54 protein-coding genes and 3 tRNA genes (1 of these 57 cut by a window edge) are annotated in these 56,740 nt (G+C 61.9%); 42 read left to right on the plus strand and 15 right to left on the minus strand.

What is annotated here, in order from left to right; all coding sequences use genetic code 11:
* Positions 1–102: 102 nt before the first annotated feature.
* Positions 103–735 carry a MarC family protein gene (locus AC1DUB_RS09275; protein ID WP_477729367.1) on the minus strand — a complete coding sequence of 211 codons (633 nt, stop codon included), beginning with the start codon at positions 733–735 and terminating at the stop codon, positions 103–105.
* A gap of 198 nt (positions 736–933) precedes the next feature.
* Positions 934–1,680 carry an SDR family oxidoreductase gene (locus tag AC1DUB_RS09280; protein ID WP_477729320.1) on the minus strand — a complete coding sequence of 249 codons (747 nt, stop codon included), beginning with the start codon at positions 1,678–1,680 and terminating at the stop codon, positions 934–936.
* Positions 1,681–1,788: 108 nt separating this feature from the next.
* Here AC1DUB_RS09280 and AC1DUB_RS09285 point away from each other — a divergent pair, with 108 nt between their 5' ends.
* From AC1DUB_RS09285 to AC1DUB_RS09300, 4 genes are all read left to right on the plus strand, one after another.
* Positions 1,789–2,394, plus strand: coding sequence for a DsbA family protein (locus AC1DUB_RS09285; RefSeq protein WP_477729321.1), 606 nt, complete (start codon positions 1,789–1,791; stop codon positions 2,392–2,394).
* A gap of 96 nt (positions 2,395–2,490) precedes the next feature.
* Positions 2,491–3,180 carry a dienelactone hydrolase family protein gene (locus tag AC1DUB_RS09290; RefSeq protein ID WP_477729322.1) on the plus strand — a complete coding sequence of 230 codons (690 nt, stop codon included), beginning with the start codon at positions 2,491–2,493 and terminating at the stop codon, positions 3,178–3,180.
* A gap of 33 nt (positions 3,181–3,213) precedes the next feature.
* Positions 3,214–4,224, plus strand: coding sequence for an amidohydrolase family protein (locus tag AC1DUB_RS09295; RefSeq protein WP_477729368.1), 1,011 nt, complete (start codon positions 3,214–3,216; stop codon positions 4,222–4,224).
* A 131-nt stretch (positions 4,225–4,355) separates the two neighbouring features.
* Positions 4,356–5,018: a glutathione S-transferase family protein gene (locus tag AC1DUB_RS09300; RefSeq protein ID WP_477729323.1), complete on the plus strand. Its 663-nt coding sequence runs from the start codon at positions 4,356–4,358 to the stop codon at positions 5,016–5,018.
* Between the two features lie 108 nt (positions 5,019–5,126).
* Here the strand turns inward: AC1DUB_RS09300 and AC1DUB_RS09305 are convergent, their stop codons facing one another.
* Positions 5,127–6,242 carry a magnesium transporter CorA family protein gene (locus AC1DUB_RS09305; RefSeq protein ID WP_477729324.1) on the minus strand — a complete coding sequence of 372 codons (1,116 nt, stop codon included), beginning with the start codon at positions 6,240–6,242 and terminating at the stop codon, positions 5,127–5,129.
* Between the two features lie 133 nt (positions 6,243–6,375).
* Positions 6,376–7,392 (minus strand): porphobilinogen synthase, encoded by a 1,017-nt coding sequence (gene hemB, locus AC1DUB_RS09310; protein WP_477729325.1) that lies wholly within the window; start codon positions 7,390–7,392, stop codon positions 6,376–6,378.
* 457 nt (positions 7,393–7,849) lie between these two features.
* Here hemB and AC1DUB_RS09315 point away from each other — a divergent pair, with 457 nt between their 5' ends.
* The 16 genes from AC1DUB_RS09315 to rplL all read left to right on the plus strand — a co-directional run bounded on the left by AC1DUB_RS09315 (position 7,850) and on the right by rplL (position 20,682).
* Positions 7,850–8,278: a CopD family protein gene (locus tag AC1DUB_RS09315; protein WP_477721711.1), complete on the plus strand. Its 429-nt coding sequence runs from the start codon at positions 7,850–7,852 to the stop codon at positions 8,276–8,278.
* An 81-nt stretch (positions 8,279–8,359) separates the two neighbouring features.
* Positions 8,360–9,541, plus strand: a complete 1,182-nt coding sequence (locus AC1DUB_RS09320; protein WP_477729326.1) for a VanZ family protein — start codon at positions 8,360–8,362, stop codon at positions 9,539–9,541.
* A 9-nt stretch (positions 9,542–9,550) separates the two neighbouring features.
* Positions 9,551–9,925 carry a (2Fe-2S) ferredoxin domain-containing protein gene (locus AC1DUB_RS09325; protein ID WP_477721713.1) on the plus strand — a complete coding sequence of 125 codons (375 nt, stop codon included), beginning with the start codon at positions 9,551–9,553 and terminating at the stop codon, positions 9,923–9,925.
* Between the two features lie 99 nt (positions 9,926–10,024).
* Complete coding sequence (locus AC1DUB_RS09330) at positions 10,025–10,684, plus strand: alpha/beta hydrolase (RefSeq protein WP_477729327.1); 660 nt, start codon at positions 10,025–10,027, stop codon at positions 10,682–10,684.
* 83 nt (positions 10,685–10,767) lie between these two features.
* The gene (locus tag AC1DUB_RS09335) at positions 10,768–11,976 is read left to right on the plus strand and encodes a D-alanyl-D-alanine carboxypeptidase family protein (protein WP_477729328.1); all 1,209 of its coding nucleotides are present in this window, start codon (positions 10,768–10,770) and stop codon (positions 11,974–11,976) included.
* A gap of 310 nt (positions 11,977–12,286) precedes the next feature.
* Positions 12,287–12,664 carry a 30S ribosomal protein S12 gene (gene rpsL / locus AC1DUB_RS09340; protein WP_092130055.1) on the plus strand — a complete coding sequence of 126 codons (378 nt, stop codon included), beginning with the start codon at positions 12,287–12,289 and terminating at the stop codon, positions 12,662–12,664.
* A gap of 228 nt (positions 12,665–12,892) precedes the next feature.
* Positions 12,893–13,366: a 30S ribosomal protein S7 gene (gene rpsG / locus AC1DUB_RS09345; RefSeq protein WP_011481226.1), complete on the plus strand. Its 474-nt coding sequence runs from the start codon at positions 12,893–12,895 to the stop codon at positions 13,364–13,366.
* A gap of 200 nt (positions 13,367–13,566) precedes the next feature.
* Complete coding sequence (fusA, locus tag AC1DUB_RS09350; protein WP_477720166.1) at positions 13,567–15,669, plus strand: elongation factor G; 2,103 nt, start codon at positions 13,567–13,569, stop codon at positions 15,667–15,669.
* A gap of 145 nt (positions 15,670–15,814) precedes the next feature.
* On the plus strand, positions 15,815–17,005 hold the full coding sequence (gene tuf, locus AC1DUB_RS09355; RefSeq protein ID WP_436155802.1) for an elongation factor Tu: 1,191 nt from the start codon (positions 15,815–15,817) through the stop codon (positions 17,003–17,005).
* A gap of 18 nt (positions 17,006–17,023) precedes the next feature.
* Positions 17,024–17,099: transfer RNA gene (locus AC1DUB_RS09360), tRNA-Trp, on the plus strand.
* A gap of 137 nt (positions 17,100–17,236) precedes the next feature.
* Entirely contained in the window at positions 17,237–17,620 is a 384-nt protein-coding gene (gene secE / locus AC1DUB_RS09365; RefSeq protein WP_011485324.1) for a preprotein translocase subunit SecE, read from the plus strand.
* An 8-nt stretch (positions 17,621–17,628) separates the two neighbouring features.
* Positions 17,629–18,216, plus strand: coding sequence for a transcription termination/antitermination protein NusG (gene nusG, locus AC1DUB_RS09370; protein WP_086003130.1), 588 nt, complete (start codon positions 17,629–17,631; stop codon positions 18,214–18,216).
* A 143-nt stretch (positions 18,217–18,359) separates the two neighbouring features.
* Complete coding sequence (rplK, locus tag AC1DUB_RS09375; protein WP_011485322.1) at positions 18,360–18,794, plus strand: 50S ribosomal protein L11; 435 nt, start codon at positions 18,360–18,362, stop codon at positions 18,792–18,794.
* Positions 18,791–19,486, plus strand: coding sequence for a 50S ribosomal protein L1 (gene rplA, locus AC1DUB_RS09380; RefSeq protein ID WP_011485321.1), 696 nt, complete (start codon positions 18,791–18,793; stop codon positions 19,484–19,486). The genes rplK and rplA overlap by 4 nt, the downstream gene beginning before the upstream one ends.
* 258 nt (positions 19,487–19,744) lie before the next feature.
* Entirely contained in the window at positions 19,745–20,275 is a 531-nt protein-coding gene (gene rplJ / locus AC1DUB_RS09385) for a 50S ribosomal protein L10 (protein WP_477719233.1), read from the plus strand.
* Between the two features lie 29 nt (positions 20,276–20,304).
* Positions 20,305–20,682, plus strand: coding sequence for a 50S ribosomal protein L7/L12 (gene rplL / locus AC1DUB_RS09390; protein WP_011485319.1), 378 nt, complete (start codon positions 20,305–20,307; stop codon positions 20,680–20,682).
* A gap of 171 nt (positions 20,683–20,853) precedes the next feature.
* On the opposite strand, the gene AC1DUB_RS09395 is transcribed toward rplL, so the two are convergent.
* Complete coding sequence (locus AC1DUB_RS09395) at positions 20,854–21,078, minus strand: hypothetical protein (RefSeq protein ID WP_477729329.1); 225 nt, start codon at positions 21,076–21,078, stop codon at positions 20,854–20,856.
* 34 nt (positions 21,079–21,112) lie between these two features.
* Between AC1DUB_RS09395 and rpoB the strand changes: the two genes are divergently transcribed.
* The 12 genes from rpoB (at position 21,113) to AC1DUB_RS09455 (ending at position 39,198) form a co-directional block, all read left to right on the plus strand.
* The gene (gene rpoB, locus AC1DUB_RS09400; RefSeq protein ID WP_477729330.1) at positions 21,113–25,225 is read left to right on the plus strand and encodes a DNA-directed RNA polymerase subunit beta; all 4,113 of its coding nucleotides are present in this window, start codon (positions 21,113–21,115) and stop codon (positions 25,223–25,225) included.
* Between the two features lie 26 nt (positions 25,226–25,251).
* Complete coding sequence (rpoC, locus tag AC1DUB_RS09405; RefSeq protein ID WP_477729331.1) at positions 25,252–29,478, plus strand: DNA-directed RNA polymerase subunit beta'; 4,227 nt, start codon at positions 25,252–25,254, stop codon at positions 29,476–29,478.
* Between the two features lie 316 nt (positions 29,479–29,794).
* Positions 29,795–30,388, plus strand: a complete 594-nt coding sequence (locus AC1DUB_RS09410; RefSeq protein ID WP_011485316.1) for a LemA family protein — start codon at positions 29,795–29,797, stop codon at positions 30,386–30,388.
* 306 nt (positions 30,389–30,694) lie between these two features.
* On the plus strand, positions 30,695–31,702 hold the full coding sequence (locus AC1DUB_RS09415; RefSeq protein WP_477729332.1) for a M48 family metalloprotease: 1,008 nt from the start codon (positions 30,695–30,697) through the stop codon (positions 31,700–31,702).
* Between the two features lie 162 nt (positions 31,703–31,864).
* Entirely contained in the window at positions 31,865–32,203 is a 339-nt protein-coding gene (locus tag AC1DUB_RS09420) for a c-type cytochrome (protein ID WP_477729333.1), read from the plus strand.
* Positions 32,204–32,226: 23 nt separating this feature from the next.
* Complete coding sequence (locus AC1DUB_RS09425) at positions 32,227–33,519, plus strand: FCSD flavin-binding domain-containing protein (RefSeq protein ID WP_477729369.1); 1,293 nt, start codon at positions 32,227–32,229, stop codon at positions 33,517–33,519.
* A gap of 317 nt (positions 33,520–33,836) precedes the next feature.
* On the plus strand, positions 33,837–35,267 hold the full coding sequence (gene rsmB, locus AC1DUB_RS09430) for a 16S rRNA (cytosine(967)-C(5))-methyltransferase RsmB (protein ID WP_477729334.1): 1,431 nt from the start codon (positions 33,837–33,839) through the stop codon (positions 35,265–35,267).
* Positions 35,248–35,892 carry a DUF4390 domain-containing protein gene (locus tag AC1DUB_RS09435; RefSeq protein WP_477729335.1) on the plus strand — a complete coding sequence of 215 codons (645 nt, stop codon included), beginning with the start codon at positions 35,248–35,250 and terminating at the stop codon, positions 35,890–35,892. The genes rsmB and AC1DUB_RS09435 overlap by 20 nt, the downstream gene beginning before the upstream one ends.
* Complete coding sequence (locus tag AC1DUB_RS09440; RefSeq protein WP_477729336.1) at positions 35,889–38,186, plus strand: sensor histidine kinase; 2,298 nt, start codon at positions 35,889–35,891, stop codon at positions 38,184–38,186. The genes AC1DUB_RS09435 and AC1DUB_RS09440 overlap by 4 nt, the downstream gene beginning before the upstream one ends.
* A gap of 68 nt (positions 38,187–38,254) precedes the next feature.
* On the plus strand, positions 38,255–38,932 hold the full coding sequence (locus tag AC1DUB_RS09445; RefSeq protein WP_477719225.1) for a response regulator: 678 nt from the start codon (positions 38,255–38,257) through the stop codon (positions 38,930–38,932).
* Positions 38,933–38,990: 58 nt separating this feature from the next.
* Positions 38,991–39,066, plus strand: a tRNA-Phe gene (locus AC1DUB_RS09450).
* Positions 39,067–39,122: 56 nt separating this feature from the next.
* Positions 39,123–39,198, plus strand: a tRNA-Gly gene (locus tag AC1DUB_RS09455).
* 92 nt (positions 39,199–39,290) lie between these two features.
* On the opposite strand, the gene AC1DUB_RS09460 is transcribed toward AC1DUB_RS09455, so the two are convergent.
* A complete protein-coding gene (locus tag AC1DUB_RS09460; protein ID WP_477729337.1) occupies positions 39,291–39,605 on the minus strand; it encodes a tyrosine-type recombinase/integrase in 315 nt (104 codons plus the stop codon).
* A gap of 289 nt (positions 39,606–39,894) precedes the next feature.
* Between AC1DUB_RS09460 and AC1DUB_RS09465 the strand changes: the two genes are divergently transcribed.
* Complete coding sequence (locus AC1DUB_RS09465; RefSeq protein WP_477729338.1) at positions 39,895–40,392, plus strand: hypothetical protein; 498 nt, start codon at positions 39,895–39,897, stop codon at positions 40,390–40,392.
* A gap of 622 nt (positions 40,393–41,014) precedes the next feature.
* Positions 41,015–41,497, plus strand: coding sequence for a low molecular weight protein-tyrosine-phosphatase (locus AC1DUB_RS09470; RefSeq protein ID WP_477729339.1), 483 nt, complete (start codon positions 41,015–41,017; stop codon positions 41,495–41,497).
* A 239-nt stretch (positions 41,498–41,736) separates the two neighbouring features.
* On the opposite strand, the gene AC1DUB_RS09475 is transcribed toward AC1DUB_RS09470, so the two are convergent.
* The 5 genes from AC1DUB_RS09475 to AC1DUB_RS09495 all read right to left on the minus strand — a co-directional run bounded on the left by AC1DUB_RS09475 (position 41,737) and on the right by AC1DUB_RS09495 (position 45,769).
* Positions 41,737–42,441 (minus strand): SDR family oxidoreductase, encoded by a 705-nt coding sequence (locus AC1DUB_RS09475; RefSeq protein WP_477729340.1) that lies wholly within the window; start codon positions 42,439–42,441, stop codon positions 41,737–41,739.
* A 104-nt stretch (positions 42,442–42,545) separates the two neighbouring features.
* Positions 42,546–43,547 carry an NADP-dependent oxidoreductase gene (locus tag AC1DUB_RS09480; RefSeq protein ID WP_477729341.1) on the minus strand — a complete coding sequence of 334 codons (1,002 nt, stop codon included), beginning with the start codon at positions 43,545–43,547 and terminating at the stop codon, positions 42,546–42,548.
* 174 nt (positions 43,548–43,721) lie between these two features.
* Positions 43,722–44,162, minus strand: coding sequence for a DUF2147 domain-containing protein (locus tag AC1DUB_RS09485; protein WP_477729342.1), 441 nt, complete (start codon positions 44,160–44,162; stop codon positions 43,722–43,724).
* Positions 44,163–44,185: 23 nt separating this feature from the next.
* Positions 44,186–45,004, minus strand: a complete 819-nt coding sequence (locus tag AC1DUB_RS09490) for an oxidoreductase (RefSeq protein ID WP_477729343.1) — start codon at positions 45,002–45,004, stop codon at positions 44,186–44,188.
* Positions 45,005–45,166: 162 nt separating this feature from the next.
* Positions 45,167–45,769 carry a TetR/AcrR family transcriptional regulator gene (locus AC1DUB_RS09495; RefSeq protein WP_477729344.1) on the minus strand — a complete coding sequence of 201 codons (603 nt, stop codon included), beginning with the start codon at positions 45,767–45,769 and terminating at the stop codon, positions 45,167–45,169.
* 262 nt (positions 45,770–46,031) lie between these two features.
* Between AC1DUB_RS09495 and AC1DUB_RS09500 the strand changes: the two genes are divergently transcribed.
* The 7 genes from AC1DUB_RS09500 to AC1DUB_RS09530 all read left to right on the plus strand — a co-directional run bounded on the left by AC1DUB_RS09500 (position 46,032) and on the right by AC1DUB_RS09530 (position 52,320).
* Positions 46,032–46,601 carry a TRAP transporter small permease gene (locus tag AC1DUB_RS09500; RefSeq protein WP_477729345.1) on the plus strand — a complete coding sequence of 190 codons (570 nt, stop codon included), beginning with the start codon at positions 46,032–46,034 and terminating at the stop codon, positions 46,599–46,601.
* Positions 46,598–47,875: a TRAP transporter large permease gene (locus AC1DUB_RS09505; RefSeq protein WP_477719215.1), complete on the plus strand. Its 1,278-nt coding sequence runs from the start codon at positions 46,598–46,600 to the stop codon at positions 47,873–47,875. The genes AC1DUB_RS09500 and AC1DUB_RS09505 overlap by 4 nt, the downstream gene beginning before the upstream one ends.
* A gap of 85 nt (positions 47,876–47,960) precedes the next feature.
* Entirely contained in the window at positions 47,961–48,983 is a 1,023-nt protein-coding gene (locus AC1DUB_RS09510; protein ID WP_477729346.1) for a TRAP transporter substrate-binding protein, read from the plus strand.
* Positions 48,984–49,059: 76 nt separating this feature from the next.
* Complete coding sequence (locus AC1DUB_RS09515) at positions 49,060–50,040, plus strand: amidohydrolase family protein (protein ID WP_477729347.1); 981 nt, start codon at positions 49,060–49,062, stop codon at positions 50,038–50,040.
* Between the two features lie 19 nt (positions 50,041–50,059).
* Complete coding sequence (locus tag AC1DUB_RS09520; RefSeq protein WP_477729348.1) at positions 50,060–50,935, plus strand: intradiol ring-cleavage dioxygenase; 876 nt, start codon at positions 50,060–50,062, stop codon at positions 50,933–50,935.
* Positions 50,932–51,237, plus strand: coding sequence for a Dabb family protein (locus AC1DUB_RS09525; protein ID WP_477729349.1), 306 nt, complete (start codon positions 50,932–50,934; stop codon positions 51,235–51,237). The genes AC1DUB_RS09520 and AC1DUB_RS09525 overlap by 4 nt, the downstream gene beginning before the upstream one ends.
* 3 nt (positions 51,238–51,240) lie before the next feature.
* Positions 51,241–52,320, plus strand: a complete 1,080-nt coding sequence (locus tag AC1DUB_RS09530) for a maleylacetate reductase (protein WP_477729350.1) — start codon at positions 51,241–51,243, stop codon at positions 52,318–52,320.
* A 9-nt stretch (positions 52,321–52,329) separates the two neighbouring features.
* Here AC1DUB_RS09530 and AC1DUB_RS09535 read toward each other — a convergent pair whose 3' ends face one another.
* The 3 genes from AC1DUB_RS09535 to AC1DUB_RS09545 form a co-directional block, all read right to left on the minus strand.
* The gene (locus AC1DUB_RS09535) at positions 52,330–53,331 is read right to left on the minus strand and encodes a LysR family transcriptional regulator (protein ID WP_477729351.1); all 1,002 of its coding nucleotides are present in this window, start codon (positions 53,329–53,331) and stop codon (positions 52,330–52,332) included.
* A 25-nt stretch (positions 53,332–53,356) separates the two neighbouring features.
* A complete protein-coding gene (locus AC1DUB_RS09540; RefSeq protein ID WP_477729352.1) occupies positions 53,357–53,902 on the minus strand; it encodes a flavin reductase family protein in 546 nt (181 codons plus the stop codon).
* Positions 53,903–53,996: 94 nt separating this feature from the next.
* Complete coding sequence (locus AC1DUB_RS09545; protein WP_477729353.1) at positions 53,997–55,250, minus strand: acyl-CoA dehydrogenase family protein; 1,254 nt, start codon at positions 55,248–55,250, stop codon at positions 53,997–53,999.
* Between the two features lie 131 nt (positions 55,251–55,381).
* Here AC1DUB_RS09545 and AC1DUB_RS09550 point away from each other — a divergent pair, with 131 nt between their 5' ends.
* Positions 55,382–55,945 carry a MarR family winged helix-turn-helix transcriptional regulator gene (locus AC1DUB_RS09550; RefSeq protein ID WP_477729354.1) on the plus strand — a complete coding sequence of 188 codons (564 nt, stop codon included), beginning with the start codon at positions 55,382–55,384 and terminating at the stop codon, positions 55,943–55,945.
* 131 nt (positions 55,946–56,076) lie between these two features.
* Here the strand turns inward: AC1DUB_RS09550 and AC1DUB_RS09555 are convergent, their stop codons facing one another.
* A protein-coding gene (locus AC1DUB_RS09555; protein ID WP_477729355.1) for a transporter substrate-binding domain-containing protein crosses the window boundary here: on the minus strand, positions 56,077–56,740 show its 3' portion. 164 nt of this gene lie beyond the right edge of the window; 664 of the gene's 828 nt are visible here — the last part of the coding sequence; its start codon lies beyond the right edge, outside the window; it ends in the stop codon at positions 56,077–56,079.

Below are 56,740 nucleotides of genomic sequence, written 5' to 3' on the forward strand. Positions count from 1 at the left end.
CTTCAACCCAGCATGAGCCGCGGAACCGGCTTTGCCGGGCCGCAGGCGGGCGGCCCCCTCGGGGGGCAGCGCATTACACGCAGTGAAAAGCGTGGGGGCCATTTAACTGCGCAGTACGGGGAACAGTTTGCCCAGGCCGTCGGCCATGACTTCCACGGCCAGCGCGGCCAGTATCAGTCCCATCAGGCGTGTCATGACATTGATGCCGGTTTTCCCCAGCACGCGGGCAATCGGTTCGGCCAGCGAAAAACACAACGCCGTCGCCAGGCCGATCACCACGCCGTAGCCCACCAGGGTTCCGAGCTGGAAAAACGTCTTGGCCTTTTCCGCATAGATCACCACGGTGGACATGGTGGCCGGGCCGGTGAGCAGCGGGATGGTCAGCGGCACCACGGCAATGCTGGCACCCCTGGCCGCCTTTTCCGCCCCGTCTTCCATCTCGTGGGTGTTGGGTTTGGCTTCGGCTGGCTGGGCATTGAGCATGTTCATGGAACTGATCAGCAGCAGCATGCCGCCGCCCACCTGGAAGCTTGCCAGCGAGATGCTGAAGAACTCGAGAATCTGCAGCCCCGCGAGGGCGCTGATGGCAATCACGACAAAGGCGCTGAACGATGCCGTGGCGATGGTGCGCCGCCGCTGCGGTTTTGAAAAATCCTGTGTGTAGTGAATAAAAAACGGCACGATGGCCAGCGGGTTGACGATGGCCAGCAGGGTCACCAAAGGTTTGAAGTCCATCATTGCTCTTTCAATGAGTCCATGCAATTTTCCGACGGCCGCCCCTGGGAAAATTAGCCCCCGAGGGGCTGGAGCCTGCGGCTCCAAGCCTGCTTGAGCAGGCTTGGACAGGCGACAGAGGCGAAGCGTCTGGCGAGCCGCGGCCTGCAAGGCCTCGCGCCTTACGCAAAGCGAAAAGCGCGGGGGCCATGCCATCCATCAGCGGCCGCCGGTGACGTCAAGCAAGGCGCCCGTGGTGTAGCTGGCCTGGTCGCCCAGCAGCCAGACGATCGATTCAGCCACTTCCCGGGCAGTACCGGCGCGCTGCATCGGCACCTGGGGCGCCACGTCGCGCGCGCGGTTGGGCAGCCCGCCCGAGGCGTGGATGTCGGTCTCGATGATGCCCGGGCGAACCGCGTTGACCCGGATGCCTTCAGCGGCGACTTCCTTCGCCAGCCCCACGGTGAAGGTATCGATGGCGCCCTTGGCCGATGCATAGTCCACGTACTGGCCCGGCGAGCCGAGCCGGGCGGCGGCACTGGACACATTGACGATGCTGCCACCGCTGCCGCCATAACGCGTGCTCATGCGTTTGACCGCTTCGCGGGCACAGAGAAAAGAGCCGAACACATTGATTGCAAACATGCGCTGGAGGCGTTCCAGCGTGATGCCGTCGACCCGCGTGGTCTGGTCCACGACGCCCGCGTTGTTGACCAGTGCGTTCAAGCGGCCGAGTTTGGCATCGACCGTTTCGAACATGGCCAGCACCTCGTGCTCCTTCGCCACGTCGGCCTGCACGCTGAGGGCCTGGCCCCCGCCTTCGCGAATCTGCCGGACCACCGCCTCAGCCGCCATCGAATTGCTGGCGTAGTTGACGGCAACCGCAAAACCCTGCCGGGCCACCAGCAGGGCTGCCGCCGCGCCAATGCCGCGCGAGCCCCCGGTAATCAGAACAACTTTGGACAAGGCCTGTCTCCTGCAAAAAAGGGCAATCCCGTGTACAAACCGGGCTTGAATCAGGTCAATGTACTTTAATTGGTGCCGGATGGCGCGCACTTTCAACCGGAGACTGTTTTGAGCTCATCAGTGGACTATTACTTCTCGGCGCAGAGCCCATGGACCTACCTGGGGCATGAGCGCTTTGCGCAGATGGCCCGTGCCAGCGGCGCGCTGGTACGCGTGATGCCGGTGGACCTGGGCGGCAAGGTTTTCCCCGTTTCAGGCGGCCTGCCGCTGGGCGAGCGCGCCCCGCAGCGGCAGGCCTACCGGCTGCTGGAGCTGCGGCGCTTCTCGGACCACCTGCGCATGCCGCTGAACCTCAAGCCCAGATACTTTCCGGTGGCCGGGGACGATGCCTCGCGCCTCATCATCGCGGTGGACCTGCACGACGGCAGCGACGCGGCCATGAAAATAGGCGGCGCGATCTTCACGGCGGTGTGGGTGCGCGAGCGCAACATCGCCGATGCGCAAGTCCTGGCCGAACTGCTTGCCGAATGCGGTTTGAGTGCCGGGCGCCTGGAGCAGTCCCGCGACCCGGCCGTGCAGGCGCATTACGAGGCCAATACGCGGCGGGCCATTGACGCCGGCGTGTTCGGCGCGCCCAGCTATGTGGTTGACGGAGAGCTGTTCTGGGGTCAGGATAGGCTCGATTTTGTGGAGCGCAAGCTCAAGGCCGGCTAGGGTCACTTCGGGGCACCCGGCCCCTTGCCGTTCCATGGCCTGATTTCGATTTTCAATCCCGGCTTCGCCGGTTTCCAACAGAGGAGTATCCATCTCATGGGCCAATTCATTGAACTCAAGTCAGCCGACGGTTTCGCCGTTCCGGCGTACGTGGCACAGCCCGAGGGCACACCCCGCGCCGCGGTCGTGGTGCTGCAGGAAATCTTCGGTGTCAACTCGCACATCCGCGCCGTTGCCGACCGCTTCGCGGCGCAGGGCTATCTGGCGGTGGCGCCGGCTACCTTTGCGCGCGTCAAACCTGACGTGGATCTGGGCTACACCGAGGCCGACATGACGGCCGGCTTCGAGCTGAAAACCGCCGTGGCCGCGCTGCCGGGCGCCGGGGTGCTGCCAGACATTCAGGCGGCGATTGACCATGCGGCCCAGACCAGCGGCGGCAAGGTGGGCATCATCGGGTTTTGCTGGGGCGGGCTGCTGACCTGGCATGCCGCCTGCATGCTCAAGGGCTTGAGCGCGGCCATCGCCTATTACGGTGGCGGCATCACGGCCGAGGACGAAATTGCGCGCCAGCCGCAGTGCCCGGTCATGGCGCACTTCGGTGACCAGGACCACTGGATCCCGATGGAAGGCATTGCCGCGTTCACCAAGGCGCACCCGGAAGTGGAAGTGTATGTGTACGCGGCCAACCACGGCTTCAATTGCGACCAGCGCGGCTCCTACAACGAAGCGGCTGCCAACCTGGCGCGCGAGCGTTCGCTGGCCTTTTTTGCCGCCAAGCTGGCCTGAGGCCCCATGCCGACGACGGCGGGTTTCAGGCCGATGTGGCTTGCAGCCCATGTGAGACGGGTGTGTGCAGCGATTGCCTTGATAGCGCTCGGTGCCCCCGGCCAGGCCGCTGACTATGCCGGCCCGCTGTTTGATGCCCACCTGCATTACAACGAGGAAGCCTGGAACTGCCGGGAACGCAGCGCCGGGCCGCCCCAAGCAAGTTCAGCACCGTTTTCTCATGAAAGGGGCAGCGCAACGCCGAAGGCACGCGAAGCGACAAGCGTGGGGGCTTCGTGTAGCGGTCCGCACGGCCCGGCCGATGTGCTGGCCCGCATGAAGCGCAACGGCGTGAAGGCCATCGTGGCCAACTCCCGGCCCAATGACGGCACCCGGGCGCTGGCCTCGCTGGAGCAGACCCGGCAGGCCGGTGTCACGGTCGTGCCCTTCATCCGCCTTTACCGCAACCGCGCCGACTACGACAACTGGTTCCGCGATGAATCGATTTACGAGATGGTGCAGGCGGAATTTGCCCGCGGTGTTTCGGGCGACCAGGCCGGACCTTACAAGGGCATTGGCGAATTCCATTTGTATGACAGCGCCAACGCAAAGGAGACCAACGGGCCGGTGGCCAGAAAGCTCATGCAGTTTGCTGCGAAACATCAGCTGGCGGTTCTTGCGCATGTGGACGACACGGCGATTGACCTGCTGATGGCCCACGCACCCGAAGCCCGGCTGATCTGGGCGCATACCGGCATTGGCGGCCCGCCCGTGGCGCGGGTGGATGAACTGCTGGCCAAATACCCGCAGCTCATGGGTGAGCTGTCATACCGCCCGGGTCTGGTTTGTGAGGACGGGAAACTGTGCGCCGAGTGGCGCGCGCTGCTGCTCAAATATCCCGGCCACTTCATGATCGGATCGGACACCTGGGTCAACCAGCGCTGGCTGTATTACGACGACCTGATGAAAGGGTACAGAGTCTGGCTGGGCGACCTGCCCGCCGACGTGGCGCGCAAGATTGCCTGGGGCAATGCGGCCGGGATTTTTGGCATCGCAGCAAAGTAAAACCACCCCTGGACCTCCCCGTACCCTCCAGCAGGGGCCGCGGAACCGGCTTAGCCGGGCCGCAGGCGCAGCGCCCCCCTGGGGGGCAGCGCAGTACACGAAGTGACAAGCGTGGGGGCACAATACCCCAGATGATCCAGCTTTATTACTCCCCCAGTTCCGCCGCCATGGCGCCGCATATCCTACTTGAAGAGCTGGGCGTGCCGTTCGAGAAAATCCTGGTCGACACCTCCACGGGTGCGCACCGCAGCGAGACCTATCGCCGGATCAATCCCAATGGCCTGGTGCCGGCGCTGGCCGATGGCGACCTGGTGCTCTACGAATCCGCCGCGATCTGCCTGCACCTGTGCGACACCCATCCGCAGGCCGGCCTGGCGCCGGCGCTGGGAAGCGCCGAGCGCGCACACTTTTACAAATGGCTGATGTGGCTCACCAACACCCTGCAGGCCACGCTGATCATTTATTTTTATACCGAGCGCTGGATGGATGAAGGCAACAGCGCCGGCGTTGCGGAGCTGAAGGCGCATGCCGAGGCCAAGGTTGGCCTGATGCTGGACCAGCTGGATGCCGAGCTGGCGCGGCTTGAAGCAAGCCATGCCAAGCCCTGGCTGCTCGGGGCGGATTTCTCGGCGGTGGACATCTACGCGATGATGCTGTGCCGCTGGACGCGCAACTTCGCCTCGTCGCCGGCCCGCAACCGTACCCATCTGGGGCCGTATCTGCAACGTGTACTGGCGCGCCCTGCCGTGATCCGGGCGTTTGCCGCCGAAGGCCTGGCCCAGCCCTGGGTTTAGCCAGTTGTCTGGCCATTCAGCGTCTGCGCTGCGGGGTCGTTTTGCTGCGCCTGATCGATCTGGGCAATCAGCTTTTCGGGGTCCGTGGTTTCCTTCGGGAGGCGTGTGCTAGTGGCTGGTCCTGGCCAGGTAACGTTTGCGCCAGAACACGGCCGCCACCACCGCCACAATGAGCACCATGACGGCAAGGGTCCACCAAAACCCTGACGATGAATGGATGATGGGCAGGAACTCGAAGTTCATGCCGAAAAATCCGGTGATCAGGTTCAGCGGCAGGAAGATGGCCGTCAGCGCCGTCAGGGTCCGCATGATGTCGTTGGTGCGGTGGCTTTGCGCATTGAAATGCATTTGCACGGCGGTCTCCGCGCTTTGCTCCATACGGCGGACATGGTGCACGACGCGCTCGATGTGTTCGAGCACATCGCGGGAGCGCACCTTGAGCAGCTCGCGTTCGCGCTGCGCGGCGGGCGTGGTGCCCTCGGGCCAGGTTTCAACCGAATCGATCCAGTCCTGGGTCGCCGCCCGCTGGTCTTCACAAATCTCGTCGAGCTGGTGCATCGCCAGGCGCGCCTCCATCAGCGCGCTCCAGTTGTTGAACCTGGTGTGGGGGTTGAGCAGTTCGTTTTGCCAATGGTCAAGCTGCCGTGTCAGCTCGCGCCGCAAGGCGAGGTAGCCGTCCACGATGTGGTTGACGATGCGCAGCATCAGGTCTGCCGGGCTGGCCGGCAACCTGACACCGGCATCGCGTGATTCGGATGAGGTGGCATTGAGCAATTTCTGGGCGTAGGCCTCGCGCACCGCGCAGTCAGCGGGATGCACGGTCAGCAGCACACGGTCAAACACTGCAAAGCCGACCGGGCTGGTGTCGATGCGCTGCAGGATAGGCGGGCCGCCGCGCTTGCGGCTCTGGTGCAGCGGCTGCCCGGGTTGCGCCAGATCGGTTTCCGTCTGGCCGGTAGCCAGCCGGCGAAACACCAGAACGTCGTATTGCGAGGTGTAGTCGTAATGCGAAGGCAGCTGGTTGTTCAGCAGGTCGCTGACATGCAGGTCCACCAGCTGCGTGCCGCACAGGGTCTGCAGGCAGGCCTGGATTTGCGCTTGCAGCACCTCGAACTCGCGCCGCGCACAGGCGATCCAGACAAAGCCCTGCGCGGGCAGCTGGGCGGGCAGGGCATCGGTTTCGACAATGCCCTGGGTGCCGGAGGAAATATTGAAAACACGCATGGACGCTGAAACCCCTGCAGTTGAGTATCAAATTGGCCTGTAGCCCTTGCCGGCTGGCTGTACCAGGCTACTTTTTGATCGTAACCCCGGGCGGCGCGGCAAGGCGGAAAGGCAGAAAGGCAGAACGGCGCTCTCAGGCCTGCCGCAACTGCCTGGCGGCGTCTATTGCGAAGTAGGTCAGCACGCCGTCGGCGCCTGCCCGCTTGAAGGCCAGCAGGCTTTCCATCATCACCGCGTCGTGGTCCAGCCAGCCGTTCTGGGCGGCGGCCTTGAGCATGGCGTACTCGCCGCTGACCTGGTAGGCGAAGGTGGGTACCTGAAATTCGTCCTTCACGCGCCGCACGATGTCCAGATAGGGCATGCCGGGCTTGACCATCACCATGTCGGCGCCTTCGGCAATGTCCATGGCCACCTCGCGCAGCGCCTCGTCGCTGTTGCCCGGGTCCATCTGGTAGACCTTTTTGTCGGCCTTGCCCAGGTTGCCGGCGGAGCCGACCGCGTCGCGAAAGGGGCCGTAAAAGGCACTGGCGTATTTGGCGCTGTAGGCCATGATGCGGGTATGGATGAGTTTTCTGGCTTCCAGCGCCTGGCGGATCGCGCCGATCCGGCCATCCATCATGTCGCTGGGCGCCACGATGTCCACACCGGCTTCGGCCTGGGTCAGCGCCTGCCCGACCAGGACCTCGATGGTTTCATCATTCAGGATGTAGCCGGTCGGGTCGGGCAGGCCATCCTGCCCGTGGCTGGTGAAGGGGTCGAGCGCCACGTCGGTCATCACGCCCAGTTCGGGAAACCGCTTCTTCAGCTCGCGCACCACTCGCGGCACCAGCCCCTCGGGGTTCAAGGCTTCCCGCCCGTCGGGGGTCTTCAAGGAGCCGTCGATCACCGGAAACAGCGCCATGACCGGTATGCCCAGTTTGACGCACTCTTCGGCCACCGGCAGCAGCAAATCCAGGCTGAGCCGCTCCACGCCCGGCATCGAGGCGATGGGTTCGCGGCGCTGGCTGCCGTCGGTGACGAAGACCGGATAAATCAGGTCGTGCGCGCTGAGGACGTTTTCGCGGACCAGGTTGCGGGTGAAGCTGTCGCGGCGCAGGCGCCGGGGCCGGCCGATGGGGAAGGGGGCGAAGTTGGAAGCGTGCAGGGTCATGGCCAAATTGTGCCAAAGCTTCGTCCCGGCCACGAATTATTTGCCCCGCAGGCTTTGGCGGTCCGCTTTGTTTCGGCCTGAAATTGCAGGATTCTGTCCAAACGCCCATTGCCAAGGCCTGTCCGGGGTGGTTAGAATCCACGCGTGTGGTTACCAGTTTGGAAGCTGCATCCCGCTTTTCCTCCCTGAGCGGGGCCTTTGCGTGTGACAGCAAAAAGGCTTACCAGCCCGGTTGGCCTTGTGCCAGCCGGGCATTTTTTTGCCCGCTCGGGGCGAACCCCCCATCACGCAAAGGGAAAAGCGAAAGCGGTCTCAACTGCTGGGCGGGTTTTTAAACCAGTAGGGGCTGCGGGACTGGCTTCGCCAGACCGCAGGCGCAGCGGCCCCCTCGGGGGGCAGCGCATTACGCGAAGTGAAAAGCGTGGGGGCTACAAACGTGGGGGCTACACTCCCCCGGATGCTCTGGGTCAAATCACTTCACATCGTTTTTGTTGCCAGCTGGTTTGCGGGGCTTTTTTACCTGCCGCGCATTTTTGTAAACTTGGCTATGGTGCCGCCGGCAAGCGTGGCGGAGCGCGAGCGGCTGATCCTGATGGCGCGCAAGCTGATGCGTTTCACCACCATCCTGGCGGTTCCGGCCCTGGGCTTCGGCCTGTGGCTGTACCTCGGCTACGGCATTGGACGCGGCCCGGGCAGCGGCTGGATGCACGCCAAGCTGGCTGTGGTGGTGCTGGTGATCGGCTACCACCACGCCTGCGGCCGCCTGCTGGCCAAGTTCGTGGCCAATCGCAATACACGCAGCCACCAATGGTTTCGCTGGTTCAACGAAGTCCCCGTGCTGCTGCTGCTGGCCGCAGTGATCCTGGTCGTCGTCAAGCCTTTTTAGAAACAGTTCATCCCAACCAGCACCATCGTGACACAACCGGACACACCAGCAGACGCGGGCAGGCCGGCTTTGCCGGATGCCATGCGTCGCCCCCTGCAAGGGGGGGCGGCACTACACGAAGCGCAGCGAAGTGAGAACGTCGGGGGTGCGCCCAGAACCACCGCCTGGCCGCTGGCACTGGTAGCCATCTGCCTGATTGTTTACGCAAGCCTTTATCCGTTTGCCGACTGGCGCGACCAGGGCATCTCGCCGCTGCGGTTTCTGACGGCGCCGTTGCCGCGCTACTGGACCGGTTTCGATGTCGGTGCCAACCTGCTGGGCTATGCGCCGCTGGGGTTGCTGCTGACGCTGTCGGTGTTGTCGACGTTCGGCAGCCGGCGCGCCGGGTGGTCGGTCTGCGCGGCGGTTCTGATGGCGGCGCTGCTGTCGCTGACCATGGAAACGCTGCAAAGCTACCTGCCATCGCGCATCGCTTCCAACGTGGATCTGGCCCTCAATACGCTGGGTGCCTTGCTGGGCGCCTGCTGCGCATGGGTGCTGGAGAAAACCGGCCTGGTGGATCGCTGGAGCCGCTTCAGGGGGCGCTGGTTTGCCCAGGATGCAAGTGGCGCGCTGGTGCTGCTGCTGTTGTGGCCGCCCGCGTTGCTGTTTCCGGCGGCGGTGCCCCTGGGGCTGGGCCAGGTTTTCGAGCGGCTGGAGTCTGCGCTCGCCGAAGCCCTGATGGACTCCCCCTTCCTGGAGTGGATGCCGGTGCGGGATGTGGAGCTGCAGCCGCTGGTCCCGCTTGCCGAACTGGTGTGCGTGGCGCTCGGCGCGCTGATTCCCTGCCTGCTGGGCTACAGCGTCATCCGTACGCTGTGGCAGCGCCTGGCCTTCGCGGCGGCGATGCTGGCGACCGGCGTGGCCGCCTCGGCGTTGTCGGCGGCCCTCAGCTATGGGCCCGAGCATGCCTGGGCCTGGCTGGATGTGCCGGTGCAGGCGGGTGTGGCGCTCGCAACCGTGCTGGCCGTGATGCTGCTGGCCGTGCCGCGCCGTGGCGCTGCAGCCGTTGCCCTGCTGGCGCTGGCGATCCAGCTGGGGCTGCTGAACCAGGCGCCTGCCGATCCCTATTTCGCCCAGACCCTGCAAACCTGGGAGCAGGGCCGCTTTATCCGTTTTCACGGCCTGGTTCAGTGGCTGGGCTGGCTGTGGCCCTATGCGGTCATGCTGTATGTGCTGGTGCGGCTTTCCAGCCCCGAACACCCGCCGCCGGGTGAAAAGTAAAATCGGTCCATGACCCCATCCATTTCCCCAGACGTCGCCCCGGCGGCCGCCAAGGCCGACTCCTATTACGAGCGGCATATTTTCTTTTGCCTGAACCAGCGCGCCCCTGGCGAAGACTGCTGCGCCAATCACCGCGCGCAGGAAGGTTTTGACCGTTGCAAGTCACAGGTGAAGGCGGCCGGACTGGCGGGGCCGGGCAAAGTGCGCGTCAACAAGGCCGGCTGCCTGGACCGCTGTGCCGGCGGCCCGGTGGCGGTGGTTTATCCCGAAGCGGTCTGGTACAGCTATGTGGATGCCGACGATATCGATGAGATCGTCGAGTCCCACCTCAAGAATGGCAAGGTGGTGGAGCGCCTGCTGACGCCCGCGCATCTGGGTCGTTGAGGTGAGGCTGGGCGAGCCGGTGCGGCGCTTCGGGCCCGGTACAGGACGGACAGGTCGATCCTCTTTTTGTGGCGTCTCAACTGAACAGAAAGTTTTCCCGTGAATTCCCACACCCGCAAATCAAGCATCCAGGGTCCGGCCGGCGCCCTGGAAATTGCGCTGGACGCACCCGCCGGCATTTCCCGGGGCATGGCCATCATTGCCCATCCGCACCCGCTGTTCGGCGGCACGATGGACAACAAGGTGGTGCAGACCCTGGCGCGAGCCTTTCTTCACTGCGGCTGGACGGCCGTGCGCTTCAACTTCCGGGGCGTGGGCGGCAGCGCCGGCAGCCATGACGAGGGCCGGGGCGAGCTCGACGACCTGCTGGCCGTCGTGGAACATGTGTCGCCCATGGCGAATGGCGACGCCGGCGGGGGTGGGAGCGCGCTGGCACTGGCCGGGTTTTCCTTTGGCGCTTTTGTCACCACGCATGCCTTTGCCCGCCTCAACCCGGTTCGCGCTATTGAAAAACTCGTGCTGGTCGGCACCAGCGTCAGCCGGGCGCCGGCCGCGCCGATTGACGCGGCCGCGCACCTGAAGACGCTGGTGGTCCATGGCGAGCAGGACGACACCGTGCTGCTGCCCGCCGTGCTGGATTGGGCGCGCCCACAGGCACTTCCTGTTACGGTTGTGCCCGGAGGCGGCCATTTCTTTCATGGACAATTGCCGCTGCTGAAAAATCTGGTGATCCGCCACCTGGCTTCGCCCGCGCTCTGAGCTTTTCGGATCCTTTGCGGTTTCTCGCTTCCCTTTCTCCCATTCCTCCCCCTTTTTTCCTTCCCCTTAACGAGTTTCCCGACATGTACTGTTCACTCAAGGCTCCAGGCGGCCTGCGCGGCGCCGCCGCCACCCTGCTCCTGGTTGCCTCCTTTTTCCTTCCCGCCGCGCGCGCTCAAGCCCCCCAAGTGCCCGAGATCGCCGCGCGTTCGTATTTGCTGCTGGATATGACGGCGAACCAGATCCTGGCGGCCAAAGACATTGATTCCCCGATCGAGCCGGCCTCGCTGACCAAGCTCATGACCGAGTACCTGGTGTTTGACGCGCTCAAATCCAAAAAAATCGACCTCAAGCAAACCTTCGGCGTGAGCGAGCGGGCCTGGAAGATGCCGGGCTCCCGCATGTTCATCGACCCCAAAATGCAGGTGCCGGTGGAAGACCTGATCAAGGGCATGGTGGTGCAGTCGGGCAACGATGCCACGATGGCGCTCGCCGAAGGCGTGGGCGGAACGGCTGAGCACTTTGTGCGGCTCATGAACGAGCAGGCCAAGGCCCTGGGCATGAAATCCACGGCCTATAAAAACCCGGAAGGCCTGACCGAGCCGGGGCACACCACCACGGCACGCGACCTGAGTATCCTGGCGACCCGACTGATGCGTGATTTCCCCGACTACATCGGCTATTCAGCGATCAAGAAGTACCGCTATCCCGGCACGCCTGCGGCCAATGACACCAACCGCAACACCCTGCTGTTCCGGGATCCCACCGTGGACGGCCTGAAAACCGGCCACACCGAGGCAGCGGGTTACTGCATGATCGCCACGGCCAGGCGCGACTTCCCGAATCTGGGCGCCGGCGGCGCCCCCGGTGGCCGTCGCCTGCTGGCCATCGTGCTGGGCACGTCCAGCGACAGCGCCCGCGCCAACGAGTCGCAAAAACTGCTGAACTGGGGCTACACCGCCTTTGAGGCGGTCAAGCTCTTCGACGCGGGGCAGGCAGTGGTCGCGCCTTCGGTCTGGAAAGGCAAGAGTTCTACCGTGAAGCTGGGCCGACCCGAAGCCATTGTGGTCGCCGTGGCGGCTGGCAGCGCTCCCAAGGTGAAAACCCAGGTCGCCAGGCCCGATCCTTTGGTGGCGCCTTTTGTGAAGAGCCAGCAGCTGGGAGTCCTCAAGGTCATGCTGGGTGAGAACCCCACGCCGGTGGCCGAGGTGCCGCTGGTGGCGCTGGAGGCCGTGGAAGAGGCGGGCATTCTCGGGCGCGCCTGGGACTCCATCCGCCTCTGGATCAAGTAAGCCGTCGCATCTGATGCGCCAGGTCTTCGGAAAACCTAGAGTGAAGAATTCAATGTTGGCGCATACTTTTTTGAAAGTGTGCGCTAACACTATTGCTTAAGGTCGTTCGCCTTACGGTCTGAAATCCGCCGTCGGGAGCGGTGATCTCATGGCAGGCGGACGCCATCATTGCGGCGCTGGCCGCGTTTTGCTTGAGCGTTTTCACTATCCGGTTTATACTAGAAGGCTTTTCCGCTTTTGCAGCGGGAAATATTTGTGGCCGCGCATCAACCGCGGTAATTAGTTTTCAGACGTTTAGGGACGTTTTTCAATGCCAACCATCAATCAGTTAGTCCGTCAGGGGCGCGAGGTCGAAAAGATCAAGTCCAAGAGCCCTGCGATGGAGAATTCTCCGCAGCGCCGCGGTGTGTGCACCCGTGTGTACACCACGACGCCTAAAAAGCCAAACTCCGCTCTGCGTAAGGTCGCCAAGGTGCGCCTGACCAACGGGTTTGAAATCATTTCCTACATCGGCGGCGAAGGCCACAACCTGCAGGAACACAGCGTGGTGCTGGTTCGCGGCGGTCGTGTCAAGGACTTGCCTGGTGTGCGTTACCACATCGTTCGTGGCTCGCTCGACCTGCAAGGCGTGAAAGACCGCAAGCAGTCGCGTTCCAAGTACGGTGCGAAGAAGCCAAAGGCCAAATAAGCCAAACCGGCTCGGGTTTTTCTCTTTACTGAGAGCTCGCGCCAGAAGAAGTTGTCACAGAAGTCTGTGATAGTTCCTTCGAAACAGGTGTTTCACTCGCCCTGGCAGGTGTTTGAAACGAAGTGACCCAAGTGCAAATTGGTTGCGCCGGTCGAGTAAGTGAGGGTTTGATAACTCTCGCGGTGTTGCCTTAAGAGGCGGCGCCAACTGAAGCAAAGAGGTGAAAAAATGCCACGTCGTCGCGAAGTCCCTAAACGTGAAATTCTTCCTGATCCAAAATTTGGCGATGTTGATCTCGCCAAATTCATGAACGTGATCATGCAGGGCGGCAAGAAGGCCGTCGCAGAGCGCATCATTTATGGCGCGCTCGACTTTATCGAGAAAAAGAACCCCGGCAAAGATCCGCTGGAGGCTTTCCATATGGCCATCGGCAACATCAAGCCCATGGTTGAGGTGAAATCCCGCCGTGTCGGCGGCGCCAACTACCAGGTGCCGGTTGAAGTGCGTCCCGTCCGCCGTATGGCCCTGGCCATGCGCTGGCTGAAGGAAGCCGCCAAGAAGCGCGGCGAGAAGTCCATGTCCCTGCGTCTGGCCAATGAGCTGATGGAGGCGACCGAAGGCCGTGGCGGCGCCATGAAGAAGCGTGACGAAGTTCACCGCATGGCAGAAGCTAACAAGGCGTTCAGCCACTTCCGCTTCTAAGTTCCGATTGCAGTGTTTGCTGCATTGATTTGACGGGTTGCCGGGCGGTCTCAAGGTGGTCATCACCTTGATTCTTGGCGGTTCAACCCCAATTTCTGCCAGCTGGGCGTACGACGCCACAGCCGGCAGATGCTTCAAAAACAATGAGAGCTGTTTTTGGCAACGAGTCTTTGTTCGTCAACCCGAACTGAAAGTAATTTATGTCCCGCGCTACCCCCATTCAAAACTACCGCAACATCGGCATTTCCGCGCACATTGATGCCGGCAAGACCACGACCACCGAGCGGATTCTCTTTTACACCGGTGTGAACCACAAGATTGGTGAAGTGCACGACGGCGCCGCCACCATGGACTGGATGGAGCAGGAGCAGGAGCGTGGCATCACGATCACTTCCGCTGCCACCACCTGCTTCTGGAAGGGCATGGACACGTCCCTGCCTGAGCACCGCATCAACATCATCGACACCCCTGGCCACGTGGACTTCACCATCGAGGTGGAGCGTTCCATGCGCGTGCTCGACGGCGCCTGCATGGTGTACTGCGCAGTGGGCGGCGTTCAGCCCCAGTCTGAAACCGTCTGGCGCCAGGCCAACAAATACAAGGTTCCCCGCCTCGCGTTCGTCAACAAGATGGACCGCACCGGCGCGAACTTCTTCAAGGTCGTCGAGCAGATGAAACTGCGCCTGAAGGCCAGCCCTGTGCCCATGGTGATCCCCATTGGTGCTGAAGAAAACTTCACCGGCGTGGTCGACCTGCTGAAAATGAAGGCCATCATCTGGGACGAAGCCTCGCAAGGCATGAAGTTCACCTACAGCGAAATCCCCGCCGAGCTGGTCGAGCTGGCCAAGGAATGGCGCGAGAAGATGGTTGAGGCTGCTGCCGAGTCGTCCGAAGAACTGATGAACAAATACCTTGAAGAAGGTGATTTGAGCGAAGCTGAAATCAAGCTGGGCATCCGCACCCGTACCATTGCCAGCGAAATCCAGCCGATGTACTGCGGCTCCGCGTTCAAGAACAAAGGCGTGCAGCGCATGCTGGACGCCGTGATTGAATTCATGCCGTCGCCGATCGACATTCCTCCCGTCAAGGGCATGGACGAAGATGAAGCGCCCGTCACCCGCAAGGCTGACGACGAAGAGAAATTCTCTGCGCTTGCATTCAAGCTGATGACTGACCCGTTTGTGGGCCAGCTCACTTTCGTGCGCGTTTACTCCGGCGTCCTGAAAAAGGGCGACAGCGTTTATAACCCGATCAAGGGCAAGAAAGAGCGTATCGGCCGTATCGTGCAGATGCACGCGAACAACCGTGAAGAAGTCAGCGAAATCCGCGCCGGCGACATCGCCGCCTGCGTGGGCCTTAAAGACGTGACTACGGGTGAAACCCTGTGCGATCCCGATGCCATCGTCATGCTCGAGCGCATGGTGTTCCCTGAGCCCGTGATTACGCAGGCCGTGGAACCCAAGACCAAGGCCGACCAGGAAAAAATGGGCATCGCCCTGCAACGCCTGGCCCAGGAAGATCCGTCTTTCCGCGTCAAGACCGACGAAGAGTCCGGTCAGACCCTGATTGCCGGTATGGGCGAGCTGCACCTGGAAATCATCGTGGACCGCATGAAGCGCGAATTCGGCGTGGAAGCCAACGTGGGTAAGCCGCAAGTGGCTTACCGCGAAACCATCCGCAAGACCGTGGAAGACGCGGAAGGCAAGTTCGTGCGCCAGTCCGGCGGTAAGGGCCAGTACGGCCACGTTGTGCTCAAGATCGAACCCAATGAAGCCGGCAAGGGCATCGAATTCATCGACGCCATCAAGGGTGGTGTGGTTCCTCGCGAATACATCCCTGCGGTGGAAAAGGGCATTAACGAAGCCGTCACGTCCGGCGTGCTGGCCGGTTACCCGGTGGTCGACGTCAAGGTCACGCTGCACTTCGGTTCGTACCACGATGTGGACTCGAACGAACTGGCCTTCAAGATGGCCGCCATCTTCGGTTTCAAGGAAGGCTGCCGCAAGGCCGGCCCGGTGATTCTGGAGCCCATGATGGCCGTGGAAGTGGAAACGCCTGAAGACTACGCCGGCAACGTGATGGGCGATCTGTCTTCACGCCGCGGCATGGTGCAGGGCATGGAAGACATGGTTGGTGGCGGCAAGGCCATCAAGGCCGAAGTGCCCCTGTCCGAAATGTTCGGTTATTCGACGACGCTGCGTTCGATGTCGCAGGGCCGTGCAACGTACTCCATGGAGTTCAAGCACTACTCTGAAGCACCGCGCAACGTGTCGGAAGCCATCATGGCTGCGCGCGCCAAGTAAGCAAAACCGGTGCCGGCCTCCTGGGGGCCGGCGCCACATTTTCCTGTCTGCGATTGTGTGCCACTTTGTACCCGTGCGAAGTGAATCAGCAACACAGTGCAGACGTTAAACCGTACACGGGCATGTTCTTTATCTGGAGAGAAAAATGGCAAAAGGCAAATTTGAGCGGACCAAGCCGCACGTCAACGTCGGCACGATTGGCCACGTGGACCATGGCAAGACGACCCTGACGGCGGCGATCACGACTGTGCTGGCATCCAAGTTCGGCGGCGAAGCCAAAGGTTACGACCAGATTGACGCGGCCCCCGAAGAAAAGGCCCGCGGCATCACCATCAACACCGCCCACGTCGAGTACGAGACGGCGAACCGCCACTACGCCCACGTCGACTGCCCCGGCCACGCCGACTACGTCAAAAACATGATCACCGGCGCGGCCCAGATGGACGGCGCCATTTTGGTGTGCTCCGCCGCTGACGGCCCCATGCCCCAGACCCGCGAGCACATCCTGCTGGCCCGCCAGGTCGGCGTGCCTTACATCATCGTGTTCCTGAACAAGTGCGACATGGTCGACGACGCCGAACTGCTCGAACTCGTCGAGATGGAAGTGCGCGAACTGCTCGACAAGTACGACTTCCCCGGCGACAAGACCCCCATCATCCACGGCTCCGCCAAGCTCGCCATGGAAGGCGACAAGGGTCCCCTGGGTGAAGARGCCATCATGAAGCTGGCCGAAGCCCTGGACACCTACATCCCCCTGCCCGAGCGYGCAGTGGACGGCGCCTTCCTGATGCCCGTGGAAGACGTGTTCTCCATCTCCGGCCGCGGCACCGTCGTGACCGGCCGTGTCGAGCGCGGTGTGATCAAGGTCGGCGAAGAGATCGAGATCGTCGGTATTGCCGAYACGCAAAARACCACCTGCACCGGCGTCGAGATGTTCCGCAAGCTGCTCGACCAGGGYCAGGCCGGCGACAACGTCGGTATTTTGCTGCGCGGCACCAAGCGCGAAGACGTGCAGCGCGGCCAGGTGCTGTGCAAGCCCGGCTCGATCAAGCCACACACGCACTTCACCGGCGAGATCTACGTGCTGAGCAAGGACGARGGCGGCCGCCACACGCCCTTCTTCAACAACTACCGCCCCCAGTTCTACTTCCGCACGACGGATGTGACCGGTGCGATCGAGTTGCCAGAAGGCAAGGAAATGGTCATGCCCGGCGACAACGTGTCGATCACCGTCAAGCTGATCAACCCGATCGCCATGGAAGAAGGTCTGCGCTTTGCCATCCGCGAAGGCGGCAAGACCGTCGGCGCCGGCGTCGTGGCCAAGATCATTGCCTGAGTTTTGAAGGTTTGATGGAGGGGTATAGCTCAATTGGCAGAGCGTCGGTCTCCAAAACCGAAGGTTGTAGGTTCGATTCCTACTGCCCCTGCCACCCGGCTGATGCGTAGAGATGTGAAGCCGCAGGTGGTTTGAAAAGATAGCAAACAAGGCCCGCCAGGAGTCAAAAACTCCCGGTGGGCTTAAGCGTCTGCAAAGATGCATGAAGATTGAACAGGAAATCCGGCAACCATGGCCTCTTCTCAAGTTGAAACCGTTAGCACCACCGCCGACAAAGCCAAGCTGGGCTTGGCCGTCGCCCTGGTGCTGGCGTCGCTGGCGGGTTTTTACCTGTTGAGCAAGCAGGGTCAGGTCGCCCAGTGGGGTGCTCTGGTCGCAGGTCTGGTTGCGGCGGTAGTGGTGTTTCTGACCTCGGAGCCCGGCAAGCAGTTTGTGGCCTTTGGGCGTGATTCCTGGCGCGAAGTCAAAAAAGTCGTCTGGCCGGCCCGCAAGGAGGCCATTCAGATGACGGCCTACGTGTTCGGCTTCGTGGTGGTGATGGCGTTGTTTTTGTGGTTGACTGACAAAACGCTCGAATGGGTGTTTTACGACCTGATCCTGGGATGGAAAAGATGATGAGCGATATGAACGGCACGGTAGTCAGCGAAGTGGCGGCGGGTACGTCCCTCACGCCGACCCCCGGCATGCAGTGGTATGTCGTGCATGCCTATTCCGGTATGGAAAAGGCGGTCGAGCGCAACATTCTGGAGCGTATCAATCGCGCCGGCATGCAGGCCAAGTTCGGCCGTTTCCTGGTGCCCACTGAAGAAGTGGTCGAGATCAAGAACGGCCAGAAGAAAACCACAGAGCGCCGCTTCTTTCCGGGCTATGTGCTGGTCGAAATGGTCATGGATGACGAGACCTGGCACCTGGTGAAGCACACCAACAAGGTCACCGGTTTTGTCGGCGGCGCCAAGAACCGTCCGGCCCCGATTTCCGAGGAAGACGTCCAGAAGATCGTCAGCCAGATGCAGGTCGGCACCGAGAAGCCGCGCCACAAGGTTGAATTTGAAACGGGCGAATATGTCCGCGTCAAGGATGGCCCGTTCACCGACTTCAATGGCACGGTGGAAGAGGTCAACTACGACAAGAACAAGGTGCGTGTGTCGGTCACGATTTTCGGTCGTGCCACACCGGTTGAGCTGGAATTCAGCCAGATCGAAAAGACGTAACTTTCGGTCGGCGTCTAGAAATCCTGCGCTTTGCAACTCGGCGCGGAGGGTTCTTCGGAACCTTGATTGAGTTGTGTAACCCCCGGGGAGCCTGGGCCTGTTTTTAACAGTGTCCGGGCGTTATGACCCGCAAGGAGAAAAGTATGGCGAAAAAAATCGTCGGCTTCGTCAAGCTGCAAGTACCAGCTGGCAAGGCCAATCCGTCCCCCCCGATTGGCCCGGCACTGGGTCAGCGCGGCTTGAACATCATGGAATTCTGCAAGGCATTCAATGCCCAGACCCAGGGTGTTGAGCCGGGCCTGCCATTGCCCGTGGTGATCACCGCGTATGCAGACAAGAGCTTCACCTTCATCATCAAGACGCCTCCGGCTGTCACGCTGATCAAGAAAGCCATCAAGCTCGACAAGGGCTCTGCCACGCCGCACACCGCGAAAGTTGGCAAGATCACCCGCGCCCAGCTGGAAGAAATTGCCAAGACCAAGATGAAAGACATGACGGCTGCCGATCTCGACGCTGCCGTCCGTACTATTGCCGGTTCCGCCCGTTCCATGGGTGTGACGGTGGAGGGTGTTGTATGAGCAAGCTGACCAAACGCCAGAAAACCATCGGCGACAAGATTGACAGCAACAAGCTGTACGCCCTGTCCGACGCCATCGGTCTCGTGAAAGAGTTCGCCGTCGCCAAGTTCGATGAATCCATCGACGTGGCGGTGCAGCTCGGCATTGATGCCAAGAAATCCGACCAGGTCGTTCGCGGCGCTGTCGTGCTGCCCAATGGCACCGGCAAAACCAAGCGCGTTGCCGTGTTCGCCCAGGGCGCCAAGGCTGAAGAAGCCAAGGCCGCCGGTGCCGACATCGTCGGCATGGACGACCTTGCTGCCGAAATCAAGGCCGGCAAGATGGATTTCGACGTGGTGATTGCCTCCCCCGACGCGATGCGCATCGTGGGTACGCTGGGCCAGATCCTGGGCCCGCGCGGCCTGATGCCCAACCCCAAGGTTGGCACCGTGACGCCGGATGTGGCGACCGCCGTGAAAAACGCGAAAGCCGGCCAGGTCCAGTTTCGTGTCGACAAGGCCGGTATCGTGCACGGCACCATTGGCCGCCGTTCGTTTGATACCGCCAAGCTGCAAGGCAACCTGGCTGCATTGATCGATGCGCTGCAGAAGGCCAAGCCTGCTTCGAGCAAAGGCGTGTATTTGAAGAAAGTCGCGGTTTCGTCAACGATGGGTGTGGGCGTTCGCGTCGACACGCAAACCATCGCAGCGTAATCGCAAAAATTTGAGCAGCCCGCAAGGGCGGTTCAATGTGGTGGGCTGCCGGCGTCTTCGGGCTCCGGCAGGTCATCCAAGACCGTTGGTGTGTCAGCTGTAAGGCCGGCACTTAATCGAAAGACAGCCAACGCAGATGGCGGTCCCGCTGCAGATGGTTTGAAAAGAATCTGAAACAGTTGGTCGCTGAATATGAGCGTGCTGAACGGCCGACAGCGCAAGCTGGAAACCCGGAAGCACATTTTTAAGGAGTAGACCTTGAGTCTCAACCGCAGTGAGAAACAAGCCGTCATTGATGAAGTGACTGGCCTCGCCGCTAAAGCTCAAACGCTCGTGATGGCGGAATACCGTGGCATCACGGTCGCTGACATGACCAAGCTGCGCAGCCAAGCCCGCGACAAAGGCGTGAACCTGAGTGTTCTGAAGAACACCCTGGCTCGCCGTGCCGTGGCAGGTAGCGCATTTGAAGTCGTGTCCGACCAGATGACCGGACCGCTGATCTACGGCTTTTCCACAGATGCTGTGGCTGCTGCGAAAGTAGTGGCTGACTTCGCGAAAACCAACGACAAGCTGGTGATTCGCGGTGGTGCATTTGCTGGCAAATCCCTGGACGTGAACGGCGTGAAGCAACTGGCCAACATTCCTTCCAAGGAAGTGTTGCTGGCCCAGTTGTGTGGCTTGCTGATGTCGCCCATCTCGCGTACGGCCGTTGTGCTGGGCGCGCTGGCGGCGAAAAAGGGTGGCGGCGAAGCCGAAACCCCAGCGCCAGCAGAAGCTGTAGCAGCGTAATTTGTACCCAACTTTTTTAGGAAATCAAAATGGCATTCGATAAAGACGCATTTTTGACCGCGCTGGATAGCATGACGGTCCTCGAACTCAACGACCTGGTGAAAGCCATCGAAGAGAAATTTGGTGTGAGCGCTGCCGCCATGGCCGCTCCCGCTGCTGCTGGTGGTGGCGGTGCCGCTGCTGCTGCTGAAGAGAAGACCGAGTTCAACGTCGTGCTGCTCGAAGCTGGCGCCAACAAGGTGTCCGTGATTAAAGCGGTTCGCGAAATCACCGGTCTGGGCCTGAAAGAAGCCAAGGACCTGGTGGACGGCGCTCCGAAGAACGTCAAGGAAGCCGCACCCAAGGCCGACGCAGACGCCGCCAAGAAGAAGCTCGAAGACGCTGGCGCGAAAGTCGAACTCAAGTAATTGCTTGTGTTTGCAAAGGCTGGAAGACCTCATTGGGCTTCCAGCCTTTCGTGTTTCCAGGAGTACGCCGCAAGGCCAGCAAAAAAGCTGTTTTTGCGGTGCTCCCGGTGCACTGAAACAGGTTAAAGCCCTTTTCGGTGTGACCGTAGAGGCACTGGAAAAGAGATTGACTCAGTCTTTTTTCCAGTGTTCTTCGAACCCTGACAGGCCTGCAGCCTGTCCAGTGTTTTGTAGAAACACTGGAAAAATGATTGAGATCAGTCCTTTTTCCAGTGTTTTCTGAATCCCGACTGCAGAAAACGCCTTGGTCCGGGTGACGTGCAATGCGTCACCGTCCGCCATGGTTGGTAGTGGCCAACCACCAAGCCTGCCTGAATACGTGGTGTATTCGGGCACGAGAGTCGCCAGAGCCCATCAAAGCGGAGAACTCATGGCCTATTCCTATACCGAACGCAAACGCATCCGCAAAAGCTTCGGCAACCGCGAGAGCGTGTTGACTGTTCCCTATTTGCTGCAAATGCAGAAAGACGCGTACACGGCGTTCCTGCAAGCCGATCGTGCGCCCCAGAAGCGCACCGTAGAAGGTCTGCAGGCAGCGTTTGAAAACGCATTCCCCATCGTCTCGCACAACGGTTTTGTCGAGATGAAGTTCATCGAGTACAACCTGGCCAAGCCCGCCTTCGACGTGCGCGAATGCCAGACCCGTGGATTGACCTTTGCCTCGGCCGTCCGCGCCAAAGTCCAGCTGATCATCTATGACCGCGAGTCATCCACATCGCAGTCCAAGGTCGTCAAGGAAGTCAAGGAGCAGGAGGTCTACATGGGCGAAGTGCCGCTCATGACCGACAAGGGCTCTTTCGTCATCAACGGAACCGAGCGCGTGATCGTGTCCCAGCTGCACCGCTCCCCCGGCGTGTTCTTCGAGCACGACAAGGGCAAGACCCACAGCTCGGGCAAGCTGCTGTTTTCGGCCCGCATCATTCCTTACCGCGGCTCCTGGCTCGACTTCGAGTTCGACCCGAAAGACGTGCTGTATTTCCGTGTCGACCGCCGCCGCAAGATGCCGGTCACGATCCTGCTCAAGGCCATCGGCCTGAACCCGGAGTCCATCCTCGCGAACTTCTTCGTGTTCGACAACTTCCGCCTGATGGACAGCGGCGCGCAGATGGAATTTGTCGCCGAGCGCATGCGCGGCGAAGTGGCCCGTTTCGACATCACCGACAAGAGCGGCAAGGTCGTTGTCGCCAAAGACAAGCGCATCACGGTTCGCCACACCCGCGAGCTGGAGCAAAGCGGCACCACCACCATCAGCGTACCTGAAGACTTCCTGGTGGGCCGTGTGGTCGCCAAGAACATCGTCGACGCTGAAACCGGCGAGATCATCGCCAAGGCCAACGACGAGCTGACCGAAGCGCTGCTGAAAAAACTGCGCCTGGCCGGCGTGCAGGACCTGCAGGTGCTGTACACCAACGAACTCGACCAGGGTGCCTACATTTCGCAAACCCTGCGCGCCGATGAAACGGCTGACGAGTTTGCGGCCCGCGTGGCGATCTACCGCATGATGCGTCCCGGCGAGCCACCGACGGAAGACGCTGTGCAGGCCCTGTTCCAGCGCCTGTTCTACAACCCGGACACCTACGACCTGTCCAAGGTCGGCCGCATGAAGTTCAATGCCCGCGTGGGCCGTGACGACTCTACCGGCCCCATGGTCATGACCAACGAGGACATCCTCGCGGTCGTCAAGATCCTGGTGGACCTGCGCAACGGCAACGGCGAGGTCGATGACATTGACCACCTCGGCAACCGCCGTGTGCGCTGTGTCGGCGAACTCGCGGAAAACCAGTACCGCACCGGCCTGGCACGTATCGAAAAAGCCGTGAAAGAGCGTCTGGGCCAGGCGGAGCAAGAGCCGCTGATGCCGCATGACCTGATCAACAGCAAGCCGATTTCCGCCGCGCTGAAGGAATTCTTCGGTGCGTCCCAGCTGTCGCAGTTCATGGACCAGACCAACCCGCTGTCCGAGATCACCCACAAGCGCCGTGTTTCGGCCCTTGGCCCCGGTGGCTTGACCCGCGAGCGTGCCGGCTTCGAAGTGCGTGACGTGCACGTGACCCACTATGGCCGCGTCTGCCCGATTGAGACGCCTGAAGGTCCGAACATCGGCCTGATCAACTCGCTGGCCCTGTATGCCCGCCTCAACGAATATGGTTTCATCGAAACACCGTATCGCCGTGTGGTGGACAGCAAGATCACCGACCAGATCGACTACCTGTCGGCCATTGAAGAAGGCAAGTACGTCATTGCCCAGGCCAATGCCCTGCTCGATGAGTCCGGTACACTGACCGGCGACCTGGTATCGGCCCGCGAGAACGGTGAATCCGTGCTGGTCGGCGCAGAGCGCATCCAGTACATGGACGTGTCGCCCGCGCAGATCGTCTCGGTGGCTGCCTCGCTCGTGCCCTTCCTTGAGCACGATGACGCCAACCGCGCKCTGATGGGCKCSAACATGCAGCGTCAGGCCGTGCCTGTGCTGCGCCCTGAAAAGGCCTTTGTCGGTACCGGCATCGAGCGCGTGTCTGCAGTGGACTCCGGCACCGTGGTGACGGCCAATCGCGGCGGGGTGGTCGATTACGTCGATGCCACCCGCATCGTGGTGCGTGTCAATGATGCGGAAGCCCTCGCCGGCGAAGTCGGTGTGGACATCTACAACCTGATCAAGTACCAGCGTTCCAACCAGAACACCAACATCCATCAGCGCCCGATCGTCAAGATCGGCGACAAGCTGGCCAAGGGCGACGTGATCGCCGACGGTGCCTCGACGGACATCGGCGAACTGGCCCTGGGCCAGAACATGCTGGTGGCGTTCATGCCCTGGAACGGCTACAACTTCGAGGATTCGATCCTGATTTCCGAGCGCGTGGTGGCCGAAGACCGCTACACCTCGATTCACATCGAAGAACTCGTGGTGATGGCGCGCGACACCAAGCTGGGCTCCGAAGAGATCACCCGCGACATCCCGAACCTGTCCGAGCAGCAGCTCAACCGCCTCGACGAATCCGGCATTATTTATGTCGGCGCTGAAGTCCAGCCGGGTGACACGCTGGTGGGCAAGGTCACGCCAAAAGGCGAGACCACGCTGACGCCGGAAGAAAAACTGCTGCGCGCCATCTTCGGCGAGAAAGCCAGCGATGTGAAAGACACCTCGCTGCGCGTGAGCCAGGGCTCGCAGGGTACCGTGATCGACGTGCAGGTCTTCACCCGCGAAGGCATTGTGCGCGACAAGCGTGCCCAGCAGATCATTGACGACGAGCTCAAGCGTTTCCGTCTGGACCTGAACGACCAGCTGCGCATTGTGGAAGCCGATGCATTTGACCGCATCGAAAAGCTCCTCAACGGCAAGGTTGCCAACGGCGGCCCGAAAAAGCTGGCCAAAGGCACCAAGATCGACAAGGCCTACCTGGCCGACGTCGAGAAGTACCACTGGTTCGACATCCGCCCGGCGGATGACGAAGTGGCTTCGCAGCTGGAAAGCATCAAGAACGCCATGGAGCAGACGCGCCACAGCTTCGACCTGGCTTTCGAAGAGAAGCGCAAGAAGCTCACGCAGGGCGACGAACTGCCGGCCGGCGTGCTCAAGATGGTCAAGGTTTACCTGGCCGTCAAGCGCCGCCTGCAACCCGGCGACAAGATGGCCGGCCGCCACGGCAACAAGGGTGTGGTGTCCAAGATCGTTCCGGTCGAAGACATGCCCTACATGGCCGACGGCACGCCGTGCGACATCGTGCTCAACCCGCTGGGCGTGCCTTCGCGCATGAACGTCGGTCAGGTGCTCGAGGTGCATCTGGGCTGGGCTGCCAAGGGCCTGGGCCAGCGCATTGGCGACATGCTGCAAGCCGAAGCCAAGGTGGCCGAGCTGCGCAAGTTCATGGACACCCTGTACAACAAGTCGGGCCGCATCGAGGACCTGTCCAATCTGTCGGATACCGATGTGCTCGAGATGGCGAGCAACCTGGCAACGGGTGTTCCCTTTGCAACGCCGGTGTTTGATGGTGCCTCGGAAGAGGACATCATGACCATGCTGAAGCTGGCCTATCCGGACGACATCGCCAAGGCCAAGGGCCTGACGGCGACGCGTACCCAGGCTCAGCTGTATGACGGGCGCACGGGCGACCAGTTCGAGCGCACGACGACGGTCGGCTACATGCACGTGCTGAAACTTCACCACCTGGTGGACGACAAGATGCACGCACGTTCAACCGGACCGTACTCCCTGGTTACCCAGCAGCCGCTGGGCGGCAAGGCGCAGTTTGGTGGCCAGCGTTTCGGCGAGATGGAGGTCTGGGCGCTGGAAGCCTATGGCGCTTCCTACACGCTGCAGGAAATGCTCACCGTCAAGTCCGACGACGTGCAGGGCCGTACCAAGGTGTACGAGAGCATCGTCAAGGGCGAGCACGCGATCACGGCAGGCATGCCCGAGTCGTTCAACGTGCTGGTCAAGGAGATTCGTTCGCTCGGCATCGATATCGAGCTGGAACGCAGCTAATTACAGGAAAGAAAAGGATTTAACTCATGAAATCATTACTCGACCTGTTCAAGCAATTCACGCCGGATGAGCATTTCGATGCCATCAAGATCGGCATGGCCTCGCCCGAAAAGATCCGTTCGTGGTCTTTCGGCGAAGTCAAGAAGCCTGAAACCATCAACTACCGCACCTTCAAGCCAGAGCGCGACGGTCTTTTTTGCGCCAAGATCTTTGGCCCCATCAAGGACTACGAATGCCTGTGCGGCAAGTACAAGCGCCTCAAGCACCGCGGTGTCATCTGCGAGAAGTGCGGCGTTGAAGTCACGCAGACCAAGGTTCGCCGCGAGCGCATGGGTCACATCGACCTGGCCGCTCCCTGCGCGCACATCTGGTTCCTGAAGTCGCTGCCGTCGCGTCTGGGCCTGGTGCTCGACATGACGCTGCGCGACATCGAACGCGTGCTGTATTTTGAAGCCTACGTGGTGACCGACCCCGGCATGACTCCGCTGAAGAAATTCAGCATCATGTCGGAAGACGACTACGACGCCAAGCGCAAGGAATACGGCGATGAATACGTCGCCAAGATGGGCGCCGAAGGCATCAAGGACCTGCTCGAAGGCCTGGATCTCGACATCGAGATCGACAAGCTGCGCAACGACCTGACCGGTTCCGAAATCAAGATCAAGAAAAACGCCAAGCGTTTGAAATTGATGGAAGCGTTCAAGAAGTCCGGCATCAAGCCCGAGTGGATGGTGCTGGACGTGCTGCCTGTGCTGCCGCCGGACCTGCGTCCGCTGGTGCCACTGGACGGCGGCCGCTTTGCGACCTCCGACCTGAACGACCTGTATCGCCGCGTCATCAACCGCAACAGCCGTCTGCGCCGTCTGCTGGAGCTCAAGGCTCCCGAGATCATTGCCCGCAATGAAAAGCGCATGCTGCAGGAAGCGGTCGACTCGCTGCTGGACAACGGCCGCCGTGGCAAGGCCATGACGGGCGCCAACAAGCGCGCGCTGAAGTCGCTGGCCGACATGATCAAGGGCAAGTCGGGCCGTTTCCGCCAGAACTTGCTGGGCAAGCGCGTCGACTACTCCGGCCGTTCCGTGATCACTGTGGGCCCGACGCTCAAGCTGCACCAGTGCGGCTTGCCCAAGCTGATGGCACTCGAGCTGTTCAAGCCGTTCATCTTCTCGCGCCTCGAAGCCATGGGCATCGCGACCACCATCAAGGCGGCCAAGAAGGAAGTCGAATCCGGCACGCCGGTGGTGTGGGACATCCTGGAAGAGGTCATCAAGGAACACCCCGTGATGCTGAACCGTGCGCCTACGCTGCACCGTCTCGGTATCCAGGCCTTTGAACCCATCCTGRTCGAAGGCAAGGCSATCCAGCTGCAYCCGCTCGTCTGCWCGGCYTTCAACGCCGACTTCGACGGTGACCAGATGGCCGTTCACGTGCCGCTGTCGGTGGAAGCGCAGATGGAAGCCCGCACGCTGATGCTGGCCTCGAACAACATCCTGTTCCCTGCCAACGGCGAGCCTTCCATCGTTCCGTCGCAAGACGTGGTGCTGGGCCTGTACTACACCACCCGCGACCGTACCAACGGCAAGGGCGAAGGCCTGGTGTTCTCGGACACCGGCGAAGTCCGTCGCGCGTTTGACGCGGGCGAGCTTGACCTGAACGCCCGCATCAGCGTGCGCCTGACCGAATGGACCAAGAACAAGGAAACCGGCGAGTTCATCCCGTCGACCAAGCTGTGGGAAACCACCGGCGGCCGTGCGCTGCTGTCTGAAATCCTGCCCAAGGGCCTGCCTTTCTCCAACATCAACAAGGCGTTGAAGAAAAAGGAAATCTCCAAGCTGATCAACGTGTCTTTCCGCAAGTGCGGCCTGAAAGAGACGGTGGTGTTTGCCGACAAGCTGCTGCAGTCGGGCTTTCGCCTGGCGACCAAGGCCGGCATTTCCATCTGTATCGACGACATGCTGGTGCCCAAGGAAAAGCACGACATCATCGCGCGTGCCCAGAAGGAAGTCAAAGAGATCGAGCAGCAGTATGTCTCGGGTCTGGTGACGTCCGGCGAGCGCTACAACAAGGTGGTCGACATCTGGGGCAAATCCGGCGACGAAGTCTCCAAGGTGATGATGGCCCAGCTCTCGAAAGAGAAGGTCATCGACCGCAATGGCAAGGAAGTCGAGCAGGAATCCTTCAACTCCATCTACATGATGGCCGACTCCGGCGCCCGCGGTTCTGCCGCGCAGATTCGCCAGGTGGCCGGTATGCGGGGTCTGATGGCCAAGCCTGACGGCTCCATCATCGAGACGCCGATTACCGCCAACTTCCGCGAAGGCCTGAACGTGCTGGAGTACTTCATCTCCACCCACGGTGCCCGTAAGGGTCTGGCTGACACCGCGCTGAAAACGGCCAACTCCGGTTACCTGACGCGCCGCCTGTGCGACGTGGTGCAGGATCTGGTGGTGACCGAAGATGACTGCGGCACGCAAGAGGGCTCGCTGATGCGCGCCATCGTCGAGGGTGGTGAGGTGATCGAATCGCTGCGCGAGCGTATCCTCGGCCGCACCGCGGTGGAAGATGTGCTGCACCCTGAGAACCGCTCGGTCCTGGCTAAAGCCGGTGCCATGCTGGACGAAGACCTGATCGACGAACTCGAAGCGGCCGGTGTCGACGAAGTGAAAGTGCGCACGGCCCTGACCTGCGAAACCCGCTTCGGCCTGTGCGCCAAGTGCTACGGCCGCGATCTGGGCCGCGGTGGCCTGATCAACATCGGTGAAGCGGTCGGTATCATCGCCGCCCAGTCGATTGGTGAGCCCGGTACGCAGCTGACGATGCGGACCTTCCACATCGGTGGTGCTGCATCGCGTGCGGCGATTGCTTCCAGCGTCGAAGCCAAGTCCAACGGCGTGATCGGTTTCAATGCCCCGATGCGTTATGTGACCAACGGCAAGGGTGAACTGGTGGTGATTGCCCGTTCCGGCGAGATCGTCATTCATGACGAGCATGGCCGCGAGCGTGAGCGTCACAAGGTGCCGTACGGTGCCACGCTGACGGTCAAGGCCGACCAGACCATCAAGGCTGGCGCCATCCTGGCCAACTGGGATCCGCTGACGCGCCCCATCATTACCGAATTCGCCGGCAAGGTGCTGTTCGAGAATGTGGAAGAAGGCGTCACGGTGGCCAAGCAGGTTGACGATGTGACGGGTCTGTCGACCCTGGTGGTGATCGATCCGAAGCGCCGCGGCGCGACCAAGGTGATCCGCCCGCAGGTCAAGCTGATTGATGCCACGGGCAATGAAGTCAAGATCCCCGGCACCGACCACTCGGTGACGATCGGCTTCCAGGTCGGTGCGCTGGTTCAGGTGCGCGACGGCCAGGACGTGGGCCCCGGCGAAGTGCTGGCCCGTATCCCGATCGAAGGCCAGAAGACCCGCGACATTACCGGCGGTCTGCCGCGCGTGGCCGAGCTGTTCGAAGCCCGTACGCCGAAAGACAAGGGTACGCTGGCCGAGATGACCGGTACCGTGTCGTTTGGTAAAGAGACCAAAGGCAAGGTTCGCCTGCAGATCACCGATCCGGACGGCAAAGTCTGGGAAGACCTCGTGCCCAAGGAGAAGAACATTCTCGTGCACGAAGGCCAGGTGGTGAACAAGGGTGAGTCGATTGTCGACGGCCCGGCCGACCCGCAAGACATCCTGCGTTTGCTGGGCATGGAAGAGCTGGCCCGCTATATCGTCGATGAAGTGCAGGACGTTTACCGCTTGCAGGGCGTGAAGATCAACGACAAGCACATTGAAGTGATTGTTCGTCAGATGCTGCGCCGTGTGGTCGTCGAAAATGTGGGCGACTCCAGCTACATCTCCGGTGAGCAGGTTGAACGCTCGGCCATGCTGGATGCCAACGACGCCTTGCGCGCCGAGGGCAAGATCCCTGCAACCTTCAGCAACCTGCTGCTCGGTATCACCAAGGCCTCGCTGTCGACCGATTCGTTCATTTCCGCGGCTTCCTTCCAGGAAACCACCCGCGTGCTCACCGAGGCTGCCATCATGGGCAAGCGCGACGAGTTGCGCGGCCTGAAAGAAAACGTGATCGTCGGCCGCCTGATTCCTGCGGGTACCGGCATGGCCTACCACGAGGCACGCAAAGCCAAAGACCTGATGGACGACGCAGAACGCCGTGCCATCGCCGAGGCGGAAGCGGCCGAGCTCGAAGCCGTGACGGCCACGGCACCTGCCGATGCCGGCGGCGACAGTGCTGCGACCGAGTAAGCTGTACAGCACCTGATGCCCTGACGGGCGTCAAGCCTCCCACCTCGCAAGGGGTGGGAGGCTTTTTTTTTGGCCGCTTCGGCCTGCGCCGCTTTCCCTGAAGATGCGGAATCAGGGTGGCGAACGGCCCTGTCACAAACCCGCGCGAAAAAGGCTTTTGCCGATATGCTGCGTGGATGATTGGCTAAAAATAATACGGAAAGTCGTGTCGACGGGGGATGCCTTGTCGATCCGGCCGAAAAGCAGTTAACCTCGCGGCACGCGTTGGCGTTGCCTCCGGGTTTGCCTGCCTGTCACTCTGCTTCAAGGAAGATCCATGTCCCTCAGTAACCTGGTTTCGATCGCCGTGCTCGCCCTGCTGGTGTGCTGGGCGGTGGGCGCCTACAACCGCCTGGTGCGCCTGAAAAACCTCATCGCCAACGCCTTCGGCCAGATCGATGTGCAGCTCAAGCGGCGCTATGACCTGATTCCCAATCTGGTGGAGGCCGCCAAGAAATACCTGCAGCACGAGCAGAGTACGCTGGAGGCGGTGATGGCCGCGCGCAACCAGGCGCGTACCGCCAGCGATGCGGTGCGAAGCCGCCCGGCCAATGCCGCCGCCGTGACCACGCTGGCCGCCGCCGAGCAGGCCCTGGACAGCAGCCTCGGGCAGCTGTTCGCGGTGGCCGAGGCCTACCCCGAGCTGAAAGCCGACCAGACCATCCGCGACCTGAGCGAAGAACTCACCAGTACCGAGAACAAGGTCGGCTTTGCGCGGCAGGCCTATAACGATGCGGTGCTGGACTACAACAACGCACAGGGGCAATTCCCGGCCGTGCTGATTGCCCGCGTGTTTGGTTTTGCGCCTTCGGCCATGCTGCGCGCGACGGAGAGCGCGGCCGAGCGCCAGGCCGTGCGCATCCAGATGTAGTGATGGCCCCCACGCTTGTCGCTTCGCGTACTGCGCGAGGCCTTGCAGGCCGCGGCTTGCGGGACGCTTCGCCTCTGTCGCCCGTCCAAGCCTGCGCAGGCAGGCTTGGAGCCGCGGGCTCCAGCCCCTCGGGGGCCGCTGCGCCTGCGGTCTGGCAAAGCCAGTCCCGCGGCCCCTGCTGGGATGAAGAGCCCCCACGCTCGCTCGCTGCGTGTAGCTCCCGCGGCCCTGGCTGGTTTGGAGCCTCCGTAGGTCTTCCCGATCGCCTTGAGGTATCGAAGGGTGAGGTGACCCGTGGGAATATGAATGCGCTTCTTTGAACGGCAGGAAGCGGCCCGCGCGCAGACCGCCAGGCTGCTGCTGCTCTTTGGACTGACGGTGCTGGCGCTGGTGCTGGCTGTCAACGCCGCGCTGGCCCTGAGCTGGCGGTTGGTGACTCTGGGACTCGGCGATTACCCGGCCTATTTTTTTGCGGTCAACACCGGCATGACCCTGCTGTTCGTGCTGGGCGGCTGGTGGCTGGAGACCTCGGCCTTGCAGGGTGGCGGTGAAAAGCTGGCACGCCGCGCCGGTGCGCGCGAGGCCTGGCCGTCCAGCCGCGCGGCTGAACAGAAGCTGTGCAACATCGTCAGCGAACTGGCCATCGCCGCCAGCATGAAGCCGCCGGTGCCCATGGTGCTGGACCGGGAAGAGGGCATCAACGCCTTTGCCACCGGCTGGGACGAGGATGACGCGGTCGTGGCCGTCACGCGCGGCGCACTCGACAAGCTGACGCGTGATGAACTGCAGGGCCTGGTGGCCCACGAATTCAGCCATCTGCGCGAGGGTGATACCCGCCTGAACATGCGGCTGGGCGGCATGGTGTTCGGGCTGGAGATGATTTTCAATCTGGGCCGCAGCATGTGCGAGACCGATGGGGACGGCCATCGCTCCTTCATGGCCTTGCCGGGCTTCGCGATCATGGCCACCGGTTCTTTGGGCTGGCTGGCGGGCCGGATGCTGAAGGCCGCAGTCTCGCGTCAGCGCGAGTATTTGGCGGACGCCCGGGCTGTGCAGTTCACACGCAGCAAGGACGGCCTGGGCGGTGTGCTGCGCAAGGTGGCGGGGGAGGAGGCGCAGGGCCTGGGCATGCGGCGCAGCCTGCACCCGGCGGTGCAGCACATGCTCCTGGTCAACGCGAATCCGCATGCCCGCTGGTTTGCCAGCCATCCGCCCCTGTCCGAGCGCATTCGCCGCATCTATGGCCGGCCCATGGCCGCACTGCCGGCGCAGCGTGACGATGAAGTGGCCACGCGGCCCGACGCCATTTTTTAAATCCGGCCAAAGCGCCCGCGATGATTGGCGCATGCGAACCTGGCACATGATTTGAATGCCGGAGCGCGCAGGCCGTTTGGCTTTCGACGTACTGGATACTCCCTATAGGGTGCACCGGGTACCGCGTTAAATTGTCAGCTGGTCGCAATGTCAGGAGAAGCCATGAAAAATAAAACCACCGCAAGCCTCACGATGTCCTTGCTGTGCCTTGCGTTCTGCCCGCCGGGAAGCGCGTGGGCGCAGGCTGCCGGTCCCCAGGAGGCGCTGTACGCCGCAAGCCTGGCCGCGACCTGTGCCAACTGCCACGGCACCAACGGCAAGGTGGTCGACGGCTCCAGCGTGACGTCGCTGGCAGGGCTCGACAAGAATTACATCACTGCCCAGATGAAGGCCTTCAAGGCGGGCACCCGACCGGCCACCGTGATGCACCAGATCAGCAAAGGCTTTAGCGATGCGCAGATCGAGTCGCTGGCGGCCTACTTCGCCGCCCGGAAGAAATAAGCCAGCCAGGACCGAACATCATGATGAATACCTCTCATTTCAAACGCCGTTCCTTCCTGCAATCAACGGCCGCAGCGGGGCTGCTGGGCCTGGCCGGCTGCGCCAGCACCTCCGGCACTCCTTCCAAAGCCCGGGTGGTGGTGATTGGCGGCGGCTACGGCGGGGCCACGGCCGCCAAGTATGTGCGTCTGCTGTCGGCCAACAAGATTGATGTGGTGCTGATCGAGCCGCAGGACGTCTTCATCTCCTGCCCCATCTCCAACCTGGTGCTCAGCGGCGGCAAGCAGCTCGGCGACCTCACGACGCCCTACACGGGTCTGTCGAGAAATCACGGCATCACCGTCGTCAAGGACTACGCCAGCGCCATCGATACCGCCCGCAAGACCGTCACGCTTGGGAGCGGCACCACCGTCGCCTACGACAAGCTGGTCGTCTCGCCCGGTGTGGAGCTGTTGCTGGGCAGCGTGGAAGGCCTGAGGGAAGCCAATGCCGCCGGCCAGATTCTTCAGGCCTGGAAGGCCGGCGCCGAAACCATGGCGCTGCGCCGGCAACTCGAAGCCATGCCCGACGGCGGCGTGTATGCCATCACCATTCCCGAAGCTCCCTACCGCTGCCCGCCCGGCCCTTATGAGCGCGCGTCGGTCATTGCCGGCTATTTCAAGGCCGCCAAGCCGCGCAGCAAGGTGTTGATCCTGGACGCCAACCCTGATGTCACCTCCAAAGGCCCCCTGTTCAAGAAGGTCTGGGCCGAGCAGTACAAGGGCATGGTCGAGTACCGCAGCCAGCACAAGGTCACTGCGGTCGATGCGAAAGCGGGCCTCATCAGGTTTGATCTGCAGGACGACGTCAAGGCCAACGTGCTGAACGTGCTGCCGCCCATGCGTGCCGGCGCGATTGCCGTGCTGGCGGGCCTCAACAACCAGGCCAACAATCGCTGGTGCGGCGTCAATTACCTGAGCTTTGAGTCGACCGCCGCCAAAGACGTGCATGTGCTGGGCGACGCCATCCAGGTGGCGCCCGCCATGCCCAAGAGCGGCCACATGGCCAACAACCATGGCAAGGTGGCCGCCGCCGCGATCGTGGCGCAGCTCTCCGGCTGGGACGTGAACCCCGCGCCCATGCTCACCAACACCTGCTACAGCTTCGTCGACAACAAGAATGTGATTCACGTGGCCAGCGTGCACGAGTATGTGGCCGCCGAAAAAACCTTCAAGACCGTGGCCGGCTCGGGCGGTGTCAGCGCCGGTCCGACTGAACTCGAAGGTGTTTATGCCCTGAACTGGGCGAGCAACATCTGGGCAGATACCCTGACCTGAGATTGGCCCCGGGCGGGCCACCCCACTGGCCACTCCGAATTGCAAGCAGGGGCCACGGGACTGGCTTTGCCGGACCGCAGGCGTGTATATAAGGCACCCCCGTCCAGGCTCACTGCGTGTAGCCTGTTCCCCCTCAAGGGGGCGGCGCCAGCGGTCTGGCAAAGCCAGTCCCGCGGCCCCCGCTGGTAGTGTCCCCTGAACTCTTAAACCCAGCATGAGCCGTGGAACCGGCTTTGCCGGGCCACAGGCGGGCGGCCCCCTCGGGGGGCAGGGCGCTACACGCAGTGAGCAACCGTGGGGGCTGGTCTAATACCCCGATGCAAGACAACCCGACCCAAATTCCCCTGTGGCGCCAGCTTCAGGGGGCTGCTTCCCTTTTGATGGCCGTGCGTGATGGCCAGTCCATGACGGCCGCGCTCGAGGACGTCGACGCCGCGCTGCGGCCCGGCGTCCAGTCCCTGGGCTTTCACACGCTGCGCTGGCTGGGCCGCGCCGAGGCCTTGCGCCAGCAACTGGCCAAACGCCCGCCGCCACCTGAGGCCGACGCCTTGCTGTGCGTGGCCCTGGCCTTGGCCTGGAACGAAATCGATGTCCGCAATGCGGAACAATTTTCCGACGGGCCGCCCCTAGGAAAATTAGCCCCCTCGGGGGGCAGCGTAGTACGCGAAGCGACAAGCGTGGGGGCCAGGTACACGGCGCACACCCTGGTTGACCAGGCCGTTGAGGCCGCCAAGCGCGGCGACGCCACGCAGCACCAGGCCAGTTTCATCAACGGCTGCCTGCGGCGCTTCCTGCGCGAGCGGGACGACCTGGTGGCGCGCAGCGAAAAAAGTCCCCAGGCCGTCTGGAACCACCCGCAGTGGTGGATAGACCGGGTGCGCAAGGACCACCCTGGGCAATGGCAGGCCATCCTGCAGGCCAACAACTCCCGGGCACCGCTGATTCTGCGGGTTAATGAACGAAAGACGACGCAAGCACAGTATTTGCTGGCACTGTCTGCTATGAATATTGCAGCGACCTCGGTGGGAAAACAGGGTGTGATCCTGGCCAGCGCCCAGCCTGTGCCGTCGCTGCCGGGTTTTGCCGAGGGGCATTTTTCGGTGCAGGATGCCGCTGCGCAGCTCGCCGCGCCGTTGTTGCTCGAGGGGCTGAACACTGGCGACGGGCAGGGCGCGCGCCCGAGGATCCTGGACGCCTGCGCCGCGCCCGGCGGTAAAACCGCCCACCTGCTGGAGCTGGCCGACTGCGACGTGACCGCGCTCGACATCGACGCCCGCCGTTGCACGCGCATCGCACAAAACCTGGGGCGCCTGGGCCTGCAGGCGCACATCGAGGTTGCCGATGCAGGCCGCCCGCAGGACTGGTGGGACGGCCAGCCTTACGACGGCATCCTGCTCGACGCGCCCTGTACCGCCTCGGGCATTGTGCGGCGCCATCCCGACGTGCGCTGGCTGCGCCGGCCGACCGACATTGCCCAGCTGGCCGGCATCCAGGCGCATTTGCTCCAGGCGCTGTGGCCGCTGCTCAAACCGGGTGGACGGCTGTTGTATTGCACCTGCTCGGTTTTCCGGGCGGAAGGCGACAACCAGATACAAACGTTTGTTGCACACCACACAGATGCTTTATTAATGCCATCGCCAGGGCATTTGCTGCCCCAAAGTGGGGCCGGAGCGACAGTCTTCCCGGACAATTTGATGCGTGAGCACGACGGTTTTTATTACGCCATTCTTGAAAAACGCAACCCTTAGCACCGTTGCGCGCTTCCTGCTGGGTTTTTACCTGTGCGCGCTGCTGGCCTGCGGGGCGGGGGCGGCGTCGGCCACCGAGATATCCCAGCTGCGCGTCGAACGCGCCGATGACGGCATCCACCTGTCGGCGCTGGTCCGGTTTGACATACCGCCGGTGGTGGAAGACGCCCTGCTCAAGGGCATCCCGATGTTTTTCGTGGTCGAGGCCGACATCTACCGCGAGCGCTGGTACTGGACGGATCCGCGGGTGGCCAGCGCCGCCCGCACCATCCGCCTGGCCTACCAGCCCCTGACCCGGCGCTGGCGCGTCAACGTGGCCTCGGGCCTGATCAGCAGCTCGGCCGGCTTGCGTGCCACGCTCAACCAGAACTACGACACCCTGCCCGAAGCCCTGTCGGCCATCCAGCGCGTGGCCCGCTGGAAAATTGCCGAAACATCCGATGTCGATCTCGATGCCACGCACAAGCTCGAATTCAGTTTCCGGCTCGACCTGTCGCAACTGCCACGCCCCTTCCAGATCGGCGTGGCCGGCCAGCGGGAGTGGGCGGTGTCCGCGCAGCTCAAGGAGAGGCTGAGGCTGGAGCCAGCGGCGCCCGCAGCCGGCAGCACCGAGGGAAGCAAGTGAGCGGTCCGCGCAACGTGGATTCGATCAAAAGCAGCAAGGCCTTTCGCTGGACCGTGGGCGTGGGCGTGGGAACCATGGCCGCCCTTGGTCTGGTATTGATGTTCCTGCTGACCCAGGCCACCGGCAATCGCGAGCTGTACGAACGCAATTACGCGCTGCTCTTTGTGCTGAACGTGGCCGTGGCCGTGCTCTTGCTGCTGGTGATCGGCTGGATCGTGCTGCGCCTGGCGCTGCGGCTGCACCGAGGCCGTTTCGGCAGCCGCCTGCTCGTCAAGCTGGCGGCCATCTTTGCGCTGGTGGGCCTGCTCCCGGGCCTGATGATTTATGTCGTGTCCTATCAGTTCGTGTCGCGCTCCATCGAAACCTGGTTTGACGTGGAAGTGGAAGGGGCGCTGGCGGCCGGCCTGAACCTGGGGCGTGTCACGCTGGACACCCTGGCGGCCGACCTGGCCAACAAGACGAAGCAGGCCGCCACGCAATTGTCGGAAACCCCCGATGCCATGGCCGGCCTGGCGCTGGAGCGCCTGCGTGACCAGCTCACGGCCAGCGATGTGGTGCTCTGGAGTGCATCGGGCCAGGTGATTGCGAGTGCGGGCGAATCGCGCTTTTTGCTCAAACCCGAACGCCCCTCGGCGCAGCAACTGCGCAGCGCGCGCACCCTGCGCGTCGTTACCCAGATCGAAGGCCTGGACGAGGTGTCCCCCGGCGGCACCGGCGAGCTGGCCGGCAGCGGGGCGGCCAGTGCCGGCGCCGCCGCAGCGGCGGCCAATACGCCGCCGCGCGTCAAGGCCATTGCCGTGGTCAACAACCCGAATGTGAATGTCCTGGGGGATTCGCGCTTTTTGCAGGTGACCGAGATATTGCCCGCGAGCCTGGTGGCCAACGCCATTGCCGTGCAGGAGGCCAACCGTGAATACCAGGAGCGCGCGCTGGCGCGCAGCGGCCTGCGCAAGATGTACATCGGCACCCTCACGCTCAGCCTCTTCCTGGCGGTGTTTGGCGCCGTGCTGCTGGCGGTCTTGCTGGGCAACCAGCTGGCCAAGCCGCTGCTGGTGCTGGCCGAAGGCGTGAGGCAGGTCGCCCGGGGCGACCTGACACCCAAGGCCGCGTTGCAGGGCAAGGACGAACTGGGTGGCCTGACCCGTTCATTTGCCGACATGACGCAGCAGCTGGCCGATGCCCGTTCCGCGGTGCAGCAAAGCATGAACCAGGTCGACGCCGCGCGCGCCAACCTGCAGACCATCCTGGACAACCTCACCGCGGGCGTCATCGTGCTCGACGTGCGCGGCCGCATCCAGTCCAGCAACCCGGGCGCGACCCGCATCCTGCGCGCGCCGCTGGCGGCCTACCACAGCAAGTCCCTCGGCGAAGTGCCGGGCCTGGAGGTATTCGCCAAGGATGTGCTGGCCCAGTTTGCCGACTACCTCAACAACAACGCACCGCATGGGCTGGAGCATTGGCAGCAATCGTTTGAACTCAAGGCCGCCGTGCCCGGCGCACCCGACAACGCCATCACCCTGATTGCGCGCGGCGCCAAAATGCCGGGCACCGAAGAGTTTTTGCTGGTGTTCGACGACATCTCTGAAATGGTGTCGGCCCAGCGGGCGCAAGCCTGGGGCGAAGTCGCACGCAGGCTGGCGCATGAAATCAAGAACCCCCTCACGCCCATCCAGCTGTCGGCCGAGCGCCTGGAGATGAAGCTCACGGGCAAGGTCGGCGAAACCGAGCAGGCGCTGCTGACCAAATCCGTCAAAACCATCGTGGACCAGGTTGACGCCATGAAGCGCCTCGTCAACGAGTTTCGCGACTACGCCCGCCTGCCTGCCGCCGAACTCAAATCCATTGACCTCAATGCGCTGGTCAACGATGTGATGCAGCTGTACGCCGGCGAGAACGCGGTGGTGCCCGTTTATGCCGAGCTGGACCCCAAAGCCCCGCTGATTCAGGGCGATGGCCAGCAGCTGCGCCAGGTCATTCACAACCTGCTGCAAAACGCGCAGGACGCGCAGGAAGGCAGGCCGGATGCCCGTGTCACCCTGAAAACCGAATACTCCGACACCTCGAAGCGCGTACGCCTGAGCGTGCGCGACAACGGCACCGGCTTTCCCGAGTACATCCTCAAGCGGGCCTTTGAGCCCTACGTGACCACCAAGGTCAAAGGCACTGGCCTGGGTCTTGCTGTCGTCAAGAAGATTGCAGATGAACACGGCGCACGCATCGATATTTCCAACCGCGTGGTGGACGGTGTGGTGCAAGGGGCTCAAGTGTCGTTATCATTTGCAGTTGTGGTTTAACAACACATTCAGTAACACATTCAACGACACTCCGCATCGGCAACAACTGGCAGGGCAGCAATTCAATCATGGCAAATATTCTGGTGGTCGACGACGAGCTGGGCATACGCGACCTTCTCTCGGAAATTCTCAATGACGAAGGACATCAGGTCGAACTGGCTGAAAACGCAGCGCAGGCGCGTGCCGCCCGTTCGCGCACCCGGCCCGACCTGGTGCTGCTCGACATCTGGATGCCCGACACCGATGGCGTGACACTGCTCAAGGAGTGGTCGTCCAGCGGCCTGCTCAGCATGCCCGTCATCATGATGAGCGGCCACGCCACCATAGACACCGCGGTAGAGGCCACCAAAATTGGTGCCATGGCGTTTCTTGAAAAACCCATCACCCTGCAAAAACTGCTCAAGGCCGTGGAGCAGGGCCTCACCAAAACAGCGGCCCGCAAGCCAGCCATCCTGAACCATGCGACGGTGCATTCGGCGGATCTCACGGTGGAAGCCGTCATGACGGGCAGCATCTTGCCCGCACCCATCGACCTGGGACCGCAGGCCACGCAGAGCTTCCTGCTTGAAAAGCCGCTGCGCGATGCGCGTGACGAGTTTGAAAAAGCCTATTTTGAATTTCACCTCGCCAAAGAGGGCGGCTCCATGACCCGCGTGGCCGAGAAGACCGGTCTGGAACGCACCCACCTCTACCGCAAGCTGAAGCAATTGGGCGTTGATCTCACGCGCGGCAAGCGCGCCGCTTGAGTGCCGGGGCAGCCGCTTTTTTAGCGGTGCCTGCGGCTGATATATAATCTTAGGCTCAGGCCCGGTAGCTCAGTCGGTAGAGCAGAGGATTGAAAATCCTTGTGTCGGTGGTTCGATTCCGCCCCAGGCCACCAAATTTGAAAGCCCATCCACGCGATGGGTTTTTCTTTGATCGCAGCAGCGGTCATGCGCGGGAATAGCTCAGTTGGTAGAGCGCAACCTTGCCAAGGTTGAGGTCGAGAGTTCGAGACTCTTTTCCCGCTCCATATTTTCCAAATTGCCTGTAGATCTGTTCATTGCGATAGGCTCTGAACCTGGCGGGTTCACCGCGAATGCGCACAGGCGAAGGCGCGAACATTTACCGAAGTGGTTTGACGCGACCGCCCATTCTGACCTTTACGTAATGCTCTGTCATCTCTCTATTCCTATGTCCTAGCAAGCGTTGCGAGTGCGCCAAATCGCCAGTGTCGGTCGCAGCTTTCGCCCGTATGTCCCGGAACTGAAAATCCACTTTCGCGAGGGTACGTGCCTTGTCGAAGCGGGAGCGTAGGGCGAACTGCGTCAACGGCTGCCCGTTCTCGTCTTGAATCAAATAAGTGCTAATCGCTCGGCGTGGGCGCTCGTTAATTCTGGCGATGACGGCCGCTAGTTCGCGGGTGATCTCGACGCCCATCTGAGGGGTTGCGGCGATTTTCGAGCGGGTCTGACCGACCAGCAGGAAATCAGTGCTATGAGTGTGCTGAGCCCGGCCATGGCGCCGGCTTGGCGGTCGTCACTGACCTGGTGGCCAGCCGCGAAGGTGAGCTGAAGCTGTCTCGCTCCGAGTGGGGTGGGGCGCAAGGTGGACATTGTCCTGCCGGCCGCTTGACTGCCAGCCTGCTCAGAATCTTTCTTGAATCGGTTCAGCTTGCGTTCATACACGGACGCGCAAGATGTGATCCATGCCAACCCAAGGAGCTTTCATGAAACCTCTCATTTCCACCAAATCGCTCGCAGCAGTTGCGGTCGCACTGGGCGCTTTCGCGGCGGCTTCGGCGGCGCACGCCCGTAGCGACGTTTACTTCTCTGTCGGCGTGCAGTCACCGGGAGTCTACGTGCAGCCGGCTCCTGTGTATGTGCAGCCCCAGCCGGTCTACGTCCAGCCCCGGGCTGTTTACGCGGCACCTCGCCCCGTGTACGTGGATCCCCAGCCGGTCTACACGCCCGCGCCGGGCCACTATGGGCGCTATGACAGGCAGAACTGGGAACGCCGCGGCCCTTACGGCGACCACGACCGCGATGGCATCGCCAACGTCTACGATCCGGACAGCCCGCGCAACCAGCGGCGCCATGCACGCCTTTACGGCCCTTACGGTGATCTAGACCGCGACGGCATCATGAACCAGGACGACCGCGATCGTGACGGTGACGGCGTTCGCAACCGCTACGACCGCCTCCCGGACAATCCGTACCGCAATTAGCATGGGTCGAGCGCGTCTGCGAGCACGCAGCCCCCACGTCGGTGTCAGCACTTGCCAGGGGCGGCGGGTTTTTTTGAGTCAGCTTTTCCGGGCTCAACAGTGAAGCGAATCGATCAGATTGAGATCGAGAATGTGAGGCACCCACTAAAAGCCATCCTGCTTCACTGCCCATTGCTGCGCAGTAGTCTCAACGATCCGCCGAGCATTCGCCATGGTGTCAGCCTCCGAGTGCCATTTCACTGCAGCAGGAAAAGGCCAAGGAGAAACCTTGCGTAGACGCGGAGGGGGAGACGAAGGCATTGCTCGGCGCGGTTGACTTTGAGGTGAAGGGTGCTGCATGGCTCTGTTTCCTTTTTCCTGCGATTGCCAACCATCTTACTGGACAAGCTGTGGATTTATACAGTATATTTAAGTCATGGACGAGATGACCCCAAGCCAGTGGATTGCCAAGTGTGGGGAGAAGCTGCACGAGCGTTGGCACACGGTTGAGACGGCTCAACTTGAAGAGGTTGCTGTGGCGATATGGCAGGACGCGCAGCTTCGTTCCATGCCGCCGGAAGAGGCTGCTGCAGTGTGGCTAAGACCGGTCGCGCCTGTAGCTGGCTAAAGTGCAGCTGTCCCAATGAAAACCTACTCAGTTCTCTTCGTCTGCATGGGCAACATCTGCCGAAGCCCCACGGCCCATGGTGTATTCCGGCAAAAGCTCATCGAGCATGGCCTGGCCGATCAGGTACAAGTGGACTCGGCCGGCACGCACAACTACCACGCCGGTAACCCGCCAGACGAACGTTCCCAGGCTCACGCCGTGAAGCGAGGCTATGACCTGTCGGACCTGCGAGCCCGTCAAATCGTGGACTTAGACTTCGAGAGCCACGACTTGATCCTGGCAATGGACTGGGACAACCTGGCTTTGATCCAGGCTGACTGCCCCGCTGAATATCAAGGCAAGGTACGCAGGCTGACTGAGTTCTGTCTGAAGCACGAGAGTCCCGTGGTGCCTGACCCTTATTACGGCGGTAAGGATGGCTTTGAGCATGTGCTGGACCTGGTGGAGGATGCTTGTGAGGGGCTGATCCGGCATGTGAGGCAGCGGGTTAGTCTCTGATGACCCAGCTTTTCGCAGAAACAGAACAAGAAGGATTGGATCACCGAGTTATTTGAGTTCTTTTAGTGGGTACAACGATGGCGCCCGACTGGTTGAGCCGCCGGCGCGAACTAGCCTCCCGGTGTGGTCGGTTCATACCGGCACACTGGATTGTTGCGCAAGGGCCGGATAGTCGGTGTAGCCCTTTGGGCCTGGCGTGTAAAACGTCGCCATGCTGGCGATCCAGTCAGGTTTCGGGTTCAGGACGCCTGCGGAAGGTAGCTGGGCCTTGCCGCCGTCAGCCCGCGCTTGACCTGCAGGGTGAGTTCATCGGCCAGCACCTCGTCGAAGCCGGATTCGAGTCCGTCGAGCGCACGCTTGACGATCTCCTCAGGACTGGACTTCGGGACATCGAACCCGCGCGTGAGATCGGTATCGACGTAGGCCATGTGTAGCGCCAGCACTTGCGTCTTCTGCGCCGCCAGTTCGCTGCGCAGGGCATTGGTGAGTGACCAGGCTGCGGACTTGCTTGCCGAATAGGCTGCCAACTCGCCGCCGTTCACCCACGAGGCAACCGACAAGACGTTGAGCAACGCGCCGCCACCGTTGGTTTTGAGAATCGGCGCGAAGGCCTTGCTCATGCGCAACACGGCGAAGAAGTTGGTCTCGAAGATGCGCCGTGCGGTGTCTTCGCTGTCGGCTGCGAGAAAACCTCCCGGCTGGGCAATGCCGGCATTGTTGATCACCAGCGTGACATCCGAGGCCAGCGCTGCAGCGGCTGCCACGTCTGCCGGCGTGGTGACGTCGAGTCGCAGGGCTTGAACACCGGATTGGGTGACGGTTGCGGGGTCGCGCGAGCCGGCGTAGACCTTGCGGGCACCGCGGGCGAGCAGTTCGCGCGCGAATGCCAGGCCGATGCCGCGATTGGCGCCCGTGACGAGGACAACAGAATTCTCGATTTTCATAGCAATCTCCAAAAAATAAGGGGAGGGGGACAAACAGATTCAGCTGCCGGCTTTCAGGTCTTTCAGGTCTTTCAGGTCTTCCAGCCGCACTGACATGAACAAACTCACTTGATCTTGACGACGACCTTGCCTTTTGCGCGGCCAGCTTCGACGTAGGCCATGGCCTCGTTGGTTGATTCGAACGGGAAGACCCGGTCCATCACGGGGCGGATGACGCCGGCATCGAAGAGGCGGGTGATCTCGCGCAGCTGGCTCCCGTTCGCCTTCATGAATAGGAACGAGAAGCCGACCCCGCGGCTCCTTGCCTTGCGCCGGATGCCTGAGCTCAGCAGCCGCATGACCAGTTTCACGAATCCGGGTGCCCCGATCTCCTTGCCGAATTCGGGATCAGGCGGTCCGGAGATGGAGATGAGCTTGCCGCCGGCCTTGAGCACGCGCAAGGACTTTTCGAGCGTCTTGCCGTCCTGGCTGTTCAGCACCACGTCGTAGTCGCGCAAGACCTCCTCAAAGTCCTGCGTCTTGTAGTCGATGACGACGTCTGCGCCCAGGCTCTTTACGAGTGCGACATTGGCCGTGCTTGTCGTCGTGGCAACGGTGGTGCCCAGATGCTTGGCCAACTGGATGGCAAAAGAGCCTACACCGCCGGAGCCCGCCTGAATGAAGACCTTCTGCCCCTGCTTCAGGTTGGCCTTCTCGACCAGTGCCTGCCAAGCCGTCAAAGCCACCAGGGGAATGGAAGCGGCTTCTTCCATCGTGAGATCCTTGGGCTTGAGCGCAAGCGATGCCTCCTTGACCGGGACGAATTCAGCGAAGGTACCGATCCGAAAATCATCCGGCCGCGCATAGACCTCATCGCCCAGCTTGAACTGCCGCACGCGCGCGCCAACCTTGACGACCACCCCAGCGACGTCGTGGCCCAGGATGAGAGGCAGGCGATAGGGCAGGATGAGTTTGAACTCTCCATCCCGGATCTTGGAGTCCAGCAGATTCACGCCAGCGGCGTGGACCTGAACCAGGACCTCGTCATCGCGCAGTTCCGGATCTGGCATGTCTGCCAACCGCAACGCGCGCTTTTTTCCATAGCGCTCGAGAATAAAAGCTTTCATGTTTTTCCTTATTTCTGGCGTACCAGGTTTGCGACCGGCCCAGGACGGGCACGTCGATATAGCCGCGCACGACCGCCAGACGAGGCGCCTGTGACGAGCGCAATCGGATTTTTGGTTTCCATGGGGAATGCCTTTCAGTGGAGGAACGCGACGGGGCGGCGCATCTGCCGTGTCTTATTCGACTCGCAGCCAGTGCTGAGTGCGAAAAAACGGTCCCAGGTAGCCGCGCACCTCGAGCACCTTGCCTCCGTCGAGCGGCTTCAGCCTCACTCGATAGACCTTGCCATTGTTCGGATCGAGGATCTCGCCGCCCTCCCAGATACCGTCACCGGCGGCCTTGACGTTGCGCATGATCATCATGCCGAGCATCGGCTGGTTCTTGCGCTCGTCGGTGCACTGGTCGCACTTCGTGTCCTGCCGCGATGGGTCGAGCAGCTTCTCCATCCTGCCGCCCAGCACGCCGCCCGCGTCACCGATGCGCACGTGCGACAAAGGCTGCTTCGTCTCGTCGTCGATCACCTTCCACAGCCCTATCGGGGTGGCCTGCGCAAACGCGCCACCACTGGCCAGCATGAGCGCCAGCGTGAAGGCCTTCGTCAGTTTCTTGTTCACCATGTTTGCTCTCCAGCGTTCCGCAATCAGGCTGCGACAAGACGCAGGTTTTTTCGGATGCCGGCGTCCACCATGCCTGCAGGCGCGTAGGTCCGGAGCAACTGCAGGCGGCTGGCGCGGCTGCCGGGCGTGTATCGGAGTTTCGGGCTGGCCGCGATCGCGGCTTTGAGCACGGTCTCGGCCACGACGGCCGGATCGTCCGCCTCTTCGATCAACTCGGTCATCCGCTTGCCGACGGTCTCACGAACGTCGCGGTATGCATCCAGCTTGGCGTCGGCTTGGAGCAAGTTCGCGTCAAACTGCGTCTTGGTGTTGGCAGGCTCGATCACCGAGACCCGGATGCCCATCGTGCGCAACTCATGGTCGAGTGATTCCGAATAACCTTCGATCGCGTGCTTGGTCGCGGCATAGAGCGCCATGTAGGGCATCGGCAGGAAGCCGAAGATGGAGCCGATGTTGATGATGCGACCGCTTCCCTGATGTCGCATGTGAGGCAGGACCGCACGGGTCATTCGGACGATTCCGAAGAAGTTGGTGTCGAAGATGGATCGGACCTGTTCCATCGAACTCTCTTCAGCACCTGCAGGCGCAGTACTGAATCCCGCGTTGTTCACGAGAAGGTCGATGCGGCCTTCCAGCTGCATCAGCTTCTGGACCGCAGCGTCGACCGACTCGTCCTGGGTCACATCCAGGGGCAGCATCTCGAACGATCGCTGGCCTGCCTGGCCGCCGCGCCTGCTGGTGCCGTACACCTTGTAGCCGGCCTGCGAAAGCCGCTGCGCGGTCGCTTCGCCGATGCCCGAGGAGGCCCCCGTCACGAGGGCAACCTTGTATTTCATGTTCATGATGTTTCTCCTTCAGCGGGTGGGATTCGGAGCTCGTCGGCATGCGGGGTGCATTGCCGAACAGAAGCGCTCGCCGGACAGGCGTTATGTTGATTTCGCATGATGTTTATCATATGTATTGGCGAGCGAAAAAGATGGAGAAGGTGGTGTGTCTCAGTGGATTCAGGCGGCGGGGGTCAGGTGCTTCAGTGCGGCCTCGCACAGGGCGTTCGCCAATGCGGGTTCATCGACTGCGCGAGCCAACAGCAATGTGCCCACCATGGTGGCCACGGTCACGAGTGCCCGTTCGTGGGCACCGGGCTGCCCCCAGTCAGGCGACTGCCGGGCGACAAGATCGATCATTTCCTTGATGTGCCGGGTGGTCGCCCGGCGTACTTCGGGTGCCTGGCGCGGCGTCTCCGAGCCCAGCGCGGCCAGGGGACATCCCATTTCTACCTGCTCTAGGTGCTCCCGCGAGAGGTAGGTGCGAAGCATGGATGCCAAAGCCTGCCCGGGGGGCACGCTGGCGACAACCTCCGCCGCTACGGCGGCGGACTCCGCGCACGCCCGACTCGCTGCTTCCGCCAGCATGGCCTCGCGCGACGCGAAGTGGGCGTAGAAGGCGCCATGGGTCAGGCCGGCCTCCTTCATGATGTCGGCGACGCCGGTGCCGTCGTAGCCGCTACGACGGATCGCCCGCGCAGCTACGGACACGATGCGTTCGTGTGAGGCCTCCTTGGCTGCCGTTCTGGCGTTGTGCTTTGTATTTCGCATGATATTCATCATACATGATTTTGCAAAAGCATGCACCGTGACGGTTTTGGCAATGCCGTCAGGCGGCACGGCGCAAGCGCAACCGCAACTAATGAAACATCACAACGCGACGTCAGAGAATGCGGGGGTGGCTCGACAGGTGAATCGGAATGGGGCTAACCCTATATCGTTGAGTTGGCAAAACGCTGCCGGGAGGATGTGAATTCATAAACCGCATAGTCCACATCCGCAGAACTTGTTGGACTGACGGGCGACGAGCGCAAAGAATGCGGATGTGACTAAAGCAACCGCCATCAAGGACATAGTCGATGTCCCAACTGTCCAGCGCCAAACACCTGCACGCGGGATCACGAGTTTTGCGACGAGCATCGAGCGCCTGTTCGGCCTGATGTTTTGCGCAGTCGTTCTGTTGAACTTTGCCAGCGCGGCGCTGCGATACGCGGGCGGACGGGCGCTGGTGGGGGCCGACGAGGTCCAGGTCTATCTGATGGTCTGGCTCATCTTCCTGGGCGCGGCCGTCGCTGGCGCTCGCCATATGCACCTGCGGATGGACATCTTTGTGCAAAGGCTGGGTCCGCAGCTTGGCTGGTGGCGCGGGCTCTTCGAGGCGGTGCTCTCGCTCGCGATTTGCATTCTCATGACCTGGGTTTCGATCGGGTTTTCCAGCGAGATGATGACCATGGGCCAACGCAGCGACGGCGCCGGCATTCCCATGTGGCTGGTGCATGCCGCCCCGGCGGCCGGCTTCCTCGGCTTGGCGCTGGCCTCCGGCTGGGATTTGATTCGATTGGGGCTCAACAGACCCATAACCAGCGCGCAAGCCGAAAGCGGAGAACCCTCATGACCGGCATCACCCTGGCCTTTGTACCCCTGGTGCTGCTCCTTGTGGGAGTGCCGATATTCCTGGTTCTGCTCACGGCATCGGCGGCGACCGTTCTGTTCTTGATGAACGTGCCGATCGCGGTGCTTCATCAGACGATATTCGGGGCACTGGACAGCTTTGCATTGCTTTCCGTGCCGTTCTTTATTTTCGCGGGTGAACTGATGGGCCGGGGCAGTGTGGCGTCGCGCATCGTCGACATCATGCGAGCGTCGACGGGACACCTCAAAGGCAGCCTGCCCCTGGCAACAGTGGGAACGTCCGCCGTGTTCGGGGCGATGTCGGGCGCGAGTGCCGCCACCGTCGCGACCGTGGGGCAGCTGATGCTGCCACCCTTGAAAGAGCGGGGCTATCCCGATGATTTCAGGGCGGGTCTGATCACCGCCGTCGGCGCCATCGACATCATCATCCCGCCGTCAGTGCCCTTGATCATCTATGCGGCCGCTGCGTCCGAGTCGGTGCCCAAGCTCTACGCGGCGGGCGTCGTTCCGGGGCTTCTCATTGCCGCCATCCTGGCTGTTTACGTGCTGTGGTACGCCAGGCGAAGGAACATCTCCGACGGTCAGTCCTTCTCGCTGCGGCTCCTGCTGGCTTCGTTCCGGCGTGGGCTCTGGGCCCTGGGCGCACCAGTCATCATCCTGGGCGGGATTTACGGCGGTTTCGTGTCTCCTACCGAATCGGCCGCGGTGGCCTGTGTCTACGCGGCGTTCGTTACGCGATTCATATACCGCGAGCTGAGTTGGGGCGACATCATCGACTGCGCCACACGGACGGTCACGCTGACAGCGCAGATCCTGTTGATCGTGGCCTGCGCCAACGTGTTCGGCTGGATTTTGACTGTGCACCAGATCCCGCTGGCGCTGGTCGAGCTGGTGCAGGGATGGCAACTGTCACCGTGGACCATTCTTCTGGTCCTGAACATCGTGTTCCTCGTGGTGGGCTGCTTCATCGATCCGCTGTCGGCCATTCTGGTGCTCACGCCACTGCTCATGCCTCTCATCAAGGCCGCGGGGATCGATCCGGTTCACTTCGGGATCGTGATCACCACGAACCTGGCCATAGGCATGTTCCATCCGCCGTTCGGCCTGAATATCTTCGTGACCCAGTCGCTATTCAAATTCCCGTTGCAGGTGATCTACAAGGGCATCGTTCCCTTCCTCTATCTGTACTTGCTGGCCCTGGCGCTGATCACGTATGTGCCCTGGCTGTCCATGGCACTGGTCCGAATGATTTATTGAATGAACACTCGCCCCCACGCTTCGCTGCCCCCCGAGGGGGCGCATTTTGCCCAGGGGCGGCCCGTCGTCAAAAAGGAGACATGAAATGAGTGCATTGCTTTCCCGTCGCGCCATGACCGGTGCCGTTGCCGCGGCCTTGGCCGCGCCCCAGGTTCTTTTCGCGCAGCAAAACCAGATTGTCATGAAGGTGACCTCGGCCACCATCAATGACGTCATTCATCACTGGATGAAGCGCTTCAAGGCCGCGGTCGAGGCCAGGAGTGCCGGCCGCATCAAGGTCGAACTCTATCCGGCGAGCCAGTTGGGCGCCATTCCCCGAATGGTGGAGGGCGCCGCGCTGGGCACCATCGAGTGCTTCGTCACGGCTTCCAGCTTTCTGACCAGTCTGGACGCCCGATTCGAAGTGCTGGATGTTGCGGGACTGATAGCGGACACCGCCCATGCGCAGCGGACGTTCTCGGATCCTGAAGTCCGTCAGCAGGTATTTGCGATGGGTGGCAACAAAGGGCTGCAGAGCATCTCCGTCTTCATGCACAGCCCACAAAACGTGGTTTCGCGGCGGCCCATCCGCAGCATCGCCGATTTCTCGGGGCAGAAGATTCGGGTACTCAGCACGCCCATGCAGATCGAGCCCTTAAAGAAGCTCGGCGCCACGCCCGTTCCCATGCCTTTGTCCGAAGTCATGCCGGCGCTTCAGAACGGGGCGATCGACGGCTTCATCGCTGCGAGTACCGTTTTTTCGGCGCTCAAGTTCTATGACGCTGCCAAGTACCAGACCTCGTTGTCGCAGTGGCCTGTCATTGTGGTCGCCGCTTGCAACAAGAACTGGCTGGCGAAACTGCCTGCCGATCTGCGTGCCGTCATCACCGAGGAGGCCTCTCGTGTCGAGCCTTCCACCAATGAATTCGGCGCCAAGGACATCCAGGCTGCTCAGACTGTGTGGACGCAAAACAGTGGCCAGCTGGTCACCATGAATGCCAACGATGCGTCGTCCTTTTCCAGGCTGGTCAACGAATCAGCCATGGCGATTCTGCGCGAAAAGCCCGCCGTGCTGGCGGAGTACGAACGCTACGCCAAGGCCTGCCAGAAATACAAGGACAAGGCTTAACGCCAGGCATTTCGCCGCCACCGAACAACTGCGGTCCCACCTGGGCCCGATATTCCAACCTAAACAGGAGCATTGAATGAACGGAAAGATTGGCCTGGAAGAGCACTTTGCAATCGCAGAGACTCTTCAAGATTCAGCCGGCTTCGTGCCGGGCGACTACTGGAAGGAGCTCAGCAAACGGCTGACCGATATTCACGATGGCCGCCTGCGCGAAATGGATCAGAACGGCATGGAGATGATGATCCTCTCGCTCAATGCACCGGCGGTGCAGGCTATTCCTGAGACCGCCAAAGCCATCGAGATTGCCGTCCGGGCCAACGACTACCTGGCAGAACAGGTGGCCAAGCGTCCCGACCGCTTTCAGGCATTTGCTGCCTTGCCCATGCAGGACCCGGATGCGGCAACACGCGAACTTGAACGCTGTATGAAGGAGTTGGGTTTCAAGGGCGCACTGGTCAATGGATTTTCTCAAGTGGGAACGCCCGAAAACGTCGTCTACTATGACGCGCCGCAGTACGCGGATTTCTGGGCCAGGTCCGAGGCACTCGAGGCACCTTTTTATCTGCATCCGCGCAATCCCATCGCCTCGTGGGCGCAGATCTACGAGGGTCACCCCTGGCTCATGGGGCCGACGTGGGCATTCGGGCAGGAAACCGCCGTGCACGCCTTGCGGCTGATGGCGAGCGGGCTGTTTGATCGTCACCCCAAGCTGCAGATCGTGTTGGGTCATATGGGCGAAGGATTGCCGTACAGCATGTGGCGAATCGACAATCGCAACGCCTGGGTAAAGCTTCCCAAAGCCTATCCAGCCAAGAAGACCTTCGCGGAATACTTCCAGCAAAACTTTCATCTGACGACCTCCGGCAACTTCAGGACACAGACCTTGATCGATGCCATACTCGAAGTCGGTTCCGACCGGATTCTTTTCTCCACCGACTGGCCGTTCGAGAATGTCGACCATGCGTCCAATTGGTTCAACAGTACCTCCATCAGCGAAGCGGATCGCATGAAGATCGGCCGGACCAACGCGGTGAACCTTTTCAAGCTGGCCATCTGAGGAAGTCGAAGGAGCGAGCGTGATCGACATTGACGAGCGGACGATTACCCAGGCAGTCCTGGAAGCCCAAGCAAAATGCGGCAATCCCCGGCTGAAACAAGTGATGGAGAGCCTGGTGAGGCACCTTCACGAATTCGCCCGTGAAGTAGCGCTGACCGAAAAAGAGTGGCTTCTGGCGATTGAATTCCTGACGGAGGCGGGCCACATCACCGACGACAAAAGACAGGAGTTCATTTTGTTGTCGGACACGCTGGGTCTGTCCACCCTGGTCACTGCGCAAAACAATGCCAAGCCGGCGGGCTGCACCGAATCGACTGTCTTTGGGCCATTTTTCGTCGAAGGTGCGCCGAAGTACGCCAATGGGGACGATATTTCGAATGGTGCCAAGGGGCAGCCTTGCTACGTGAGCGGAAGGGTTCGCAGCATTGGCGGAGAAGCGATTGAGGGCGCGCAGATTTCCGTCTGGCAGTCCGATGAGGAAGGTTTTTACGACGTTCAGCGCCCGGAACTCGAGGGGGCCCAGGCGCGCGGTGAGCTGGAAAGCGGGCCGGACGGCCGGTATTACTTCAAGACGATTCTTGCCGCACCGTACCCGATACCGCACGACGGGCCCGTCGGACGCATGCTGCAGCAACTCGGCCGCCATCCGTGGCGGCCGGCGCACCTGCATTTCATGGTGAAGGCGCCTGGGTTTCAGAACCTGATCACCCACATCTTCCGCGCGGGAGATTCGTATCTGGAATCGGACGCGGTGTTTGGGGTGCGCTCCTCGCTGGTCACCGACTGGACCCGCCATGAACCGGGCGTCGCCCCCGACGGCAGTCAACTTGCGAGCCCCTTCTACACGGTCGGGTACGACATCGTTCTGAATCCTTTGCAGGATATTCGCAGATGACCATCAAACATATTGTCATGTGGCGCGTCCACGCCGATAGCGAGGACGCACGTCAAACCGCTTGCCAGAAGATCAGAAAAGCGTTCGAGTCACTGGCGGGAAAAATTCCAGGGCTGGTGGAGCTGGAAGTAGGCATCGATTCGTCGAGGATCAGCTATGCCAGCGATGTAGTCCTGAACTCGACATTCACGGATCAGGAGTCTCTGACCGGGTACGCGTCCCATCCGGAGCATCTGCGCGTCCGCACGGAACTTGCGGGCGTCCGGATTGAGAGCCGGCAAGTCGATTACCTGTGCGGCTGAGCGATGCGTTCCGAGATCGGTGAGTTCATCTACAACGCGAACGCGGCGCGTGTCGTCTTCGGCGCGGGCAGTGCACGGCATGCCTTGCGGGAGCTCGACAAAATGGGCTGCACGCGTGCACTCGTGCTCTGCACGCCTAACCAGCGGTCACTGGCCGAAGCAGTGGTCCACACCTTGGGTTCAAAAGCCGTCGCCGTGTTCGATCAGGCACAGATGCACGTCCCGCTCGAAGTTGCCGCCGCGGGTCTTCTGGCTGCCCGGGCGGCCAATGCCGATTGCACCGTCGCGGTCGGAGGCGGCTCGACCATTGGGCTGGCGAAGGCGATTGCTCTGAGCATGGGCTTGCCCATTCTGGCGATGCCCACGACTTATGCCGGCTCCGAGATGACGCCTATCTACGGCATCACCGACGCGCAGGGGAAGCAAACCGGTGCTGACCCAAAGGTGCTGCCCAAGGTTGTCATCTACGATCCGCAACTCACGATGAAGTTGCCCGCAAGCATCTCCATCACCAGCGGTATCAACGCCATCGCGCACGCGGCAGAGGGACTCTACGCACGGGACGCGAATCCCATCACGTCGCTGATGGCGGAAGAAGGGATCAGGGCGTTGACCGAAGCCCTGCCGAAGCTCATCGCTGCACCGACGCACCTCCAGGCACGGGAGATGGCGCTGTATGGGGCCTGGTTATGCGGCTCGGTGCTGGGCTCGGTCGGGATGGCCTTGCATCACAAGTTGTGCCACACACTGGGCGGCAGCTTCGGACTGCCTCACGCCGAAACCCACACGGTCGTGCTTCCCTATGCGCTTGCCTACAACTATAGGCACGCTCCCGAGGCGATGCATCGGCTGGAGCGGGCGATGAAGAGTACCGATGGCCCGGCCGCCATCCAGGAGCTGGCCAAAACCTGCGGAGCACCGGTCAGCCTCATGGAGATCGGCATGAAGGTGCAGGACCTGGACAAGGCGGCCGACATGGCGATGCAGAACGCCTACTGGAACCCTCGTCCACTGGACCGCGACGCCATACGCACCCTGCTGCAACTGGCTTATGAGGGGCTGCCGCCATCGCACGCGGCATAGTCAGGCTGTTCAGCGGATGGGATAGGCGTCTTCATCTTCAACAGAGCGCAGGGCGTGTTGGCGCCGCTCGAATGCCATCGCCACGACCTGGCGCACCGACGGCTCGTGAAAGAGAGAGAAGAAGCGAGCTCTCAGCCACTGATTGCCGCTGTCGAGCCGAAATCTCTCGTGCCACTGCTGGCGGATGGCAAAAGGCGCCACCTCGAACGGCGTGGGACCCATCTTGAGGTCGGCGCGGGTTGACATCATCGCCTGCACCAGTCGCCGGGGCGCGGTGAGCAGCAGATTGGACGAAGCGACTATCGCGGACAAGCCCAGTGAATGCGCCGCCGTCAGCACCACATTGCGCTGGCCCAGCACGCCGGCGCGATTCAGGGTGCTTTGTAACTCGGTGTCGGTGGCGCCGCTGGGACGGCAGGCGATGTGTTGGGCGGACATGTAGTCCTCGAAGAGCATCTCGCCCGCAGCCAACGGGTTGCTGCTGCTCATCAGCACCACGAAGGTCTCGTCGAAGAGCCTTTGCTCGTAGAAGGTCTGGCCCATGGCCTTCCAGCTGCCCACGGCAAGATCGATCTGCCCGTGCATCATCCCTTGCCTTGCATCTGCCATCGATGCATCCACCGTCTCGAAGCGAACGCCGGGCGCTTCTTTCTGAGCGGCTGCCAGCAGCTGCGGCATCATGATCAGTTGGCCGATGTCATTGATGGCGATCCGGAAGGTGCGGTCGGAGGTCGACGGGTCAAACTGGCGTCCCTGATCGATGGCTTGTGCGAACTTGCCCAAGCCCGCGTCGACCGAGACGATGAGCCGCTCGGCCAAGGGCGTAGGAACCATCCCCTCGATCGTCCTGACAAAAAGGGGATCTCCGAACCGTTCGCGCATGCGCTTGAGTGCGTTGCTCGCGGCTGACTGCGTCATGCCGATCCGATCGCCAGCCAGCGTGACACTGCGCGTCACATAGATGGCCTGAAAGACAAGAAACAGATTCAGGTCGACAGTGTTGATATTCATCGAGGTCTCCTAAGTTTTCATTTGCTCAAGCCTGCTGCGGGATCTTCTCCGCCACTTCCCAGACGGAGCCCATTTGCCCGGAATGGAAAAGCAGCGGTGTCGACTCGGAGTTCGAAAACGCGTCAACCCTGCCGACGAGAATGGTGTGGTCACCTTCCTGATAACGGGAGTAGGACGAGCATTCGAAGGTGGCTGCGCTGTGGCGCAGCCTGGGGCACCCGCCGATGCCCACGGTGAACGCGTCCTCGTACAGCGCAAACTTGTCGAGCGCCGGCTTGGCGAAGTGCGACGCCAGCTCTTTCTGGTCGCTCGCGAGAATGCTGATGATGTAGCTGCGGCTGGTGAGGAACACCTCGGCGCTGCGCGTGTCGTCACGGATGCTCCACAGCACCAGGGGCGGGGTGAGGGAAACCGAGGCGAAGGAGTTGATGGTCATTCCCTCGCGCTTTCCGTCGGGGCCTACCGTGGTAACCAGGCAGACGCCCGTCGGGAATGAGCCCAAGGCACGGCGAAAGCGGCTGGCGTCCAGGGTGAGCGGAATGTCTCCGGTGATGTAGCTCCAGGAATACATGGCGGCACCTCAGACGCCGACGGGCCGCCCCAAGGCGGCTGAAGCCCCCTCGGGAGGCAGCGCATTACACGAAGTGAAAAGCGTGGGGGCCATATCAGTACTGGCCTTTGGGCTCGAGCCCCAGCATGTGCTGCCCGACCATGGACGACACTGCGTCCCAGTTCAGGCTGATGTGCCTGGAAATGGCATTGGCGTCGCGCCACATGCGCTGAATAGGCTGGTCCAGCGCGAGTCCAGCCCCGCCTACGCTGGCGAAGAGAGCTTCCACCGCGCTGTGCGACAGGCGCGCCGCGAACGCATGGTCGCGGCGATTGCGGATCCGTTTTTCGACGCTGATCACTTCCCCTTGCGCCGCGATCTGCTCCACCTCCGCGGTGTCGCGGTACAGTAGCAGCCTGGCCGCATCGACCGCGGCAGCGGCTTCGGCGAGGCGGGACTGCACGGGAAAGAACTGGCTCAGCTGGTTGCCGCCGCCGGCGACCGCGCCGCGGGTCACCCGCGTCCCGCACAGGTCGACAAAAGCGTCGACCGCGCCCTGTGCCGTCCCAAGCAGGGGCGATACCAGGCAGACCGGCACGGCCGACAGGAACGGTATGCGGTAGATGGGGTTCTTGTTGACTTCGGTGCCGGGCGGGGCGTTGGAAGATGCCTCGGCGAAGGTGAGACGCCTGTGTTCCGGAATGAAGGTGGGCTTTTCGATGACCACGGTCTTCGAACCGGTTCCGGCCTGGCCGGCCACATGCCAGTTGTCCTCGATGGTCCAGTCCGAACGGGGCGCGAGCAGGAACCCGGCGCTCGGAGGGCGCCCTTTTTCTTCCGGCGGAAAGTGCACCCCCAGCAAGGCCCACTGCGAGTTGTCCACATTGGAAGCGAACTTCCAGTGGCCGCTCACGAGGTATCCGCCATCCACCCGTTCCGCCGTGGTCGCAGGTGCATAGGAGCCGCAAATGATGGCGCTGGGATTTTCGCCCCACACATCCTTTTGGGCCTGTGCCGGAAACGTTCCAAGCAGCCACTGGTGGATGGCGCCGAGGGAGCAGCCCCAGGCCGAGGACGTACACCCCTTGCCGAGTTCGCTGATCACGTCAATGAAAGCGGTGAAGCCATATTCATAGCCGCCGAACTGCGCCGGCTGCATCAGTTTGAAGAACCCCGCCGCGTGGAAGAGTTCTGTGACCTCCCCGGATACCCGCCGCGATTGCTCGGTGGCCAGCGCCTTTTGCCGAAGCACGGGGACAAGCTCTTGCGCAGCCCCGACGATGTTCCTGAGTGACGGGGCCCCAGGCACCGGGCTGATACGGCCGGGCGCCTGCATGGGGAGTGAATCTGAGTTTGCCAGTCGGTTCATGGTGTCTCCAAAGTCCTTACAAAAACTTCTACATGGAAGTTAATTAGATCCATATTAACTTGCAAATGCAAATAATAAAACCTAGGTAATTTCCCTGATCCACCCCTCCGGTCGCCTGCTATCATGATTGCATGAAGAAGGAAAATACCGGGATAAGCGCAGAGATGTTACGGTCGCCTCCGTCTCGCGCCACAGGTCGCAAGCGTACGCAAAACGATGCTGCAACGGCAATTAATTTCATTGATCACGACCTTGAGCGCGCCATCCCTTATTTACTTGCGCGTGCAGGTATGCGCATGGGTCAGGCCTTCGGCAAAGAACTGAAGCCCTTCGGTTTGTCGCTCACCGAGTGGCGGGTCTGCGCCGCCCTTCATCACCAGCCGCACCAGCGACTGGCGGAGCTGGCGGCACATACGTCCGCCGAACCCTCGACGCTCTCTCGGACCGTGGATGGGCTGCTGCAGCGTGGGCTGCTTATCCGGGAGAGATCGGGGGACGATGCGCGGGCCTTGGCGCTCAGCTTGACCCCGGAGGGGGATGCGCTGGCGCAACGCATCATTCCTCTGGCCCAACTGTATGACCGGGTTGCACTCTCAGGTATCAGCGCGACACAAGTCGATCTGCTGCGTGACATGCTTCGCCGCATCTACAGCAATATGGAGACCCTGGACAAGGGCGGTTCACGCGGCGGTTGACTCCAGGCCCGGGCCTGCCGGGCGTTTTTGATCTGGAAAAGCCATCAGACCGAAGAAGCGGGCTTGCGTTCGCTGGATGGCTCCTGGCGAACTGTGCGGGTGGCCCCATGGCGCAGCCCGCAAGCCCGTAGCTACTGTGCCGGGGGTACCGTGCCACGCAGACCGGCACGCATGATGGCGCGATCGAGTTCGCCGTTGCGCCGGACTTCCTCGGTGAAGGTCCGCAGGTACGGCATGCCGCCGGCACGGCCCTTGGGTATGGCGGGGGCGAGATGCTCGCTGCCCCAGCCGCCCTCGAGCACGCGCGCGCCAGGCACCCGTTGGGCCAGCTCGAACAAGATGCCCTTGTTGGTGGCAAATGCGTCGATCTCCCGAGCCTGCAGCGCGGAGCGTGCGGCCTCCAGCGTCGGGAAGCTACGCAGCTTCGCCTCCTTCAGGCGACCTCCGAGCACCCGCTCCGAGGAGCTGCCCTGGCTGACGCCAACGGTCACACCTGGCTGGTCCAGTCGCTCGATCGCCGTGACGCGCGGCGCGGAGGGCACCAGCACACCGAGTTCCAGGTCCACCAGCGTGGGAGCGAAATCCACCACACGCGCACGCTCGGCCGTTGCGTTGGTGACCGTGAGATCGGCATCCCCCCGCTGCAGCGCCGCCAGTGCCTCCGCAAGACGCGGATAGACAGCGATCTGCGCGGGCACACCGAGGCGGGCCGCAAGGGAGCGGCCGAGGTCGACGCTGACTCCCCGCATGCTCTCAGGCGGTGCCTGTTCCACCAGCGACGTGGGACTGCCGGGA

The organism is Polaromonas sp. P4_F9 (assembly GCF_056401235.1).

Bases quoted from the DNA above. Each gene is read 5' to 3' on its own strand.
- AC1DUB_RS09275 (WP_477729367.1), bottom strand. From the start codon at position 735: ATGGACTTCAAACCTTTGGTGACCCTGCTGGCCATCGTCAACCCGCTG.
- AC1DUB_RS09290 (WP_477729322.1), top strand. From the start codon at position 2,491: ATGGGCCAATTCATTGAACTCAAGTCAGCCGACGGTTTCGCCGTTCCG.
- AC1DUB_RS09295 (WP_477729368.1), top strand. From the start codon at position 3,214: ATGTGGCTTGCAGCCCATGTGAGACGGGTGTGTGCAGCGATTGCCTTG.
- AC1DUB_RS09300 (WP_477729323.1), top strand. From the start codon at position 4,356: ATGATCCAGCTTTATTACTCCCCCAGTTCCGCCGCCATGGCGCCGCAT.
- AC1DUB_RS09305 (WP_477729324.1), bottom strand. From the start codon at position 6,242: ATGCGTGTTTTCAATATTTCCTCCGGCACCCAGGGCATTGTCGAAACC.
- hemB (WP_477729325.1), bottom strand. From the start codon at position 7,392: ATGACCCTGCACGCTTCCAACTTCGCCCCCTTCCCCATCGGCCGGCCC.
- AC1DUB_RS09315 (WP_477721711.1), top strand. From the start codon at position 7,850: ATGCTCTGGGTCAAATCACTTCACATCGTTTTTGTTGCCAGCTGGTTT.
- AC1DUB_RS09320 (WP_477729326.1), top strand. From the start codon at position 8,360: ATGCGTCGCCCCCTGCAAGGGGGGGCGGCACTACACGAAGCGCAGCGA.
- AC1DUB_RS09325 (WP_477721713.1), top strand. From the start codon at position 9,551: ATGACCCCATCCATTTCCCCAGACGTCGCCCCGGCGGCCGCCAAGGCC.
- AC1DUB_RS09335 (WP_477729328.1), top strand. From the start codon at position 10,768: ATGTACTGTTCACTCAAGGCTCCAGGCGGCCTGCGCGGCGCCGCCGCC.
- rpsL (WP_092130055.1), top strand. From the start codon at position 12,287: ATGCCAACCATCAATCAGTTAGTCCGTCAGGGGCGCGAGGTCGAAAAG.
- rpsG (WP_011481226.1), top strand. From the start codon at position 12,893: ATGCCACGTCGTCGCGAAGTCCCTAAACGTGAAATTCTTCCTGATCCA.
- fusA (WP_477720166.1), top strand. From the start codon at position 13,567: ATGTCCCGCGCTACCCCCATTCAAAACTACCGCAACATCGGCATTTCC.
- secE (WP_011485324.1), top strand. From the start codon at position 17,237: ATGGCCTCTTCTCAAGTTGAAACCGTTAGCACCACCGCCGACAAAGCC.
- nusG (WP_086003130.1), top strand. From the start codon at position 17,629: ATGAACGGCACGGTAGTCAGCGAAGTGGCGGCGGGTACGTCCCTCACG.
- rplK (WP_011485322.1), top strand. From the start codon at position 18,360: ATGGCGAAAAAAATCGTCGGCTTCGTCAAGCTGCAAGTACCAGCTGGC.
- rplA (WP_011485321.1), top strand. From the start codon at position 18,791: ATGAGCAAGCTGACCAAACGCCAGAAAACCATCGGCGACAAGATTGAC.
- rplL (WP_011485319.1), top strand. From the start codon at position 20,305: ATGGCATTCGATAAAGACGCATTTTTGACCGCGCTGGATAGCATGACG.
- AC1DUB_RS09410 (WP_011485316.1), top strand. From the start codon at position 29,795: ATGTCCCTCAGTAACCTGGTTTCGATCGCCGTGCTCGCCCTGCTGGTG.
- AC1DUB_RS09415 (WP_477729332.1), top strand. From the start codon at position 30,695: ATGCGCTTCTTTGAACGGCAGGAAGCGGCCCGCGCGCAGACCGCCAGG.
- AC1DUB_RS09420 (WP_477729333.1), top strand. From the start codon at position 31,865: ATGAAAAATAAAACCACCGCAAGCCTCACGATGTCCTTGCTGTGCCTT.
- AC1DUB_RS09425 (WP_477729369.1), top strand. From the start codon at position 32,227: ATGAATACCTCTCATTTCAAACGCCGTTCCTTCCTGCAATCAACGGCC.
- rsmB (WP_477729334.1), top strand. From the start codon at position 33,837: ATGCAAGACAACCCGACCCAAATTCCCCTGTGGCGCCAGCTTCAGGGG.
- AC1DUB_RS09445 (WP_477719225.1), top strand. From the start codon at position 38,255: ATGGCAAATATTCTGGTGGTCGACGACGAGCTGGGCATACGCGACCTT.
- AC1DUB_RS09460 (WP_477729337.1), bottom strand. From the start codon at position 39,605: ATGGGCGTCGAGATCACCCGCGAACTAGCGGCCGTCATCGCCAGAATT.
- AC1DUB_RS09465 (WP_477729338.1), top strand. From the start codon at position 39,895: ATGAAACCTCTCATTTCCACCAAATCGCTCGCAGCAGTTGCGGTCGCA.
- AC1DUB_RS09470 (WP_477729339.1), top strand. From the start codon at position 41,015: ATGAAAACCTACTCAGTTCTCTTCGTCTGCATGGGCAACATCTGCCGA.
- AC1DUB_RS09475 (WP_477729340.1), bottom strand. From the start codon at position 42,441: ATGAAAATCGAGAATTCTGTTGTCCTCGTCACGGGCGCCAATCGCGGC.
- AC1DUB_RS09480 (WP_477729341.1), bottom strand. From the start codon at position 43,547: ATGAAAGCTTTTATTCTCGAGCGCTATGGAAAAAAGCGCGCGTTGCGG.
- AC1DUB_RS09485 (WP_477729342.1), bottom strand. From the start codon at position 44,162: ATGGTGAACAAGAAACTGACGAAGGCCTTCACGCTGGCGCTCATGCTG.
- AC1DUB_RS09490 (WP_477729343.1), bottom strand. From the start codon at position 45,004: ATGAACATGAAATACAAGGTTGCCCTCGTGACGGGGGCCTCCTCGGGC.
- AC1DUB_RS09495 (WP_477729344.1), bottom strand. From the start codon at position 45,769: ATGATGAATATCATGCGAAATACAAAGCACAACGCCAGAACGGCAGCC.
- AC1DUB_RS09505 (WP_477719215.1), top strand. From the start codon at position 46,598: ATGACCGGCATCACCCTGGCCTTTGTACCCCTGGTGCTGCTCCTTGTG.
- AC1DUB_RS09510 (WP_477729346.1), top strand. From the start codon at position 47,961: ATGAGTGCATTGCTTTCCCGTCGCGCCATGACCGGTGCCGTTGCCGCG.
- AC1DUB_RS09515 (WP_477729347.1), top strand. From the start codon at position 49,060: ATGAACGGAAAGATTGGCCTGGAAGAGCACTTTGCAATCGCAGAGACT.
- AC1DUB_RS09525 (WP_477729349.1), top strand. From the start codon at position 50,932: ATGACCATCAAACATATTGTCATGTGGCGCGTCCACGCCGATAGCGAG.
- AC1DUB_RS09530 (WP_477729350.1), top strand. From the start codon at position 51,241: ATGCGTTCCGAGATCGGTGAGTTCATCTACAACGCGAACGCGGCGCGT.
- AC1DUB_RS09535 (WP_477729351.1), bottom strand. From the start codon at position 53,331: ATGAATATCAACACTGTCGACCTGAATCTGTTTCTTGTCTTTCAGGCC.
- AC1DUB_RS09540 (WP_477729352.1), bottom strand. From the start codon at position 53,902: ATGTATTCCTGGAGCTACATCACCGGAGACATTCCGCTCACCCTGGAC.
- AC1DUB_RS09545 (WP_477729353.1), bottom strand. From the start codon at position 55,250: ATGAACCGACTGGCAAACTCAGATTCACTCCCCATGCAGGCGCCCGGC.
- AC1DUB_RS09550 (WP_477729354.1), top strand. From the start codon at position 55,382: ATGAAGAAGGAAAATACCGGGATAAGCGCAGAGATGTTACGGTCGCCT.